Here is a 54,262-nt window from a genome sequence, read left to right on the forward strand (position 1 = left end):
CGCCGCGGCCAAAGCGAACGCGCCGGTGCAGATCGACACCACGCGCCGGCCCCGGTCTCGGGCGTCGGCGAGCGCGCTGAGCGCGGGCTCCGGCAGACGGGTGACCGGTTCGAATCCCGGGACGATCACGGTGTCGGCGGCCCGCACCCCGGCCAGGCCGGCTTCGGCGGTGAGGCTGAAGCCCGCGGTGGTGGTCACCGTCGGCTCGAGGCCGCAGAGGGTCATCTCGTACGGGGTTTCCGGGCGGGCGCTGAAGATCTGCGCCGGGATCGCGAGATCGAGCGGGGTGACCCCGTCCAGCGCCAGCACCGCGACTCGATGGACCGTCATGGCGTGATTCTATCGAACCGGGGCAATTTTGCCACTCACCAGGTCAGGGCGGTGCCGGGCAGGCTGAAGTCATGACCGGACCTGCCGCCCCAGGGGTGGAACACGACCTGATCACGCTCCCGGGCACGCCGCTGGCCGAGGCGGTGGTGGACCTCGTCCGGCCGGTGGAATCGCCGTCGGTGTTCAACCACAGCATCCGCAGCTACCTGTTCGCCCGGCTGATGGCCGGCCGTCTCGCACTGACCGGCTACGACGACGACCTGCTGTTCGCCGCGTGCGCGCTGCACGACCTCGGCGTCGCGGCGGACGGCCCGCATCGTCAGCGGTTCGAGGTCGAGGGCGCCGACCGCGCGGCCGAATTCCTTGTGCGGCAAGGGGTTTCCACTGCCGACGCCGACCAGGTCTGGCAGGCGATCGCGCTGCACACCTCCCCGGGCATCGCCGAACGCCGCGGCGTCCTGTGCGTGCTCGTCCGCGAAGGCGTCGGCCTCGACTTCGGCGGCGTGGTGAGCGGCGGTCACCTCGACGCGGTCACCGACGAGCTGGCGGACACCATCCACGCCCGCTACCCGCGGCTGGACATGATCGGCTCACTCACCGACGCGATCGTCGCGCAGGCCGCGAAAAACCCGGGCAACGCCCCCCGCTATTCGATTCCCGGCGAATTCCTCCACGAACGGCAGACCTTCGGCCGGACCCGGATGGAGCACGCGTGCCGGTCGTCGCGCTGGGGCAACTGATTTCCGCAACCGCTGTCAACGAAAGGCAAGCACCACCATGGCCATCCACACCGTCGAAATCCCCGAAGGCTCGGAAGTCTTCGGAGAGGCCAGGAACGCTTTCGAGCGCTTCGGCTATTCCGCCGCGGTCCGCGCGCACGGCCTGCTTTTCATCGCCGGCACGATCGGCCGCCGCGCCGACGGCACCATCGCCGAGACCATCGAAGAGCAGACCGAAATCGCCATCGCGCGGATCGAGGAGATCCTCCGCCTGGAGGGCCTCGGCCTGTCCGCCCTCGTCGACGTGACCAGCTACCACGTCGACATCCACCGGCACCTGCCCGGTTTCAGCGCGGCGAAGCAACGCCTGATCACCCCGCCGTACCCCACCTGGTCGCTGATCGGCGTCAGCGGCCTCGCCAGCCCGGGCCTGCTGGTCGAAATCCGCGCGACGGCCGCCTATCCGGAGGCCGCTCGCTGAACCGGGGAAGTCCGGTCGCCGCCTAGGATGATCCGGTGAACACCGAGGACCGCGAGGCCATGACCCGCATCGTCAACCAGCATGGTCATCTGATCGACACGGGCCGGCTCGATCGCCTGCACGAGATCTTCACCGCCGACGTCGCCTACGACGTGAGCGACTTCGGCGGGGGAGTGATCACCGGGCTGGAGGCCATGCGGGCATGGGTGCTGGATCTCGGCGACCGGAACCCGGTGGCCCACCACGTCACCAATGTCGTGCTGGACGAGATCACCGATGGCGTCGTGCACTGCCTCTCGAAAGGGATCGGCATCGGTGTCGACGGGACTGCGCGCAGCGTCACCTTTGAAGATCGCTTCGAACGGTCCGAGGCAGGCTGGCGCATCAGCCGCCGCGTGGTCAAGGCCCGGCGCGCGCCCCTGCGGCCGTGATCGGCAAAAGACCTAGCCGGTGGTTTTGGCGTCCCGGTCCGGCCGGCGGCGCCGGTCCCGGACGTAGATCGTCGACGGCTTTCCCTCGCCGGGGCTGCGACGGTCCACTTCGAACAGGGTGGTGGCGGTGATCAGGTCGCTGAGCTTGGCGTAGCCGTAGGTGCGGGAGTCGAATTCGGGGCGCTGCTTGGTGATGATGCTGCCGACGGCCGACAGGGCGGCCCAGCCGTCGTCGTCGGAGGCCGCCTCGACGGCGTTGCGCAGCAGGGTGACCAGGGTCGCGTCGCCCTTGAGCTGGGTGGCCGGGGTGGCCGGTTTCGGCGCGGGCGCGGCGGCGGCCGGGGTCGCGGGGTTCTCGGTGTAGGTGAGGTTCTCGATGTAGATGAACTTGTCGCAGGCGGCGACGAACGGCTTGGGGGTCTTGCGCTCGCCGAAGCCGTACACCGTCAGCCCGGATTCGCGCAGCCGCGCCGCCAGCCGGGTGAAGTCGGAGTCGCTGGAGACGATGCAGAACCCGTCGAACCGGTCGGAGTAGAGCAGGTCCATCGCGTCGATGACCATCGCGGTGTCGGTGGCGTTCTTGCCGGTGGTGTACGCGAACTGCTGGATGGGCTGGATGGACTGGGCCAGCAGCTGGTCCTTCCAGCCCCTCAGGTTGGTGCCGGTCCAGTCGCCGTAGGCGCGCTTGACGTGCGCGGTGCCGTACTTGGCCACCTCGGCGAGCAGGGCCTCGGTGATCGAGGGCTGGGCGTTGTCCGCGTCGATCAGCACCGCCAGTTTCGCGGTGTTCTCGCTGGCCGTGACCATGCTGGTGGTCCCCGTTCTTCGTCCGATGCTGCCGGCTCCCGTGGGGATCAGCCTGTCACGCGGGCCGGGAACTACTGTCGTGGGCATGGCCGAACCCGATGCCCTCATCTCTACCCGCGAAGGCTACGACGCCGCTGCCGCCACGTACGCGCGGATGTTCCGGGACCAGCTGCGCGACCGGCCCTTCGACCGCGCGATGCTGGGCGCCTTCGCCGAGGTTGTCGGCGGGAGCGGCCAGGTTGCGGACCTGGGCTGCGGGCCCGGCGACGTCACCGCTCATCTCGACGGGCTGGGCTTGGCGGCGTTCGGTGTCGACGCGTCGCCGGCGATGATCGAGCTGGCTCGCCAAGCCCACCCGCGGCTGCGGTTCGAGGTGGGCTTGATGGCCGCGCTGGACCTCGCCGACGGCGCGCTGGTCGGCGTGCTGTCACGGTGGTCCGTCATCCACACCCCGCCGCCGGAACTCCCAGGGATCCTGGCGGAGTTCCACCGGGTGCTGGCACCGGGCGGCCATCTGCTGATCGGCTTCTCGGCCACCGGGGATTCGTCCTGCCTGACGCAGGTTTTCGATCACGCGGTCGCTCCGGCTTATCGGTGGTGGCCCGATCATCTCGCCGCGTTGCTGCGTGAGTGCGGGCTGGCCGAGGTGGCCCGGATGGTTCGCGAGCCCGAGCCGGCGGACCGGCGGCAGTTCCAGGACGTCTACCTGCTCGCGCGTAAGGCGGTTTGACCGGCTGTTTCAGGGCGTTTCACCGGTGATCGCCGCGCGGGCGCCGTGGGGGAGCGCCTTGAGATCGGGCCTGCCGAAGGCGACCCGCTGGATCATGAACCCGTGGAGCAGGGCCACGATCATGCGGGCCTCGGCCTCGGCGTCCCGTGCGCGCCGCCCGGTGCCGCGCAGGGCTTGGGCGATTTCGCCGGTGACGCGGGTGAAGCCGCTCACCGCGTGCTCGCGCAGGTCCGCGTTCTGGAGCACCTCGCTCCAGGCCGCGATGCCGCACCGCAGCAACTCGTCGTCGGCCGCGGCCGGCCGGGACTGGACGGCAATGGCGACCAGCTCGTCGGCCGTGACGGTGCCCGTCTCTTCGATGTGCCGCATGACCGGCTCGAACACGGCCTCGAACGCGAGCCGCGCGACCTCGACGATCAGCTCCTGCTTGCCGCTGAAGTAGCGGTACGGGGCCCCGGTGGACAGGCCCGCCTCGGCCGCGATGTCCGGCATCGACGTGCCGTGGAAGCCCTGGCGGGCGAAGCAGCGGCGGGCGGCCGCGATGATCTGGTCGCGGTTCGCGGACCGGTGCTCACTCGTGATGCGGGGCATGCCGTCCCTCTCTCCCGTCCTGAAAATGAATGGTCATTCGCCTTGACGCCGTTCCCGGCCGTCGCCCATACTCTAGATGAAAGGTCGTTCACTTTTACGGGAGGGATCATGACCGGAGTGACCCTGCGGCTCGGCGGGTACAGCTACGAGCACACCTCCGCGGTCTTCGAGGGAACCGTGCCGATCGAGGGGGCAGACCTCGTGCCCACGACCGAGCCACTGGTCTCGGATGTCTTCCGCGGGATGATCGAAGGGCGTTACGACGTCGCCGAGCTGGGGCTCACCTACTTCCTGCGGATGTGGGACACCGGCGAGTCACCCTTCCTGGCGCTGCCGATCTTCCCGAACCGCAACTTCCGCCACTCCGCGCTGTTCGTCAACGCGGACAACGGGATCGAGCGGCCCGAGGACCTCGTGGGCCGGACGATCGGCGAATTCGCCTTGTGGGGCAGCGATCCCGGCGTCTGGATGAAGGGCATCCTCGCCGAGGACCACGGGGTGACGCCGGATCAGCTGAGCTGGGTCATCGGCGGGACGGATCACCCGATCCCGTCGTTCGGCTGGGTGCCCCAGCCGGTCCCCGAAGGCGTGCGGGTGCGTCACGCCGGCGAAGGCGAGACGCTGGCGGCGATGCTGGAGGCGGGCGAGATCGACGCGCTCCTGTCGGTGGACGTCCCGCGGTCCGTGCTGGCCGGCACCGGCCGGATCCGCCGGCTGTTCCCGGACTACGAATCGGTCGAGCGGGAGTACTTCGCGCGCACCGGGATCTTCCCGATGATGCACGTGGTCGCGATCCGCAAGGACTTCCACGCCGAGCACCCCGGCGTCGCGCGGGCGGTGTACGAAGCGTTCCTGACCGCGAAGGACGAGAAGCAGAAGCACTACCTCGACCGGGCGGCCAAGCAGCACATGAACGTGATCACGCCGTGGTTCAGCGAGCTGTTCGCCGAGAACCGGCGGCTGATGTCGGACGACTGGTGGCCCTACGGCGTCGGGAAGAACCGGCACGCGGTCGACACTTTCCTGCGCTACCACCACGAACAGGGCCTGTCACGGCGGCTGCTGACCAGTGAGGACATCTTCGTCCCCGAGCTGCTCGGGTCATGAGCGTGCCCCGTCTGAAGATGGCTTCCCTTGCCTACGACCAGTTCCGGGCCCTGGAGGACGGAACCGTGCGCGTCGACGGGGCCGAGCTGGAGATCGAGCACCCGCGGATCATCAGCGAGGTCTACCGGCGGATGATCACCGAGCACGCTTTCGACCTCGCCGAGCTTGGCCTGACCTTCTACTTGCGCACCTTGGAGTTCGACGAGCCGCCGTTCGTCGCGCTGCCGGTTTTCCCCGCCCGGGCGTTCCGGCACTCGGCGGTTTTCGTCAACGCCGGCAGCGGGATCGAGCGGCCGGGGGACCTGGAGGGGCGCACGATCGGCGAGTTCAGCACCTACGGCCACGACGGCGGGGTCTGGGCCAAGGGCTTCCTGGCCGACGACTTCGGCGTCGATCCGGCGAAGAGCCGGTGGCTGGTCGGGGGACTGGACCGGCCGGCCGCGCCGATCGACTACCTGCCCTTGGTGCACCCGCCGCAGGTGGACGTCCGCCGCGCACCGGCCGGGGCGGACCTCGGCGCCATGCTGGCGGCCGGCGAGATCGACGCGCTCATCTCCGGCAACGTGCCGAAGGCCGTGCTCGACGGCTCGCCCGCCATCCGGCGCCTGTTCCCCGACTACGGCCGCGTCGAGCGGGAGTACTTCGCGCGCACCGGCATCTTCCCCATCGCCCACGTGATGGTGCTGAAGCGCGAGGCCGTCGCCGCCGACCCCACCCTGGCGCCGCGCCTGTACCGCGCGCTCGACGCGTCCCGGACCGTGGCACTGAACGGCCACCGGACCGGGCGGGTCACCAACTTCGTCGAGTCGATGTTCCCCTGGCTGAACGAACTGGCCGACCACACCGCAGGACTGCTCGGCCCCGACCCCTGGGCCTACGGCGTCGAACCCAACCGCGCCACGATCGACACCTTCCTCCGATATCACTGGGAACAAGGCCTGTCCCCCCGGCGAATCCAGGTCGACGAGCTGTTCGTCGATTCGCTGATGTCCACGTGACGACCGGGTTGCCGGCGGCGGCCCGGCCGGGCCAGGCCTCCTCCCTGAGCGATGGGCTGGTGCACGCGGCCGAACTCGTGGGGCAACGCGTCGGCAACGGGTCACCGGTGCCGGACGCCATGCAGGAGCAAGCCCGGCAGGCCCTCTTCGAGTTCCAGCTCGCCCGTGAAGCGCTGGCCGCCGACATCAAGGGAAGGCTCCACGCACCGGAACCGGGCAGCTGAGCCGGGTTTACTTGCGGCAGAGGACTTCCCCGTGCGGGATGGCGAAAAAGCCGTCCGGATGCGCGGCCCAGTCCCGCCATCCGGCCGAGATCTCGTGCAGCTCCTCGGGGCTGGCGTGCCCACCGGCCACCGCCTGCCCGGCGATGCGGGAGTCCAGGATCCGCTCGGCCCACATGCCGCCCCACCAGGCGCGTTCCGCGGGGGTCGAGTGGCTCCAGATGGACGCGCTCGGGGTGACGTCGGTGGCGCCCGCGGCGTGGGCCCACGAAAGCAGGCGCCGGCCGGCGTCGGGCTCCGCGCCGTTCGCGTGCGAGACCGCGCGGTAGACGGCACGCCAGCGCTCCAGCCGGGGATCGGCGGGAAACCACAGGGCGCCGAGGTAATCGGTGTCGCGGACGGCGACCACCCCGCCGGGCTTGGTCACCCGCAGCATTTCGCGCAGCGCGCCGACGGGATCGCGCAGGTGCAACAGGACTTGGTGCGCGTGGACCACGTCGAAGGCGCCGTCGGGGAACTCCAGGGCATTGACGTCGCCGAGCCGGAAGTCGAGATTGCCGGCGGCGGCCGCGTGTTTCCTTGCCTGGTCGAGGATGTCCTCGGTGACGTCGAGCCCGGTGACCGGTCCGGGCGCCACGAGCCGCGCCAGGTCGGCGGTGATGGTGCCGGGGCCGCAGCCGACGTCCAGCACCCGGAGGCCGGGGCGGAGTTCCGCGCGCAGATAGGCGGCGGAGTTGTCGACGGTGCGCCATTGCTGGGACCGCACCACGCTCTCGGCGTGGCCCTGGCCGTAGGAATGGGCGGCAGTGCTCATGGTCCCCAGACTAATCCGACTCCCACATTGTGCAACGACCATCCTGAAATGTGAGACTTCTGTCCACTGTGGATATACGAGCCGGGCGTGTGGCCGAGGGAGCGCCGGAAGACGTCGATGAACGCGCTGGTGGTGGCGAATCCGCACAGCCGGGCCACGGACGTCACGGACCGGCCCTCGGCGAGCAGCCGCAACGCGTGATAGAGCCGCAATTGCGTGCGCCACTGGGGAAACGTCATCCCGGTGTCCTGGCGGAAGAGCCGGGTCAGCGTGCGCCCGCTCGCGCCGACCTCGCGGCCCAGCGCTTCGAGGCCGCGCGAATCCGACGGGTCCTCCTCCAGCAGCCGGCAGACCTCGGCCAGCCGCGGGTCACGCGCGGCCGGCACCCGCACCGGCTGTTCCGGGGCGGTGGCGAGCTGGTCGAACAGCACGCCTCGCATCCGCCGTCCGGCGGGCGTTTCGCGCTCGCCGCCGAGTGCGGTGTAGGCGATCAGCAGCTCCCGCAACAGCGGCGTGACCGTGAGCGCGGTCGGCTCGGCCAGCTTCAGTGGGCTGGTCGCCTTCGGGATCCCGAACAGGTGCAAGCGGGTCACGCCGAACGCGCGATGCGAGTGCACGGTGCCCGCCGGGATCCACAGCGCGCGATGGGCCGGCGTGATCCACCGCGACTCCGCCGTGTGCACGGCCAGCACCCCGCTGCTGGCGTAGACGACCTGGTGCCCGTCGTGCCAGTGCGCGGTGACGCTCGCGGTGGCGGCCAGGTCCCGGATGTCGGTGGGCGCCTCCGGGAGGTGGCGGGAATTCGACACAACTCGGCATAATACCGGAATCGCGAAGGCGCTGGCCGGCCCGACGATGAGGCCATGACGACAATCAGCGCTTCGGCGGGGCCTCGTACTTCCCGGTGGCCGATGACCGTCCTGGTCGCCGGGCACGCGATCGACGATCTGTACCAGGGCGCCGTTCCGGCCATCGTCCCGTTCCTGGTCGCCGAGCGGCACTACGGTTATCTCGCCGCGGCCGGGATCACGCTCGCCGCGACCCTGCTCTCCTCGGTGGTGCAGCCGCTGTTCGGCGTGCTGACCGACAAGCGCCCGATGCCGTGGCTCGTCCCGGCCGGCATGACCGTCGCCGGGGCCGGCATCGGCCTGTCCGGACTGGGGAACTCCTACGGGTTCACCTGGCTCGCGATCGCCCTGTCCGGCCTCGGGGTCGCCGCCTACCACCCCGAATCGGCCCGCATCGCCCGCCGGATCGCGAGCCGGGGCCACGTCGGGATGAGCTGGTTCTCCCTCGGCGGCAACGTCGGCTTCGCGCTCGGCCCGATCCTGGTCACGCCGGTCCTGCAGGCCGGCGGGCTCGGGGCGAGCCCGTTCCTGCTGATCCCGGCCGTGGCCGGCGGCCTCGGCACGGCCGCGTTGCTGCGACGGCTGCGCGGCCCGCAGTCGGCCATCCACCACCAGGCGAAAACCGAAGGCCGCGACGACTGGCGCCAGTTCGGCCGGCTGACCGTGGTGGTCGTCGCGCGTTCGATCGTGACGTTCGGGCTGAACACCTTCCTCGCCCTCTGGGTCGCGTCACGGGTCGGCAGCGCGACCGCCGGCGAGGCCGCGCTGGTCGTGATGTTCGGGGTCGGCGCGCTCGGCACCCTGCTCGGCGGCGTGCTGGCCGGGCGCTGGGGCCGGGTTCGCACCCTGCACATCTCGTACGCGGTGTCGGTGCCCGCGGTCGCCGCGATCGCGTTCGCACCGGGATACGCGGTGTTCCCGGCGGTCGCGATCGCCGCGCTGGCGCTGTACGTGCCGTTTTCCCTGCACGTCACGCTCGGCCAGGATTACCTGCCCACCCGGATCGGCACGGCCAGCGGAGTCACCCTCGGGCTCGCGGTCAGCATCGGCGGCCTGGCCGCGCCCGCGATCGGCGCGATCGCGAACGCGGCCACGCTGCAGTGGGCGCTGCTTTCGCTCGTGGCCATGCCGGTCGTCTCGTTCCTGGCGTCGCGCGGATTGGCCGATCCGAAAATGTCCGGTCATGACAATTAATGTTCACATACATGAACGTAAAACATCATGCGGAAGACGGATTGTCCATAGGTGTAATGGTGCGGATACTCGTCCGTTATGGCGCACAAGTTTCGCGTGGCAGTGATCGTCGTCGTATTCGCCGCCGGATCCACGGTGAACGCCGGAGCCGTTGGCGCACAACCCTCTTCCACCTCGATAACGGCCGCCGGAATCACCGCGGCCGTGCAGCCGGACGGCACCTACGAGGTGCGGGCACAGCAACCGGCGGCCTGGACTTTCACCGGTTCGGTCGGCGCGAAAGTCACCGATAACCGGACAAGAACCGGACAGGATGCGATCGGTTCCTACCGGGAAATCGACTTCGGTTACACCGACACGGTGGCCAGGACGGCGAGCATCCGGGTGTATCAGAACACCGCGGCGGTCCTGTTCGGCTCGACCACCGGGGCCGCCTCGCCCAACGTGCCCGCGTCCGGGGTGCCGTTCCCGAGCCTGAAGGCGCCGGCGCTGCCGCACCAGGAATCCTTCCAGGACAGGGCGTTCTCCACCTACAAGTTCGGCGGCGCGCCCGCCCCGGACAGCCCGCTGCTGTCCTTCGACGATCAGGCGAACGGGTTCCTGTTCTCCGCGGCCGACAACTTCCCGGTGGCGAAGCTGGGCGTGGGCGCGGGCAACACGCTGTCCGAAGGCATCGCGGCGAGCGTGACCACGCTGCCCGCCGGGTTCACCCACCAGTCGATCCTGGCGCTGGGCAAGGGGATCGGCACCACGTACGGCACCTGGGGCTCGGCCCTGATGGCGCTGGGCGGCAAGCACCGCGTCCCGAACGACGCCAACACCACGCTGAACAAGCTGGGCTACTGGACCGACAACGGGGCCGAGTACTACTACAAGTACGACGAGAACCTCGGCTACACCGGCACCCTGCTGGCCGCCGCCAAGGACTTCGCCGATCACGGCATTCCGCTCGGGTATATGCAGCTCGACAGCTGGTGGTACCCCAAGGGCTCGTCGAACACGTGGCAGGGCAACGGAAACCTGCGCGGCGGCGAGTACACCTACCGCGCCGCCCCCGACCTGTTCCAGCAGGGGCTCGCGGCCTTCCGCGACCAGGTGGGGCTGCCCCTGATCACGCACGCCCGCTGGGTCGACCCGGCCAGCCCGTACCACGGCCAGTACACGATGTCCGGCAACGTGGTGACCGACCCGCGGTTCTGGGAGGGCACCATGCGCTACCTGGCCGACTCCGGGGTGGTCGGCTACGAGCAGGACTGGCTTTCGGACGGGGCGCAGGCGCAGTACAACCTCTCCGACCCCGGCGCCTTCGTCGACAACATGGCGCAGTCGGCCGCGGCCAAGGGCATCGACCTCCAGTACTGCATGCCGCTGCCGTGGAACTACCTGCAGAGCACGAAATACCAGAACCTGCAGACCACCCGGGTCAGCAACGACCGGTTCGAGCGCGGCAAGTGGGACGAGTACCTGTTCGACTCGCACCTGGCCGGCTCGCTCGGCGAGCAGCCGTGGAGCGACGTCTTCATGAGCAAGGAGACGGACAACCTCCTGCTGTCGCTGCTTTCGGGCGGCATGGTCGGCGTCGGCGACAAGATCGGCGACCTGAGCACCACCAACCTCGGCCAGACCGTCCGCGGCGACGGTGTGCTCGTCAAGCCGGACACCGCGATCGTCCCGCTGGACAGCACGTACCTCGCGATCGCCAAGGACGCGCAGGCCCCGATGGTCGCCGCCACCCACAGTGACCACAATGGACTGCGCGACGCGTACGTGTTCGCCTACGCCCGCAACGGCGGCTCGCAGTCGATCGGCTTCAGCCCAGCCGAGCTCGGGGTGAACGGCGCCGCGTACGTGTACGACTACTTCAGCGGCAAGGGCCGGCTGGTTCCGGCCGGCGGCCGGTTCACCGGCACGGTGAGCGACGGCTCGTACTACGTGGTTTCCCCGGTCGGCCGGTCCGGCATCGCTTTCCTCGGCGACGCCGGCAAGTTCGTCTCCGCGGGCAGCAAGCGGATCAGCCAGGTTTCCGATCAGGGGAGGGTCGAGACGACCGTCCAGTTCGGCGCCGGCGAGCGTTCGGTCCAGCTGCACGGCTACGCCCCGGCGGCCCCGAAGGCGACGGCCACGAGCGGCACGGCCGGCCCGGTCAGCTACGACGCGGCCACCCGCCTGTTCACCGTCTCGGTCACCCCCGGGCCCGGCCAGAAGGCGCAGGTGCAGCTCGGCTGACAGTGGTGCGGGCCTCAGCCGAAATGCCGGACGCGGGCGGGGGTCCCGGGTGCGTAGGGCAGCCAGTCCCGCACCGAGCCGGTGGTGACGAATTCGGCGACGGTGGTGGCGAAAGCGCGGCCCAGTTCGCGGGCGGCGGGCGTGGGACGGCCAAGCATCGGGCAGTCCGGGTAGGCGTCGAAGGTGGTGAAGAGGAACGGCAGTTCGGCGCAGTGGGTGGCGCCGAGGGCGTGTTCGTCCCCGGCCGGCTGGTAGTCGAACTGGTAGGCGTAGACCGGGTTCGCGCCCGCCGCCTGGTGGTCGGCGAGGTCCAGGGTTCCGTCGCGGAACAGTGCGTCGGTCTGGATCGCGGTGAAGACCTGCCCCGGCGTCGCCCGGGGGAGGCGGGCGGCGTGCTCCCGGTAGACGCCGTGGGCCTGGTCGCCCAGCCGGCCGGCCAGGAGGCCGATCGCGCCGGTGGCGGTGAGGTCCCGGACGTCCGGGTCGAAGGCGAGGAAGGCCGTCGCCTCGTCCCGGGTCGTGCCCAGCATCAGGGATTTCCCTTCCAGGGCACCGTCTTCCAGCGCCTGCGACCAGGAGCGGGGGAGCCCGGGGCCGCCGAGCACCGGGAACATCGGCGGGGAGACCCGGCCCGGACGCGCCAGCCGGCCGTACGCGGACAGCAGTTGTTCGACGGGCAGGGCACGCAATGCTTTCGCGTCGGCAGAGTTGGCGGGAAGGCCGAGCAGCCGCAGGAACTCCGCCGTGGTCTCGGCCGCGTTCTCCGCGTCCGGCGGCTCCACGCCGAACGGAGTGCTCTGCAACAGGACCCGGGTGACGAGTCCCGCGGTCTCCGGATCGAGCGCCAGTGAGAGGGACGAAAACGCGCCGGCCGACTGCCCGCCGACGGTCACCGTGCGCGGGTCCCCGCCGAACGCCGCGATGTTGTCCGACACCCAGCGCAGCGCGGCGGCCTGGTCCTGCGCGCCGAGGTTGGCGGCGCCGATCTCCGGCAGGTACAGGTAGCCGAGCGCGCCGAGCCGGTAGTTCGCCGTCACCACCACGATGTCGCCCAGCTCGGCCAGCTTGGCCCCGTCGTACCAGTCCCAGCCGCCGGAGCCGCTGCTGAAACCGCCGCCGTGCCACCAAAGCAGGACCGGCCGGGGCACGCCGCCTTCGAACGCGTGCCGCGGGACGTGCACGTTGACGGTCAGGCAGCCGTCCTCGTCCCAGTCCGGCACACGGGGCCCCATCACGCGTTCGAGCCGGGAAGCCGGCTGCGGGACGGCGGGTCCGGCCTGCGTGGCTTCCCGTACCCCGGCCCAGCCCGCATGCGGCGACGGCGGCGCGAACCGCAGCTCGCCGATCGGTGAAGCGGCGTACGGGATGCCGCGGAAGGAAACCACCCCGCCCTGGTCGACTCCGTTGATCTTGCCGCTGGTCGTGTCTGTGATCCGGCTGGTCACTGTGCTCACCTCGTTCGTTCGGCTACCCCTGGTTCTAGCCTCGGCACGGTGATCCGCGCCAGAAACCCGGCAGTCAAACGCGGTTAGCGGACATATGATCTTCGGATATGGAGAAAGTACGCCATCTCGAGCTGGATGAGGCCGACCGCCGGATCGCCGCGGCGCTGCTGGCCTCGCCGCGGGCTTCGTGGCGCGCGGTCGGCCGGGCGCTGGGCCTCTCCGAGCGCACCGTGGTGCGCCGCGCGGCCCCGATGTTCCACGACGGGACGCTGCGGGCGACCGTCGTGCGCCATCCTGTGTGGTTCCCCGGCCTGATCCCGCTGGCCCTGCGCATCCGGTGCCGGCCGAGCCGGATCCGCGCGATCGCCGCCACCCTGGCCCGCCGCCCGGACACGATCTGGGTCGACGTGCTCGGTGGCGGCGACGAGATCAGCGTCATCCTCTTCCTCGACGGGCCGGACGCGCGGAACACGTTGCTGCTGCGGGATCTCCCGGCCACGCCCGAGGTCGAATCCTGGACCTCGCACGTCCTCCTGCGGGTCTTCCCGGCCGCGTTCGACTGGAGCGGCGGCCTGCTGACCGACGAGGAGCTGTCCGGCCTGCGCCCGCCGGCCCCCGCCCGCCCGGCGCTCCTGCCGATCGACCACGAGCTGATCGCCGCGCTGACCGAGGACGGCCGGGCGTCCTACGCCGACCTCGCCCGCCGGGCCGGCACCACACCGCTGACCGCCCGCCGCCGGCTGGAATCCTTGACCGGCGGCGTCATCCGGCTGGCCACCGAGGTCGACCTGGCCCGCCTCGGCATCCGCGCGGAGGCGCTGCTGTGGATCACGGCCGCCCCCGGCGGCCTGGAGGAGGCCGGCCGCCGGCTCAGCCGGCACCCCCAGGTCCGCTTCACCGCCGCGACCACCGGCCCGGCCAACCTCCTGGTCGCCGTCGCCGCGGCCGACCTCGACGCGCTGTACCGCTTCCTGAACGACACCCTCGGCGCGCTGGAGCGTGTGGTCACCGCCGAGGTCACCCCGATCCTGGCCGGGGTCAAACGGACCGGCCTGGTCCGCCCGGGCAGCCTCTGACCCGCCGATCAGAGCTGGGGCCCGTAGACCAGCAGGAGCGGCGAAGGGTTCAACGGGGGAGCCGCGGCGCGGTCAGGGGCAGCAGCACCTCGTCCACAATGGACCGCACCCGTGCCTGGCCGACGGTTTCGTGTTCCAGGGAGTCGGCGATGACCAGGCGCGGGCCCACGGAGGCGACGAGCGGCGTCACGCACCGGGGGTCGGCCTCACCGCGGTCGACGGCGGCCTGCAGGATCGTCAGCAGGAGGCGCTGGTGCGGGAGGATCACCCGGCGGCGGACTTCGTCGAAGAGCTCGGGATGGCGGGCGCGCTGGATCAGCAGGGGCCGCAGCGCACGGCCGCGCGGTTCGTCCAGGACGCGGGCGAACCCGCCGAGCAGCGTGGTGAGGTCGCCGCGCAGTGAGCCGGTGCCGGGGGCGGTGGGCTCGCCGAAGCCGGTGGACGGGTCCGTCAGCGCGGCGAGGACCAGCTGCTCGGGGGTGGACCAGCGGCGGTAGAGGGCCGATTTCCCGGTGCCCGCCAGCGGGGCGATCTTGTCGAAGGCGAGTTCTTCGAAGCTGGTGCGGGCCAGTTCTTCCAGGGTGGCCTGATAGATCGCGCGGGTCAGCTCCGCACCGCGTCGGCGGGCGACGGGGGCGGCAGCGGCGCGGGAGCTGGCGGGCACCTGTCCGGTTATAGCTGGCATCGAGGGGTACAGTCACATTAGTGGACAAAACTGTCCCCTATTCGAGGAGGGGTTCCCCTTGACCGCACCTGGGAAAACCGCGCTGGTCAACGTCCGGGTCTTCGACGGCCACCGGCTCACCGAGCCCCGCACGGTGGTGATCGACGGCCCGGTGATCGGCACCGACCCCACTGGCGCGCAGGAGGTCGACGGCGCCGGGGCGGTGCTGCTGCCCGGCCTGATCGACGCCCACGTCCACCTGCACGGACCGGAGAGCCTCGACGCGCTGGCCCGCTGGGGCGTGACGACCGGGCTGGACATGGCGTGCTGGCCCCCCGAGCTGATCAAGTCCCTGCACGAGCTCACCGGCACCGCCGACTTCCGCACCGCCGGCCTGCCGGCGATCGGGCCCGACGGCAATCACGCCCGGCTGCTGGGCCTGCCGGCCGAAGCGGTCATCCTCACTCCCGAGGACGCCCGCCGGCACGTCGAGGCGCGGGTCGCCGAGGGCGTCGACTACATCAAGGGGGTCGCGGAGGCCCCCGGTGACGGCGGCCCTGCCCCGGAGGCGCTCCAGGCCCTGGTCGCCGCCGCCCATGCGCACGGCCTGAAGACCGTCGTCCACGCGGCGACCGTCGGGGCCTGCACCGTGGCCGCCGGGTCGGGCGCGGATTTCGTCACCCACGTCCCGGTCAACGGCGTCATCCGGCCCGAGGACATCGCCGCGATGCGAGCCGGCCACCAGGTCGCCGTGCCCACCCTGACCATGATGGAGGCCCTCCTCGCGGGCCGGGCGCCGATCGACGGCCTGCTGGCCAGTGTCGCCGGCCTGCACCGGGCCGGCATCGAGGTGCTGGCCGGCACGGATGCCAACGCCCAGCCCGGCGTGCCCGGCGCCGTGCCCCACGGCGAAAGCCTCCACCACGAACTCGAGCTGCTGGCCCGTGCGGGCCTCAGCCCCGTGGAGGTCCTGCGCTCGGCGACCGTGCTGCCGGCCCGCGCCTTCGGCCTGACCGACCGCGGCGCCGTCGAACGGGGCCTGCGCGCCGACCTCGTCCTCGTCGACGGTGACCCCACCACGGACATCACCGCCACCCGCGAGATCCGCGCCGTCTGGTGCGCCGGCCACCAGGTCGCCGGCGCCGGGCGGTAATCCTTCCACCGAAAGGGAAAACGTGAGCAGCGAGATTACCGAAATCACCCAGCTCGTCCTGCACGAGCGACAGGGCCGGGACCGCGGCTGGTGGGACCAGATGCGGTCCTGTTTCCACGACGACGCGACCGTCCGCCTGAGCTGGTTCCGCGGCAGCGGCGCCGGATTCGTGGCCGAGTCGGAGAAAATGGCCGGCCGCGGTGACACCGCCGTCCACCGGCTCAGCCCGCCCGTGGTGCACTGCCGGGGCGACCGCGCGCTGGCCGAGGTGCCTGCCGTCATCGAGATGCGCACCGTCCTCGACGGCACCGAGGTCGACCTCGCCTCGGCCGCCCGTCTCAACTACCGCGTCGAACGCCGCGGCGGCCGCTGGCTGCTGGCCTCCCTCGACCCCGTCTACGAACGCGATTCCCTGACTGCCGCCCATCCCGGCGTCCGGCTCGACGTCGGCCCGGCGGACCTCGCCGAATACCGGCCTTCGTACCGTTTCCTCTCCTACCTGCTCTCCCGGCGCGGCTACACCATCGGCGACGACCTCTACGGAGACGACCGCCCCGACCAGGCCACCGCCTTCTACGACGACGCTCGCAACTGGCTCGGCGGGTAACCGGGCCGGTTTGCCCCGGGCGGGTCTTTGCGGCATCTTTACGCGTGGAGCGCCGGGAAGTCTGGTCGGCCTGCTCGTGCCCGGCCGGGTGACGGGCCGGTCCGCCGAACCCGGGGAGTCCGATGGCGCTGGTGCTGGGGTCGTCCCCGTCAGGAAAACGACAGGAGCGGCCCATGAATCCCGGCGCCGCGCCCCCGGTGGCCGTAGCCTTGGCCCATGCGCGCCGCCGAGATGGCCGAGGATTACCCGGTCGTGGAGCTGGATTCCGACGCGCTGGCCGCCGCCCGGCTGCTGGCGCAGCGGCGGCTGCCCGGGCTGGTGGTGATCGACGCGACCGGCTGCCCGCAGTCGGTGCTGCCGGCGTCGGAGGTGGTGCAGTTCCTGGTGCCGCCGTACGTGCGCGACGATCCCTCGCTGGCCGGGGTGCTGAACGAGTCGATGGCCGATCGCATCGCGGACAAGCTGGGCGGGCGGCGGGTCCGGGACCTGCTGCCGGACGAGCCCGCGGAGCTGCCGCGGGTGAACGCCGACGACACCGTGGTGGAGGTCGCGGCGATGATGGCCCGGCTCAAGTGCCCGCTGGTCGCGGTCATGGAAGGCCGGACGCTGCTCGGCGTGGTCTCGGCGTCGCGGCTGCTGGAGCTCGCGTTGCGCTGAAGCCGGTGGCGGCGCGATGAGCACCGTCATCGCGATCACCGTGTTCGTGGTCGCCTACCTGTTCATCGCCACCGAGAAGATCCCGAAGATGACCGCCGCGCTGGCCGGCGCGGGTGTGGTGCTCGCGACCGGGGTGAGCGGTTCGGCCGACGCGTTCTTCTCCGAGGACACGGGCGTCGACTGGAACGTGGTCTTCCTGCTGCTGGGCATGATGATCATCGTCGGGATCCTGCGCCGCACCGGGGTGTTCGAGTTCGTCGCGATCTGGGCGGCCAAGCGCGCCAAGGGCTCCCCGCTCCGGATCATGATCCTGCTGGTGCTGATCACCGCGGTCGCCTCGGCGTTCCTCGACAACGTGACGACGGTGCTGCTGATCGCCCCGGTGACGCTGCTGGTCTGCGACCGGCTCGACATCAAGCCCGCGCCGTTCCTGATCGCCGAGGTCTTCGCGTCGAACATCGGCGGCACGGCGACGCTGATCGGCGACCCGCCGAACATCATCATCGGCAGCCGCGCCGGGCTGACGTTCAACGACTTCCTGCTCAACCTCGCGCCGATCGTGGCGATCGAGCTGGTGGTGCTCGTGCTGGTGCTGCCGCGGCTGTTCCGCGGTTCGTTCGCCGTCGACCCCGAGCGGGTCGCCGACGTGCTGGCGCTGAACGAGCGCGAGGCGATCCGGGAACCCCGGCTGCTGCTTGAATCCGGCCTCGTCCTGCTGCTCGTGTTCGCCGGGTTCGTGCTGCACTCGGTGGTCCACCTGGACCCCTCGGTGGTCGCGCTGCTCGGCGCCGGCCTGCTGGTCCTGGTGTCGGGCACACAGCCGAAGCAGTACCTCGCCGGCGTCGAGTGGGAGACGCTGCTGTTCTTCGCCGGCCTGTTCATCATGATCGGGGCGCTGGTCAAGACCGGCGTGATCGACCGGCTCGCCCACCTGGCCGCGGACGCCACCGGCGGCAACGCGCTGCTCGCGGTGTTCCTGATCCTCGGGGTCTCGGCGCTGCTGTCCGGCGTGATCGACAACATCCCTTACGTGGCGACGATGAGCCCGCTCGTCCTCGCGCTCACGAACGACATCCCGGACCCGTCGCACTCGGCGTCGCTGTGGTGGTCGCTGGCCCTGGGCGCGGACTTCGGCGGCAACATGACCGCGGTGGGCGCCAGCGCCAACGTGGTGATGCTGGGCATCGCGGCCCGCTCGGGCTCGCCGATCTCGTTCTGGGAGTTCACCCGGAAGGGCGCGATCGTCACGCTGATCACCGTCGCGGTGGCGGCGCCGTACCTCTGGCTGCGCTACTTCGTGCTGTGAGTTATCCCTCGCCGTAGCCCAGGACAAGTGTTGCATACTGCAATGGTGTCCATGGGTGATGATATGACCGGGCGACGGCCGGTGGTGCCGGCGCGGCCGCCGTTCGGGCGGTGGCTGCGGGAGAGCACGAGCGGGCTGATCGGCCTGGCACTGGTGATCGGCGCGGGCGCCGGGCTGGGCGCGGTGGTCTTCCGGTGGCTGATCACGACGTTCACCCACCTGTTCTCCGGGCAGGCGGACTACTCGGCCGCGGGCCGGGTGGCGCATCCGTGGTTTCCCGCGCTGGGGCCGTGGTTCCTGCTGCTGGCGCCGGTGGTCGCCGGGCTGGTCTACGGGCCGCTGGTGCAGAAATTCGCGCCGGAAGCCCGCGGGCACGGCGTGCCCGAAGTCATGTACGCGGTCGCGGAACGGGGTGGCCGGATCCCGGCGCAGGTCAGTGCGGTCAAGGCACTCGCGTCCGCGCTGACGATCGGCTCGGGCGGCTCGGTCGGCCGGGAGGGGCCGATCGTGCAGATCGGCTCGGCGCTCGGGTCGACGCTGGGGCGGGTGGCCAAGCTGCCCGAATCGCGCCTGCGGGTGCTGGTGGCGTGCGGCGCGGCGGGCGGGATCGCGGCCACCTTCAACGCGCCGCTGGCCGGGCCGTTCTTCGCGATGGAACTGATCCTGCGCGACTTCGCGGCGGAATCGTTCGGCGCGGTCGTGCTGGCCAGCGTGACGGCGAGCGTGGTCGGGCGGGCGGTGTTCGGCGACGTGCCGTTCCTCGACCTGCCGCCGTTCACCTTGCGCAATCCGGTGGAGTACCTGCTGTTCATCGTGCTCGGACTGGTGGTCGGGGCGTGCGGGGTGCTGTTCACGCGGGTGCTGTACCTGGTCGAGGATCTGTGCGACCGGCTGTGGCGCGGCCCCGAGTGGCTGCGCCCCGCGGTCGGCGGCGTGTTCCTCGGCGGGCTGCTGTTGCTGCTGCCGCAGATGTACGGCGTGGGGTACCCGGTGCTGCAGAACGCGGTGGAGGGCAAGTACGTCCTCGGCTTCCTGCTCCTGCTGCTGGCCGGCAAGCTCGTGGCGACCAGCCTGACGATCGGGATCGGCGGCTCGGGCGGGGTGTTCGCGCCTTCGCTGTTCATCGGCGCGATGGCCGGGACGGCGTTCGGCATCGTCGTGCACACGTGGCTGCCGGGGGTGACCGCTTCACCCGGCGTCTACGGGCTGATCGGCATGGGCGCGGCGTTCGCCGGCGCGGCCCGGGCGCCGATCACCGCGGTGATCGTGCTGTTCGAGCTGACCGGCCAGTACACGATCATCCTGCCGATGCTGACCGCGATCGTGATCGCCACCGCGACCAGCCGGGCACTGGGCAAGGACACGATCTACACGCTCAAGCTGCGCCGCCGCGGCGTGGACCTCGACCGGAGCCCCGGCGCGCGCAGGCTGGCCGGCACCCGCGTCGAGGCGGTGGCCGAGCCGCTGCCGGAACCGCTGGACCCGGGCCTCCCGCTGGAACGGGCGGCGCACGCGCTGGCCGTGTCCGGGCACGGGATCCTGCCGGTGGTCGGGGCGGACGGGTGTTACCAGGGCTGTGTCACGGCGCGCGCGGTCGCGGAGGCCCTGGCCGATCAGCACGAGGGCGTGGTCGGCGACCTCGCGGAACTGCCGCCGCTGGTCACGGGCGAGAGCAGCCTGGCCGACGCGTTGACGGCGCTGACGAACGCACCCGGCACAGGCCTGCCGGTGCTGGCCGGGGAGGGTCGGCTGAGCGGCTGGGTCACCCACCAGGCCGTGCTCACCGCGCTTGAGCCGGCCACGGCGCAGTAGGTGGTTTTGGCGCCACCGCGCCATTCCGGGCCGGGGGAGTGGGGCTGGTCAGGCCCAGATGGCTTCGGCGGCGGTGCCGGCCGGGGGCTCGCCACCGGCCTCGGCGAAGGCGGAGAGGACCTCGACCAGGCCGTGGCGCGCGTGCTCGGGCATCTTGGACACGATCTTGGCGATCTCGCGGCGGCGGCGGTTGGTGACCAGCCGCACGACCCGCGCGCCCTCGGCGGTCAGCTCGATCACGATCTCCCGGCGTGAGGCCGGATTGTCCTGCCGGGCCACGAGCCCGGCGGTGACCAGCCGGTCGACCATGCGGCTGGCGGTCGAGGGGGTGACCCCGAGCAGCTCGGCCAGCGCCGCGTGCTTCAGCGGCCCGCGGGAGTGCAGGATCACCAGCAGCCGGAACTGCGGCAGCGTGACGAGGTCGCCGGCCGCGGTGATGGAGCGGGCGGAGACGGCCACCAGCAGCCGGGACGCGGTGAGCACGGCGTCGGTGACCGCGTCGACGTCGGCGCCGGCCGCGGTGGTCGGAGGGCGAGGCATGCCCCCAGTGTGCCGCGCGCCGCCGGATCGCGCCCGCAAGGCCGGGTTCCGGGTCTTGGCCTCGGCGACTGTTGTTTTGGCCAACAGTGTCCGGGGCGTCACTCGTCCTGGCGGATCGCTGTGTACAGCGCGCTCAAGACGCGGCTGTGATCGGCGTCGGCCTGGGGTGGCGGGAGGAAACGACGGCGCAGGAACGCGTAGGACACCCCGTTGCGCGGGTCGGCCAGCGCCTGTTGCCCGCCGGCTCCGCTGTGCCCGAAGGCGCCTTGGCCGAGCACGGGGTAGCTCTCGGCGGCGGCGTGGAAGCCGACGGCCCAGGCTTTGCGCCGGCGCAGCACGAGATCCCAGCCGGCGGACTGGATCTGGCCGAACGCGGCGGCGGTGTCCGGGGTGAGCAGCGGGGCCGCGCCGTCGGTGGGGCTGATGGCCGCCGCGTAGAGCCTGGCCAGGCTGCGGGCGGTGCCGATGCCGCCGAACGAGGCCGGGCCTTTGGTCCGGACCACGGGGAGGTTCGGCAGCTCCCACACTTCGCGGTTACGCGGGTGGTGGCGGTTGAAGGCGATGCCTTCGAGGCTGTCCGGGGCGGTGGCGGCCGCCGCGAGATCGCGGAGCCGTTCGGGGGTGGCGATCATGGGCTGGGCGGGCAGGAAACGGTGCTCCTGGCCGGCCGGCAGCCCGAGGTGCAGGTCCAGCTGGTACGGGTCTCGCAGGCGGGACGCGAACAGGCTCTGCACCGTCTCCCCGGTCGCGCGGCGCACGACTTCCCCGCTCAGCGCCGCGGCTACCAGCGCGTGGTAACCCGAAGCGGTCCCCGGCCGCCAGAACGGGCGTTGCGCGCCGAGCCGTTCGGCGACGACGCGGTCGTCGGCCAGCTCCTCCATGCTGAAGCCCGCGTCCGCCCCGGCCAGCCCGGCCTGGTGCGAAAGCAGCTCACGCAGCCGGATCTCGCGCTTGCCGCGCACCCCGAACTCCGGCCAGTAGTGGCTGACCCGCTCGTCGAGGTCCAGCACCCCGCCCTGGACCAGCAGGGCGACGACCAGATGGGCCACCCCCTTGCTCGCGGAGTAGATCCCCAGCAGCGAATCACGCGTGGTTTCCGCCCCGGCCCACAGGTCGACCACCGGCTCGCCCCGGTGGCAGGCCGCCACCTGCGCGCCCAGATCGGCCCCCTCGGCCGCCAGCACGGCCGCGAACTCCTCGCGCACGGGCTCGAAACCCGCCGCCACCGTGCCCTGCACCCCGTGCTCCGTCATCAGTACCCCTGAACGCCGGACTTCCTTGGACACCACCACGTTAGCTCGTTAGTGACCATTGGTCACTAATTCAGTGAGGCGCGTCTCCCCGCGCGCCGGCCACCGGTGTCGTACGGTGCCGGGCATGACGGATTCGGCGGGGGCGCGCCGCCCGCCCGGCCGGCCGGCGCGGATCAGCCGCGACCGGATCGTCGAGGCCGCGTCCTCGGCCGGGAACCTGGACACGCTGACCATGCGGGAGCTGGCCGGTCGCCTCGACGTCAGCCACGGCGCGCTCTACCGGTGGGTGAAGAACCGCGACGAGCTGTTCGACCTCATCAGCGAAGTCCTCGTCGACCGGATCCTGGCCCCGGAACCGAATAGCGGCCCGGACTGGCGCCCGCGGCTGACGCGGATCGCGTGGGCCATGCACGACGAGTTCCTCGCCCTCCCGGGCTACGCCACCCGCCTGTCGCGGCCCCACCCGCACAACGCCGACGCGATCGGCCGGCTCCGGCACGCGGTCGTCACGGCCTTCCGCGAAGCCGGGATCAGCGCCGGAATGGCCGAGCAGAGCTGGTACACCTTCGTCACTTCGATCGTCGGCTGGCTCGCGTTCCGGGAGAACCGCCTCGAGCTCGGCCCGGGCGCCCCGCGGTTCGACCTCTTCCTCGACGCCCTCGTGCGGGGGCTCCCGGCCCGCGAACCCGGTCACTCACCGGCCGGCGACCACCTCTTCGAGCAGTGAGCGCAGCGGTGCCGCCGGGTGCCCGATCAGCGCGCCGAGGGCCGGGCCGGTCGCGGCGAACTCGCCCCGCCGGGCCGCCCGGAACATGCCGAGGGTGAACTCCGCCTGGAACTCGGACCGGCCCTGCTCGACCTGCTCGGCCCGCCATTCGTCGTCGTCGGCGACGACTCGGGTGATGGTCCGCCCGGTCAGCTCGGACAGGAGCTCGGCGACGGACTTCAGGTCGAGCACGTCCGGCGCGGTCAGCGGCGGGGCGACGCCGTCGAACGGGTTCTCGCCCGCGAGGACGATGGCCGCGGCTTCGGCGAGGTCCGCGTGCGCGGTCCACGAAACCGGCCCGTCGGCGGGCGCGATGATGGTGCCCGTCTCGAGGGCCTGGCCGATCAGCCTCGGGACGGTGCTGGCGTAGAAGCCGTTGCGTAAAGACGTGAATTTTCCGCCCTGTGCGGCCAAATACCGCTCGGTGGCGGCGTGGTCGCGCATCGGCAGGAACTCCGAATCCGCCGCGGACGCCTGGTGGCTGGTGTAGACGACGTGCTCGGCGCCGGCGGCGCGGGCCGCGTCGATGGCGGCCTTGTGCTGGGTTTCGGCCTCCGCGCCCGCGTCGTTGGACGAGACGACGAGAACCTGCTCGGCGCCCTCGAAGGCGTGGGCGAGCGAGGCGGGGTCGGAGAAGTTGCCCTCCCGGACCCGCACCCCGCGCGCCGCGAGGCCGGCCGCCTTGGCCGCGTCGCGGACGCTGACCGCGACCTGACCGGCCGGGACCCGGGTGAGCAGTCGTTCGACGATCTGCGAGCCGAGCCGGCCCGTCGCGCCGGTGATGACGATCATCAGCTGGTAACCCCTTCGTGGTATCAGTGGTACTCAATCCACGTTACCGACGATAAGCCACTGGAAGCAAGAGATTGTTATCACTGATAACGCGACGGTCAGGCCGAGCGCACGGCGGGCTCGAGCGTGTCCTCGCACCACTGCCGGAACGTGGTGGGGGTGTCGATCGCGTGCTGCGGGGTGCGGGTGACGCCCTGGTAGAGGCCGTTCTCGTTGGCGGTGATCAGGTCGACCATGCTCTGGGCGATGCCCTCGGACATCCCGGAGTTGAGCAACCGGTCCCGGTAGGCGGGCATCGGGACCTGCTGGTACCGCACGGGCCGGCCGAGCGCCTCGGTGGCGATCCCGGCCATGTCCTCATGGGACAGATCCTCGGGCCCGAGCAACGGGATTTCCTCCTGGCCGGTCCACGTCGGGTCGAGCAGCAGCCTCGCGGCGACGGCGGCGATGTCGCGGACCGCGACGGCCGGATGGCGCCGGTCGCCGGAGAAGGCGCCGGAGAACAGGCCCTGCTCCTTGAGCATCTCCTTCTGCCGCAACAAGTTGTCCATGAACCCGGGCAGGGCCAGCGCCCGGAACGCCACCCCGGTGCCGGCGATCAGGTCGTCCATGGCCAGCGCTCCGGTCCCGAGTCCGGCCCGGTCGGCGTACGGGGTGTGCCGGCCCAGGCTGCTGATGCTCACGACGCGCCGGACGCCCTGGCCGCGCAGGATTTCCGCGGCGGGGCGGGTGAATCCGGTGAAGGCCGCCACGGCGTCCGCGGCCTGGCGGTCGGGTGGGCACAGCCAGAACAGGGCGTCAGCGTCCTCGAGCGCGCGGGCGACGACGTCCGCGTCACCGTGTGAGCCCTCGACGACCTCGGCCCGGTCGCGCACCTCGGCGGGCAGCTTTTCCTGGTCCCGCACGACAACCCGGACCGGCTGGCTGCTCTCGAGGACCTGCGCCAGCACGCGGCTGCCGATGTTTCCGGTGGGGGTGGTGATGACGATCATGGCCGCGCTCCGGTGGGGTCGGGGTTGAAGTAGACTCAACCGTACCGTTTACTTTTTTGCGACGCAAGAACGCCGGGTGTCGGACATGCGTATGTGTCTTGTCTGTACCCCGGGTCGTCACTGTCGGGCTGAGGGAGTCACCCGGTTCATGGGAGTTGCGGGGCCTGGTGGCCCGGGGCCGTGCCGATCGGCGATAGGGCTATGCGCCAAGGCTGGCACGACCACCAGCGCTACACCGCCAGCTCAACACCCTCCACCAACAAGCCGCTTGACCTAGGGCGCTCAGGCGTGCGGCCGGACGCGCCGTCCGCGCAGGATCACGGCCAGCGGGGCGGCCAGCTGGCCCAGGTCGGTCCGCGGGTCTTCCGCGTACACCACGGCATCGGCCGGCGCGCCGGGTTCCAGGCCGCCGAGGCCGAGGAACTCGCGGGCCGACCAGGAGGCCGCGGCGAGGGCGTCGTGCGTGCGGATGCCGGTGCCCGCGAGCGCGCGGATCTCGTCGGCGATCAGCCCGTGCGGGTGGGAGTCCGTGCCGGCCAGGACGCGGACGCCGGCCTCGACCGCGGCCGCCACCAACGGCCCGAGCGCCTCGGTGCCGCCCAGCAGCCAGTCCTTGGCCGGGCCGTCCGGGCGGTCCCGCAAACCCGGCAGCATCCCCTGGAATCCCGACAAAGTCGGGGTCAGCGCGATGCCCTGGCGGGCCATGTCCGGCAGCAGCCCGGAATCCAGCCACATGCCGTGCTCCACCGAATCGACGCCGGCCGCGACCGCCGCCGTGCTGCCGGCGGAATGCTGGGTGTGCACGGCGAGCCGGCCACCGGTCGCGTGCACCGCGTCGGCCGCGGCCTTGAGCACGTCGACGGGAACCGCCGCGTCTTCCGGGCCCCAGTCCGCGATGATCTTGGCCCACCCGCTGCGCGCGGCCTGCGCCGCCGCGACCGACGGCAGCTCGGCGTGGTCCACGCGGTTGCCCCAGCCGTCGAAGAACTGGCCGTGCTGTGCGAGCCACGGGCCGGCGTGCACCGCGCGCGGCAGGTCCGGGTCCTCGCCGAACCACGGCGGCGGGTCGCCTGCGAGCCCGGGCGAGCGGATCAGGGTGACCCCGGCGTCGACGTGCCGGAGCAGGTCCTCGCGCAGCACCCCGTCGTCCAGCGGGTCGCCGGGTGACGTGGCGCCGGGGTGGGTGTGCGCGTCGACCAGTCCCGGCAGCAGCCAGCCCTCGGCTGCCAGTTCGGCATTCGGCACGGGATCGGTGGTCCAGCGGTCGCCGTCGGCGTACAGGTCGACGAATTCGCCGTGCGGCAGGGCGTAACCCCGGATCCGTAACACCATGACCGACCCCCGTCTCGTCCGGCTCGACCGTACCGGATTCCGTTGGCCGGTCAGGCGGATTTCACCGGGGCGGGCCGAGGATGACGTTCCCGAACCGCTCCGCGGCCTCGGCCATGCGCTCGGGGGAGATCTCGAAGCCGTCCGGACGCGGGGTCGCCCGATCGCGCCCGGCGTGGCGGAACATGCCCTCGATGCCGGCCGGGGTGTTGATCATCAGCAGGTCCGCCTTCGCCGACGTGATCCGGTAGGCGTGCGGGATGTTCTTGGGCAGGAACACAATCCCGCCCTCCTGCAGCTCGTGCTCTTCTTCGCCGACCCAGACCAGCGCGGTGCCGCCGATGAGCATGAAGACCTCGTCCTCGCGCGTGTGCTTGTGGAACGGCGGCGCTTCGCCCCGGCTGACGTCGAAGCGGCCGATCATCAGCCGGCCGCCGGTGGCCGCGCCGTCGAGCAGCATCGACAGCGTGCCGCCGTCGAGCCATTCGAGCTTCTGCTGCTGCTCGGGCTGGGCGAGGTAGGCCATGCTCATCTGCGGCTCCGTTCGGTCGGGTGCAGGTGGAATTCGACGTCGACCCCGGGTACGGCGAGACGCCGGAGCCGCCGATCCGGTCGCCGAGCACGGGGAAGACGAGGATCTGCCGTGCTATCGCGGGGCCGCCCCGGTCCCGGGCCGGCAACGCGACCGCCGCGGCCAGCCCGCCGCCCATCATGGCGATCCGGGCGGGGTCGGCCCCCAGCCCGGCCGCGTGCTCGTGCAGCCAGGTCGCGGACACGCAGCAGGATCTTCGCGCCATCTTCGGCCACTGCGGGGAAATCCGTGGTGACGACGTCGGCGGGAACGGGCTGGAAGCCGACCATCGGCGCCAGGATCGCGCCGAGCTGTGGATCGACGGTGAACGTCACGGTGGGGTCTGCTCCGTTCGACAGGGCCCGGCAATAAGCGGACGATATCGTCCGCCTAAGCGCGATGTCAACGGCAAGCGCCGCGGCTGTCATCATCAGGTCCATGGGTGAGGAGAACGGCAACGAGGCCGTCCGCCGGCGGGGGCTGCGACGGGACGCGGCCGACAACCGCGAGCGGGTACTGGCGGCGGCGGCCGCCGCGGTGCGCCGGGAAGGCACCGCGGTCCCGATGGCGACCGTCGCGGCGGATGCCGGGGTCGGGGTCGGCACCGTCTACCGGCACTACCCCTCACGCGAGGCGCTGCTCGGCGCGCTGACCCACCGGTCCTTCCGGCTGGTGCTCGACGCCGCCCGCAGCGCCGCGGGCCTCGACGCGTCCGCCATCGAAGGGATCCGCTCGTTCCTGGGCCGGACCATCGAGCACGGCGCGGATCTCGTGCTGCCGCTGCACGGCGGCCCGGCCACGATCGACGAGGCCGCGGTCTCACTGCGCGACGAGGTCCACCGGACGCTGGGCTCGATGCTGGAGCGCGGCCGCCGCGACGGCACGATCCGGCCCGGCGTCCGTACCGCGGACCTGGTCGTGTTCGGCGCGCTCCTGGCCCAGCGCCTGCCGCACGTCGAGGACTGGGAAACGGTCGCGCACCGGCAGGCCGACATCTACGTGGCGGGTCTCGCCGCGGTCTGACCGGTTGGTCCACAATGGACCGGCTTCCCGCCTGTCGCGGCCGGGCAGGGAAACGGTGCTGTGGCGCGACAACTCAGTCCACATTGGCCACCACGACGTGCACCGCCGGGCTCGGGTCCCCGCCCGGCGGCCGGTGGACGACGACGCGCGCCGGGGCGATCGAGGTCGGCACCGTCAGCTCAAGGGTGAGGTGGCCGCCACGCATGAGCCGGCCGGGGAAGTCAAGCGCTGGAAGGCTTTCGCGGCCGGCGCGGGCCGGGCCAGGAGGGACCCGCGGCTCCCTTCGGTGGCCGGTCAGACGCTGCGCAGCACCGAGACCACGGTGCCGATGACCACGGCCCGGTCGCCGTCGATCACGTCGTAGGCCGGGTTGCGTGGTTCGAGGTACACGTGGCCGCCGCGGCGGCGGTACACCTTGACGGTGGCCTCCTCGTCGATCATCGCGGCGACGATCTGGCCCGAGTGGGCCTCCGACTGCTGGCGCACGACGACGATGTCGCCGTCGCAGATCGCGGCGTCGACCATCGAGTCGCCGCGCACGCGCAGGCCGAAGACGGTGCCCCGCCCGGTGAGCCCGCGCGGGAGGGTGAGGACGTCGTCGACGTGCTCCTCGGCCGAGATCGGCGTGCCCGCGGCGATGTGGCCGACCACGGGCACCGGCACCGAGTCGCCGGACTGCTCCCGTTCCGGGGCCCCGTCCAGGAACAGCCGCACGTCGATCGGCCGGGACATCGAGGTGCCGCGCCGCAGGAATCCCTTGTCCTCCAGGCTGGCCAGGTGCTTCGACACCGAGGACGACGACCGCAGCCCGACCGCGTCGCCGATCTCGCGGGTGCTGGGCGAGTACCCGTGCCGGACCACCCAGTCCCGGATCGTCACCAGGATGCGCTGCTGGCGTTCGGGCAGTGCGGCGGCGTCCAGGTGGTCGAAGGTGTCGTCGTAGGTGGTCACCCGCGGAATCGTAGAGCCCGCCGGCCGCGATCCCGGCAGCGGCACGCGGGCCGCCGCCAATCGGCTCGGCGACGCCGCCCCAAGCGGTGTCCCCTCGGCCGCGAAGCGTTCCACGCCCAGCCCGGACGCTGTGATAGTTTAGATCGAACTGGGGCTTATGTGCTAATGCAAACGGGCACCGGTCGACGGGGCGGTAGCTCAGTTGGTTAGAGCAGGGGACTCATAATCCCTTGGCCGTCGGTTCGAGCCCGACCCGCCCCACTACCTGCGATTTCGACATCAGAGCATCCCGTGCGTCGCTCGATCAGCAAGGGGCGAGCCGGCCCAGCACGGCATACGCTTCCGCTATAGACGCGAGAACTCGGCTTCCGGCACTGGGTGGACCTGTAGGAGCTGCTGCCGGACTGGAGGCGGCATCCGAGGGCCAAGAACACGATCGACTCGTACTTTCGGGTGGCGACCGAGTTCGTCGGCTACCTCTTCGCGCAAGGCATGCCAACGGCCGCTTCGGCGGTCAGCCGGGAGCACGTCGAGCACTGCTTCGTCCACGTGCAGGAGCGGTCGCGGCGAACATCGCCGAGCACTACCGGACGCTGCAACAGCTCCGGCGGTGGCTGGTAGACGTCGAGGGCGAGATCGTCGTGTCGCCGATGGCGAAGACATCGGCGACAGCGGTGCCGGAGCAGCCGTCCGACGTGCTGGCCGAGGATCAGCTGAAAGCATTGCTGGACACCACGAAGGGCCGCACGTCCTCGGAAACGGGCGGCGCGGGCGCGCCACCTGTATGCGAACCAATCGGACGCAATGTGGTTGGGTCGCAAGGGAAGACTGACGGCCAACGGAATCCGGCAGCTGTTCAGCCACCGCGCGGACAATGCGAAGGTGCCGCACGCGTATCCGCGCCGGTTCCGACAGACGTTCGCGCCGGTGGCCCGCCGAGCCGGCCAGGGGCAGGACCTGATGCGGCTGACGAGCCAGCGGTCGCGCGAGATGCTGGGCCGCTACGGGGCTTCGGCGGCCGAGGAGCCTGTCGCGCCGACTGGGTGGACGGGTCGCGGGGCCGGGCCGGTGCGCGTCGCGAGCCGAGCCGCATTTCGGCTACCTGACAGAGATCTCGGACGAGGCCGGGGTAGATCCCGACGTCGTCGGGATCGCTGGTGGTGATCTCGGTGTGCAGCACCTCGATGCTGAGCAGTTCGTCATCGAACAGCCAGAACTCGTGGCGCGGAGAGCCCGGTAGCTCCGCGGCGGGCGCCGACCTGCGCAGTGTGCAGGTAAGAAGGCGACCAGGCTCGCGTCACACTGCTGCGTGTGCTCGGCGACATCGCCCCGACCGACTGACCGGGATCGGTCAGAGCAGTTGCGCCTGCACCGCGTACATCGCGTCCTTGAGTGCCACGAACTCGGCGTTCGACTTCTTCAGGAACAGCAGAGCGTTCTCGTCGGTGCCAGTCTTCTTCGATCGATGTGCCGGCATTGCGCGCCGCTCCTGGGCGCCAGGCACCGTGAACTCGATCCGCCCCTGGAACAACGCCGTCACTGGCTTGAAGTTGATCGCTGAGATGTTCTTGACGTGGTCGCGGTGATGGTGGTCATCCCGGTCCCCTTCCTGGTCGTCCGGGAGTCGCGGTCCATGGTGCTCGCGTTACCCGAGGGGGTGCGGGTAGCCCTCGGCGTCCGAGCCCGACCCGCCCCACCTGTCATACCTCCGGCGGCGGTCATGGGCTGAGCGGGCCATCTCCACCATTACCGGCGAGGTCGTCGACGGCATGGTCGAGTGGTGGAACCGGTCGCTGGAAATCTGTGTTAAACGCCTTCGACGGTCGCCTGGTCGCCGGGCGCGAGTAGATCACTTCAACCCGAGCCGCACCGCTCGTTTGACAGACCCCGCCTCAGGGTCGGTGCGGTGGTGAGGATCCAGGCGAAGAGCAGTGCGGGCACCACTGTGATCAGGGGACCTTCCAGGGAGAGAATGCCCCGTGGGGTCACGAGTGACACGAGCAGCAGGATATGCGCGGCGGCCGTGAGAATGGCGAGGTCGCCAGTGGGCCGTGGTAGTCGTTTGGTGGTGAAAACGACCGTGGCATACGCGCCCAGTGCGACGGCGGCGGGCATGCCGGACATGGCCAGCAGGGCGAATGTGAGGTCGTAAAGGAGTTGTGCCGTGGCGGGGGCAGGCGTCCGATAGGCGAGGACGAAAGAGCTGGTGAATCCGGCCAGCAGCAACAGGACCATGCCGCTGAAGGCCACGCCGAACAGGCTTGTGGCAAGGGTGTCCGAGGCCGACACGCGGCGGAGTCGAAGCCAGGCCGCGCCGCCGAAGATCAGCCAGAGGGTGACTCCGGCGGTGTCGAGGGCCAGGGTTGCGCGCAGGGCGGCTTGCTGGTCGACGACGAACCGGGCGACCTCCGGTCCGGACGCGGAGGTCGAGGGCATCTGCCAGATGGGCACCAGAAGGTTGCTGGCCACCGGGAGCAGGACCCCCGAGACGCTGGCGATCACGCCGGCGTTGATCCGCCGGATTCCAGTTCGGCTCTGCGCGGTCATCGGTGCCCCCAGCCGCTATCTAGACGTTGGCTAGTTTACGAGGCGGCGGCATCTTGTCAACGCCTAGATGCCGGTAGCGTTTGCCTCATGGCGAGCGACGCACCCAAGCCCTACCACCACGGAAATCTGCGCCAGGCCTTGATCGACGCCGCGGTCGCCGAGGTCGAAGCGGTGGGGCCCGCCGCGTTGAGCATGCGCGAGATCGCCCGGCGAGCCGGGGTTTCGCACGGAGCCCCGGCCCACCACTTCCGTGACAAAGCGGGGGTCTTCACCGCCATCGCCACCGAAGCGTTCCGGCTGGCCGGCCAGACCATCGGACCGGTCGCCCACGGGCCGTACGGCTTCCTCGACGGTGGCAACGCCTACATCGGCTTCGCGCTGGCACACCCCGGCCACTTCGCCGTCATGCTGCGGCCGGACCTCTACCACGACGACGACCCCGAACTGTCGCTCGCGCGCGACGAGGCGTTCCAGATCCTCTACGGCAGTGCAGGCAACCTCGACGGGCTACCACCAGGCGCCGACGTCACCGGCGTGGTGCTCGCCGGGTGGTCGTTCGCCCACGGCTTCGCGACGCTTTGGCTCAACGGCAACCTCGAAGGCCGGCTCGGACCGACCCCGGCCGACGTCGCCGGCCAGCTCCGCGACGGCCTCGTCCGCCTCGGCCGCGCCCTGGAACGACAACGCGGCGACCAGTAGCGACGAACCTCCGGAGTTGCCGCCGAGCGCGCGGGCCGGGCGTCGACCCGGGCGGGCGCTTAAGCTGGCGATCGTGACGATGCGCAAGTGGACCGCCGGCGATCTTCCCGACTTGACCGGGCGCACGGTCGTGGTGACCGGGGCGGCCGGCGGGGTGGGGCGCGGCACAGCAGCCGCCTTCAGTGCGGCAGGGGCGCGCACGGTGCTGGCGGTACGGGATGTCGCCGCCGGCGAGCGGGCCGCGGCCGCTATGCCTGGCCATACCGAGGTTCGCGAACTCGACCTGGCGGATCTGGCGTCGGTGCGCGCGTTCGCCGGGGACTGGCGGGACGGACTCGACATCCTGGTCAACAACGCCGGGGTGGCGATGACCCCGCACGGTCACACGGCGGACGGGTTCGAGCTGCAGTTCGGCACCAACCACCTCGGCCACTTCGCGCTGACCAACCTGCTGCTGCCCTCGATCACCGGCCGCGTGGTGACCGTGGCCTCCGGTGCGCACAAGGCGGGCGTGCTCGACCTCGATGACCTCGACTTCGCCCGCTCCGGCTACAGCCCGGTGAAGGCCTACGGCCGGTCGAAGCTGGCGAACCTGCTGTTCACCCTCGAACTGGAGCGGCGTTGTCGCGAAGCCGGATCGTCCGTGCGCGCGCTGTCCTCACACCCCGGGTATTCCGCGACCAATCTCGGCACCAAGGGCCGCAACCCGCACCTGGTCAAGATCGTCCACCTGGCCGGACGCTATTTCGCGCAGACCGAGGCGCAGGGCGCGCTGCCGTCGTTGTACGCCGCGACCCAGGACCTGCCGGGAGCCAGCTACGTCGGCCCGGACGGGCGTTACGAGCTGCACGGTCACCCGGCGCTGGTCGGCCGGTCGGCGATGGCCAGCGACCCGGTACTGGCGCGGCGGCTGTGGGAAACGTCGGAGCGGCTCACCGGGGTGACCTTCCCGCTGGTCGCGAAGCCTTGACCGACCGGACGGAACGGCGTGGCCAAGTAAACGCCAGCGAGCCGGTCGTCAGGAAGCGTCCGTCCGGAGCCGGGGAACGGACTCGATCAGCCGCCGGGTGTAGGCGTGGGCCGGATTCGCGAAGATCGCGCGGGTGGGGCCGGCTTCGACGATCTCGCCCTGGTGGATCACCGAGACCTCGTCGCAGATCTCGTTGACCACGGCCAGATTGTGCGAGATGAGCACCACGCTGAGCCCGGCGGAGTCCCGCAGGCCGGCCAGCAGCTCCAGGATGGCCGACTGCGCGGACACGTCCAGCGCGGAGGTCGGCTCGTCGGCCACCAGCAGGCTCGGCTCCACCGCGAGGGCCCGCGCGATGGCGATGCGCTGGCGTTGCCCGCCGGAGAACTGGCCCGGCACCCGGTCCAGCGCCGACGCGGGCATGGCCACCTGGTCCAGCAGCTCGCGGCACCGGGCTTCGAGCGCCGAGCGCCCGGTCGTTCCGCCGGGGCGGAGCAGTTCGGTGAGGGTCTGGCGCACCGTCATGCGCGGATCGAGGGACGCGTAGGGGCCCTGGAAGACCATCTGGATCGCCCGCAGCTGCGCCCGGCCGCGCCGCCGGCCCAGCGGGGTGCCGTCCCATTCCACCGTGCCGGCATCGGTCTTCAGCGCTCCGGTGAGCACTCGGGCCAGCGTCGTCTTGCCCGAGCCGGACTCGCCGACCAGGCCGTGGATCTGTCGTGAGTGGACGGTGAGGTCCACTCCGGCGAGCGCGGGGCGGGCCGCGTGCCGGTAGGTGACGCCGATCCCGCGGGCCGCCAGGCGGGGCACGGACACGGCCGGGCTTTCCACGCCGGCGGCGTCCGGCCGGCCCGGCAGTTCGATCACCGATTCGAGCAGGGTGCGGGTGTAGTCGGTGCCGGGGCCCGCGAGCACGGCGGAAGTGGGGCCGGCCTCCAGCCGAAGTCCCTCGCGCAGCACGATGATCTCGTCGGCCACCTGGCTGATCACGGCCAGGTCGTGGCTGACGAAAACGACGGCCGGCCCGGCGCGCTGCGTGATCTCGGCGAGCAGGTCCAGCACCGCGGCCTGGACCGTGACGTCCAGCGCCGTGGTCGGCTCGTCGCACAGCAGCACCTCGGGCTCGGCGGCCAGCGCCGCCGCGATCATGATCCGCTGCCGCTGCCCGCCGGAGAGCTGGTGCGGGTAGGCGCGGGCCAGCCGTTCGGGGTCGGGCAGCCGGACCTGCCGCATCAGCTCCAGCGCGAGCCGGCGCGAGTGCGCGGCCGAGTGCCCGAACACGCGGCGCGGCACCTCGGCGATCAGGTCGCCCACCCGCATCACCGGGTTCAGCGCGGCCAGCGGATCCTGGAACACCATGGCCGGCCGCTGCCTGCGGGCCGCCCGGATTCCCTTGCCGGTCAACGGAAGCTCGGTCTCGCCGAGCCACAGCCGGCCCGAGGTGACGCGGGCGGCCCCGGGCAGGATGCCCATGATCGCCCGCAGCGAGAGGCTCTTGCCGCTGCCCGATTCGCCGACGATGCCGACCGTGCGCCCCGGCGCGACCTCGAAACCGAGGCTGTCCACGGCGGGCGGCTGCGGCCCGGGGAACTCGACGCTGAGCCCTTCCAGCCGCAGCGCGGGTCGCGCGGTCATCGGCGCACCCGCCAGACGTCCGCGATGCCGTCCGCCAGCAACGCGAATCCGATCCCGGTGAGCACGACGGCGAAGCCCGGCATCGTGGGCAGCCACCACAGAGTCGTGATCAACGCGCGGTTGTCGGAAATCATCGATCCCCAGTCGGGCGTCGGCGGCTGCACGCCGAGGCCGAGGAAGCCGAGCGTGATCACGGCGACGATCACGACGATCATGTCCGAGGCGAGCAGCACGACGGCCTGGGTGAGGGTGTGCGGCAGGACGTGGCGCAGGATCACCCGCCACATGGGCAATCCGCCCTGCCGGGCAGCGGTCACCCAGTCCTGTCTTCGGGTGATCCGGGTGGTCGCGCGGATCACCCGGGCGTAGGTCACCCAGCCGACCACGCCCAGCGCCACGTAGATCCCGCGCTCGCCCGCGCCCACCACGAACACCAGGGTGATCACCAGGACGTAGAACGGAAACGCGATCAGCACGTCGATCACCCGCATGACGGCCGTGTCGATCCAGCCGCCGAAGTAGCCGGCGACGGTGCCGAGCACGACGCCGGCGACGAACGGTGTGATGAGCGCGAGAATCGCGATCCGCAGATCGGTTCCCGCCGCGTTGACCAACCGGCTCAGCATGTCCCGGCCGAGCTGGTCGGTGCCGAGCCAGTGCGCGCCGCTGGGGCCGGCCAGCAGCGCGTCCGCGTCCTGGGCCGTCGGATCCGGCAGCCAGATCGGGCCGAGGACGGCGATCGCCGCGATGGCGGCCAACCAGGATCGAGCCGGCCATGAACGGCGGGCTCGAGGTCATTCACCGCCTCAGCGACGCGTGGCCCCGTTCGCTCCCGAGCGGCCCCGAGGCGCGCCTCATGCCCGGGCCCGCAGCCGCGGGTCCACGAGCGCGGCGCCCGCCTCGGTGAGCAGGTTGACCACCACCACGACGACGGCGAGCAGCAGCGCGATGCCTTGTACGACGGGAAAATCGCGGTCGCCGATCGCGGTGAACATCAGCCCGCCCAGGCCGTTGAGGTCGAAGACCTGCTCGACCACCACCGTGCCGCCGACCAGGTAGGCGAGGTTCAGCCCGAGCAGCGTCACCATGGGCACGACCGCGTTGCGGGCCGCGTGCACGAACAGCACCCGCGTTTCGCTCAGCGAGCGGGTCCGCGCGGCGGCGATGTAGTCGGACTGCAGCACCTCGAGCAGTTCCGCCCGCAGGCTGCGGATCAGCAGCGGCGCGATGGCCAGCGCGGCGGTGAACGCGGGCAGCACGAGCCCGCGGGAGGTCAGCCAGGCGCCGGGACCGGCGCCACCGACCGGGAACCAGTGCAGCCGCACGCTGAACAGGATGATCAGCAGCAGCCCCAGCCAGATCGCCGGCATCCCGGCCCCGACGGCGGGAATGATCCGGATCAGCTGGTCGGGCAGGCGGTCCTTGGCCACGGCCGCCCACACGGCCAGCGGCACGCTGATCAGCACACAGGCGACCCCGGCCATCACGACCAGTTCGACGGTCAAGCCGATGCGCGGCTCGATCAGCGACCGGGCCGGTACGCCGTAGAACAGCGAGGTTCCCGTGTCGGCGCGGGTGAACAGCCCGGCGACGAACGAGCCGAACTGCGCGGTGAGCGGCCGGTCCAGGCCCCATTGCTGCCGCAGGGCCGCGACCTGGGCGTCGGTCGCGTGAGTGCCGAGGATCTGCCGCGCCGGGTCGCCGGGGATGAGGTGCAGCAGCAGGAACGTCAGCACCACGACCCCGCAGACCACCAGCATGGCCTGGGCCGCGCGGCGCGCGAGGAACTTCATCGGGCGGCCCCGGGCCGGACGGTCATGCCAGCCAGACTTCCTTGAGGCGCACCGCTCCGGCGGGGTTCACCTTGAAGCCCTGCACGTGGCTGCCCAGCCCCTTGATCGCCGCCGGGTAGGACAGCGGCACGAACGGCACGTCGTCGGCGACCTTCTGCTGGATCTGGCCGTAGAGGCGCTGGCGCTTGGCGGAATCCGGCTCGGTTTCGGCCTGCCGCACGAGCGCGGTGGTCGCCGGATCGCTGTAGTGCGTCCAGTACGAGTTCGAGCCGCCGTCGGTCTCGTCCAGCTCGAAGGAGGCCATCTCGTCGGGGTCACTGATGTCGTTGATCGCGATGTCGATGAACAGGTCGAAGTCGAACTTCTGGAACGCCGCCTGGTACGCCGCGTCCTCGATGGACCGGATGGAGATCGTGACGCCGATCTGCTTGAGCGAGGCCTGGATGATCTGCGTGAAATTGGCGGGCGGCACGGTGTCGATCACGTCGACCTGCCCGGCCTGCAACTGCTGCACCAGCTGGTTCTCGTCCTGGACGACGGTGAACTCCACCTTGTCCAGATACGGGCCGGGGGCGTTCCAGTACTTCGGATTGGCGGCCAGCGTCACCGTGCCCCCCTTCACCCAAGATTCGAGGGTGAACGGCCCGGTGCCGACCGGCTTCGCGAAGAACTCGGCGGCGGGCTTGCCCTGCAGGTCGTCCGGGACGATCGAGTTCGAGAACGCCGAGATGTCCGAGGTGAACGGGCTCCAGGCCTGGGTCAGCCGGACGACGACGCTCAGGTCGCCGGCCGCGGTGACCGACGAGATCACGCCGTCGAGGAAGCTCAGCGGTCCCTTGCTGCTTTGCGCCCGCTTCAGCGAGTACACGACGTCCGCCGAGGTCAGCGGCGAACCGTCGGAGAAGGTGACTTTCGGGCGGAGGGCGAAGGTGTAGGTCTTGCCGTCCGGTGAAACCGTGTGGCCGGTGGCCAGGTGCGGCTGCAGCGAGCCGTCCACCGCGGTGAGGTAGAGCGGCTCGAAGATCTGGTTGAGGGTGTAGACGTCGCCGGCCAGGATGGTGCCGTGCGGGTCGAGGTTCGCCGGTCCGGGCAGGCTCCCGTCGGACGCCGAGCACGCGGCCAGCAGCGGGCCGGTCGCGGCCAGCCCGATGCCGGCGATGCCCAGCTGCAGGATCCGCCGGCGGCCGGCCATGAAGGATTCGGGCAAAAGGGAACGCTCCTTGGGAATGACACCGAAGAGCCGGCTGGCAGCACCTTCCGCGGTGAGCCTGCTGACCGGCGTGCCAGGGCCGGAGAACTAGGGGTTTCACCGTTCGCCGCGTGGGATGGTCCGTGGCGGGCGTACCCCGCGCCCGCACTCGGAAGGAGTGGGCGGAATGTGCGGTATCACCGGGTGGCTGTCCTTTGAGCGGGACCTGAAAACCGACCGGGCGGCCGTGGCGGCCATGACCCGGACGATGGAGTGCCGCGGCCCCGACGCCGAAGGCACCTGGGTGGACCGGCACGTCGCGCTCGGCCACCGCAGGCTGGCGGTGATCGACCTCGACGGCGGCGCGCAGCCGATGACCGTCGAGACGCCGGACGGGCCGGTGGTGATGACCTACAGCGGCGAGGCCTACAACTTCACCGAGCTGCGCGCGGAACTGCACGGGCGCGGCCACCGGTTCCGGACCTCGAGCGACACGGAGGTCGTGCTGCGCGCTTACCTCGAGTGGGGCGAGGCGCTGGTCGACCGGCTCGACGGGATGTACGCGTTCGCGATCTGGGACTCCCGTGCCGAGAAACTGGTCATGGTCCGCGACCGGCTGGGCATCAAGCCGTTTTTCTTCTACCCCACCGCGGACGGCGTGCTCTTCGGCTCGGAGGCGAAGGCCATCCTGGCCCACCCGCTGTCGAAGCGGGTGATCAAGACCGACGGCCTCCGCGAGATGCTGAACGGCTGGAACACCCCCGGGGCCGCGATCTGGTCCGGCATGCGGGAGGTCCGCCCGGGCGGCCTGGTCGTGGTCGACCGCTCCGGCCTGCGCGAGCGCACTTACTGGACCCTCGAGCCGCGCGAGCACACCGACGATCTCGACACCACCGTCGCGGCCACCCGCGAGCTGCTCGACGACATCGTCGGGCACCAGCTCGTCGCGGACGTGCAGCAGTGCATCCTGCTGTCCGGCGGGCTCGATTCCAGCTCGCTCACCGTCGTGGCGGCCCGGCAGCTGGCCGCTCAAGGCGAACGGGTGCACACGTACTCGGTGGACTTCGTCGGCCGCAACGAATCCTTCCGGCCCGACCTGATGCGAGCCACCCCGGACTCGCCGTTCGTGCACGACGTCGCCGACCACATCGGCTCGGTCCACCAGGACATCGTGCTGCCGTACACCTCCATGGCCGATTGGGAGAATCGCAAGGCGGTCATCTCGGCCCGCGATTTCCCGGTCGGCATGGCGGATGTCGACGTGCCGCTCTACATGCTGTTCAAGGCCATCCGTGAGCATTCGACGGTCGCGCTCTCCGGCGAGGGGGCGGACGAGGTGTTCGGCGGGTACCCGTGGTTCCACGTGCCCGAGCTCGCGAACGCCGACATCTACCCGTGGATGGTCCCCGTGCTGGCCGAGTGGGACGATTCGAACGCGATGGACATGATGAATCCGGACCTGATGGCCGCGCTCGACCTGGAGACCTACTTCAAGGAGTCCTATCGCGACGCGGCGGCCGCGGTCGAATCGCTGCCCGCGGAGAACGAGCAGGAACGCCGGATGCGGATCATGTGCCACCTGCACCTCACCCGGTTCCTGCCCATGCTGCTCGACCGCAAGGACCGGATCAGCATGGCGGTCGGCCTGGAGGTGCGCGTGCCGTACTGCGATCACCGCCTGGTGGAATACATCTACAACACCCCTTGGTCGATGAAGACCTTCGACGGTCGCGAAAAGAGCCTTCTCCGCGCGGCGGCGGGCGATCTGCTGCCGGCCTCGGTCCGGGACCGGGTGAAGAGCCCGTTCCCCTCGACCCAGGACGAGCGGTACGCCGGCGAGCTCCAGCAGATGGCCAAGGACCTGGCCGATGACGCCGATCACCCCGTCTTCCAGTTCACGAACCGCGCCTGGGTGGACGAGGTCGTGCGGATGGACCCGAAGGAGATCTCGGACAGCACCCGCGAGGCCCTCGACCGCACGATCGACATCGCGACCTGGGTCGACCTCTACCAACCGGAAATCCAGCTCGACTGAGCACCGGGCCCATCTCCGCGACGACGGTCGACGGGTCTTCGGTGACGTCGATGTGCGGCTGGTGAGAACGAGCAGCAGGCGGAAGCCCGAGACGCCGAGGAACGAATCGCCCACGCGGGCGGCCACGTCGAGGCCGAGCAGATCGCGGTGGAACGGCGTGGTCGCCGCGAGCCCGCGGTCGGTGACCTTCAGTTGCACGGAGCCGAGTTCGGTCGCCGGGTCGAGGTTGTCGGCTCCCCGGCGCCGGGCTCGCCGGCGAGGTCGTCCAGGCTCATGGCATCGGTGACGAGGACCGGGAGCCCGTTGCGCCGGGACCATTCGCCGCGGGGCGGCCACAGGTGATCTCGACCGTGGGCCCGTCCGGATCGAGCACTTAGCAGGACTCGGACACGAGGTGGTCGCGCAGGTCGCCGTCGGGGTGCGATTCCCTGTAGTGACGGGCGAACCGGGCCAGCTGGGGCCGGGACGGCACCTCGAAGGCGACCTGGCTCGGTCCCGGGCTCGAGGCGGGCGCCGGTTTCGCGCCCGGGATTTCGGTCAGGACGAGCATGGCCCGCCCGGCGACGCCGAACCGCGCCTTCGCGATGGCCGCACCGGTGACCGGCCCCGCCGCGCGGAGAGCCCGGCATGCCCGTGTCGCGAGACGTCAAGATCGCCCCGGTGAGCTGGCCGCCCGGGAGTTCGCCGGCCGCCGGGCTCCTTCTCGAATCGGTCTGACCTGCGCTTTTCCCGGATAAGGGGAGCACGTCGTCACCCCCCGTGGCCAGATAACCTGCTCACTGTCGCGTTATCAGCCGTTCGGCCGATTTCGCCCAGCTCTTCGGCCGATGTTGGCGCGGTCCGGCACGGAGAGGATCGACCGCGTTTCCGTGACGAGCCGAAGGGGGTGGGGATGCCGGGCACCCGGGCACTCACCAGCACAGACCGCGTGTCGGCGGTCGTCGACCTGGACGCCGTGGCCGCCAACACGCGGCTGATCCGCGAGACGGCGGGCACGCCGGTGATGGCCGTGGTCAAGGCGGACGGCTTCGGGCACGGGCTGCTGCCCGTCACGCGGGCCGCGCTCGAAGGCGGGGCCACCTGGCTCGGCGTGACGACCCTCGACGAGGCGCTGGAACTGCGCCGCGCCGGGGTGCCGGCGCCGGTGCTCAGCTGGCTGCACCTGCCGGACGAGGACTTCGGGACGGCCATCGGCGAAGGCGTCGACCTGGGCGTCTCCTCGGTCGAGCACCTGCGTTCGATCGTCGCCGCGGCGGGGGAGGCGCCCGCGCGCGTGCACCTCAAGATCGACACCGGCCTTTCGCGGAACGGGGCCGTCGCCGATTCGTGGGGCGAGCTCGTCGACGAAGCGTGGCGCTACGAGACGGCGGGCGCGGTGCACGTCCGCGGCGTCTGGTCGCACCTGCACACCGCCGAGGACCCGGAAACCGTGCCGGAACAGGTGCGCCGCTTCGAAACGGCGCTGGCGCGGGCGCAGCGCGCCGGGCTGCGGCCGACGGTGCGGCACCTGGCCAACTCCGCCGCCGCACTCACCATCCCGGCCACGCGTTACGACCTGGTCCGCGCCGGCATCGCCCTCTACGGCGTCGAGCCCGCGCACCCCGGGCTGCGCCCCGCGATGACCCTGCGGGCGCGCGCGGTGCAGGTCAAGCGGGTGCCGGCCGGCACCGGTGTCTCCTACGGCCACGACCACGTCACCACCCGCGCGACCACGCTCGTCCTGGTACCGCTCGGGTTCGCCGACGGCGTCCCGCGCCTGGCCGGGGCGCACGGCGCCCAGGTGTGGTTCCGCGGCGCGCGGCACCCGGTCGTCGGGCGGATCGCGATGGACCAGTTCGTGGTGGACGTCGGCGACACGCCCGCGCACGTCGGCGACGAGATCGTCCTTTTCGGACCGGGCGACGAGGGTGAGCCCACGGCGGTCGACTGGGCGCGCTGGGCCGGCACCAACCCGCACGAGATCCTCACCGGCATCGGGCCACGGGTGCCGCGTCATCATCACCGCAGCGAAGGAGCTTTGCCTTGACCGCAAACCGGGTCCGCGTCGCCGTGCTGCACGGCGGCCGCAGCGGCGAGCACGAAGTCTCGCTCAAGTCGGGCCGGTCCGTGATCGACCATCTCGACCCCGAGCGCTACGAAGTCGTCCCGGTCCTGATCACGCCGGACGGCCGGTGGGCGAGCGGCGACGGCGAGCCCGGCGGCCTCGCGCACGCGATCGGGCTGTTCGAGGGCGTCGACGTGGTTTTCCCCGCCCTGCACGGTGAATTCGGCGAAGACGGCACGGTCCAGTCGCTGCTGGAGATGGTCGGCGTGCCCTACGTCGGCAACGGCGTCTTCGCGGGCGCGGCGGGCATGGACAAGGAGTTCACCAAGAAGCTCCTCGTCGCCGACGGCCTGGAGGTGGCCGACGGTGTCGTGCTGCGTGCCGGGGACGAAACCCTTACCCCGGAGGAAATCGACCGCCTCGGCTTCCCGATGTTCGTCAAGCCGGCCCGCACCGGCTCCAGCCTCGGAATCTCCAAAGTGGACGCGGAGGAGGAGCTGGCGCAGGCGGTCAAGCTGGCCAAGGACTTCGACACCAAGGTGCTCGTGGAGGCCGCCGTGCCCGGCCGCGAGGTCGACGTCGCCGTGCTGGAGCACCCGGACGGCCGCCTCGAAGCCGGCCCGGCGCTGGAGATCCGCATCGACGGCGGTCACGCGTTTTTCGACTACGAGGCCAAGTACGCCGACACCACCACGATCTTCGACATCCCGGCCCGGCTGGACGACGAGCTGCGGGAGGCGGTCGAATGGCAGGCGCTGGCCGCGTTCCGCTCGCTGGGCTGCCGCGGCCTGCTCCGCGTCGACTTCTTCCTGCGCGACGGCCGCACGCCCGTGGTCAACGAGGTCAACACGTTCCCCGGCTTCACCGCCGCCTCGCAGTTCCCGCAGATGTGGGCGGCGGCGGGCGTCGAATTCCCGGAGCTGCTGGACATCCTGGTGACGACCGCGCTGGCCCGTCGCTGAGGCACCTTCTCCAACTGGACCTGCTACAAGAATGTGCCGGCTTCGGGCATTCGGCGGGTCATTGCCGGTCGCGAGAACCGATAACATGCCGCGATGCGAGCCGACGACGCGTTCCTCACCCGGATCGCGGCCGTGTCGCGCCGGCTCAAGAGCGAGACCGATCGGCGGCTGCGGGCGTACGGCGTGCACGCCGGCCAGCAGTTCGTGCTGGGCTGCCTGTGGGAGCGCGACGGCCTGACCCCGGGCCAGATCGCGACGCGCATCGGCGTGGAGGCACCGACGGTCACCCGTGCGGTCCAGCGCATGACGACAAGCGGCCTCGTCCGCAGTGATCCGGACGAGCGCGATGGCCGCCGGGTGCGCGTCTGGTTGACCCGTAAGGGCGAACGCCTGCAGAGCGTGGTCCCCGGGGTCAGCCGCGAGCTGCAGGAGGACGCGCTTTCCCTGCTGTCACCGGAGGAACGCATTACGCTGAACGACCTGCTCGGCCGCGTCGACCGCGCGCTCGGCGGCTGAACCGTCCGATGTGGACGAATAGCGGTCAGGCCGGGACGAGCTCCCCCGGCTCGTCGGCGGCCTCCCGGGCGTACCGGCGGGCCAGTGCGGCGCAGACGATCAGCTGGAGCTGGTGGAACAGCATCAGCGGCAGCACGATCAGGCCGACCTGCGCGTGCCCGAACAGCACGGTGGCCATCGGCAGCCCACTGGCCAGGCTCTTCTTCGAGCCGCAGAACAGGATGGTGATCCGGTCGGCGCGGTCGAAGCCGAGCAGTTTCGCGCCGGTGCCGGTCACGGTGAGCACGACGGCGAGCAGCACCACGCACACGCCGAGCAGCACCAGCAACGGGCCGAGGTCCAGTTTGCGCCAGATGCCCTCGGTCATGCCCGCGCTGAACGCGGTGTAGACCACCAGCAGGATCGAGCCGCGGTCCACCAGCTTCAGCGGCGCCGAGTGCTGCTTGATCCACGCGCCGATCCAGCGCCGGGCCAGCTGCCCGGCGACGAACGGCACCAGCAGCTGCAGCACGATGTTCAGCACCGCCGAGCCGCTGACGCCGGGGCCGTCGCTCGACAGCAGCACCGCGACCAGCAGCGGCGTCACCACGATGCCGAGCAGGTTCGACACCGACGCGCTGCAGATCGCCGCGGCGACGTTGCCCTTCGCGATCGAGGTGAACGCGATCGAGGACTGCACGGTGGAGGGCAGCAGGCACAGGAACAGCACGCCGGTGTAGAGCGGGCTGGTCAGCAGGCCGGGGGAGAGCACGGAGGTGGCGAGGCCGAGCAGCGGGAAGAGCACGAACGTCGCGGCCAGCACCGTGACGTGCAGGCGCCAGTGGCGGAGGCCGTCCAGCGCCTCCTGGCTCGACAGCCTCGCGCCGTAGAGGAAGAACAGCAGGCCCACGGCGATGTTCGACGCGATCCCGAAGCCGGTCGCGGTGCCGCCGGAAGCGGGCAGCAGCGAGGCGATGCCGACGGTGGCGAGGATGGCCGCGATGAACGGGTCGATCCGCAGCTTGGCCAGCAGGGCGGCGACGGGGCGGGTCAACGGGGCGAGCACGGTGGTCATGGAACTCCCTTCCCGGCTTATTGTGCGGGTGGCGGTGATCATTCGGAACCCCGATGACCGTACTGACTGTCATTGTGAACGCCGATAGGATGGGCCGCATGCTGGATCCCCGTCTGTGCCGCTCCTTCCTCGCGGTGGCCGAAACGCGCAGCTTCACGGCCGCGGCCCGCCGGCTGGGTGTGGGCCAGCCCACAGTCAGCCAGCACATCCGGCGGCTGGAGGGCGAAGCGGGCGGGCTGCTGTTCGCGCGCGACACCCACGCGGTCGACCTCACCGCGCGGGGACAGGCGATGCTCGGCTTCGCCCAGACCATTGTGGACACCGAGGAGCGCGCGGCCCGGCACTTCCGCGGCGTGGAGGTCCGCGGGCGCGTCCGGTTCGGCTGCTCGGAGGACTTCGCGCTCGGCGTGCTGCCGGAGATCCTGCGGCGGCTGCGGCGCAGTCACCCGCTGGTGGACGTCGAGCTGCACGTGGAGCTGTCCGACGTGCTGGCCCAGCGCATCGCCGAGGGCCGGCTCGACCTGGTGCTCGGCAAACGCCGTCCCGGCACCGGCCACGGCCCGCCGCTGCGGCGCGAACCCTTGGTGTGGATCGGTTCCGAGGCCACCGCGCTGGAACCGGGGCAGCCGGTGCCGCTGGTGCAGTACCCGATGCCGTCGGTCACGCGCCAGCTCGCGGTCGAGGCGCTGGAGCGCGCGGGCCTCGAATGGCGTGCGGCGTGCCTGACCTCGAGCCTCACCGGCCTGCGCGCCGCGGCCGCCGCGGGCCTCGGCGTCACGGTCCACGCCCGCAGCCTCGTCCCGGCGGACCTCCTCGCACTGCCCACCGGCCTCGGCCTCCCGGACCCCGGCGAGGTCGAGTTCATGCTCCTGTCCCGCGACGGCGCGGAAGGCCCGGCGCAGACACTGGCGGACTTCGTCCGGGCGAAACTCGGCACGGATTCGTGAGGGGCGGGTGCATGCTGGTCCCGTGGACGAGCTGTTGAGCGAGGCGATGGCACCGGTGTTGCGTGATCTCCGGAGTGCCGACGTCGCTCCGCCCCGCATCGAAGATCGCGATTGGGCGGGTGACCCGGATTCGGCGTCGGTGCTGATGTGGGGTGCGGACGGCAGCGGCGTCGGCGTATATGCCTCGCGGTCGGCCTCGGCGCCCGACCGCGTCGCGATGGTGGCCGAGCAGGTTCAGGACTGGGCGATCGAACAGCTCTGGGGCCGGGCCACGACGAACTGGCCGGCCTGCCCGCGGCATCCGGAAACCCATCCGTTGCGGGTGTCGGTGCGCGACGGGGTGGCGGTGTGGACCTGTCCGGCCGGCGGGGTGGCGATCACCCCGGTCGGCAGCGTTTAGCCGCGCTCGCCAGTGGAAAGCGCTCGCCGCAGCCGTAACAACGCGCGGTGCTGGGAGACGCGGACCGCGCCCGGGGTGGAGCCCACGGCGTCGGCCGTCTCCTCCGCGGAGAGGCCGACCACCACGCGCAGCAGGACGATGTCGCGCTGGCGCTCGGGCAGCACGCTCAGCAGCTGCGACAGCCGGTCGTTCAGTTCTCCTTGCAGGGCCAGCTGTTCCGGGCCGTGCCCGGGCTCGGCGCGCTCCGGGGGCTCGGGGACCGGGTCGGTGCGGTTGCGGGCCGCGGCCCGGTGGGCGTCGGCGACCTTGTGCTGCGCGATGCCGTACACGAAGGCGAGGAACGGGCGGCCCTGGTCGCGGTAGGAGGGCAGCGCGGTGAGCACCGCCAGGCACACCTCCTGCGCCAGGTCGTCGGCCGAGGAGTACGCGCGCTCCAGGCCGCCGACGCGGCCGCGGCAGTACCGGACCACCAGCGGCCGGATGATCTCCAGCAAGCGGGCCGCCGCGCGGTGGTCCCCGGCGACCGCGGCGGTGACCGCGCCGTCCAGGGGCATCCAGTGCGCGGGGAACGCGGGTGACGGCTTCTCGCGCGCCTGGTCCTTCACCCGCGTCAGCGTCGCTTCCACGTCGAGGCCGAGCCTGAGCGAGTCGATCAGGGCTGCGTCCGCCTCGAGCACAACGGCCATCACGGCCTCCTCCTGGTCCAGGGGCGCCTCGCCGTGCGCGGCGGCCCGGCGCCGGAGCCGGTCTCGCGCGTGGCGCAGGTTGGAGCGCACGGTGGCCGCGGGCATCTCCAGCGCCGCGGCGATGTCCGCCTGCGTGAAGCCGTCCAGCGACCAGGCCAGCACCGTCCGCTGGGTGTCCGGCAGGGTGGCCAGCACTTCGATGACCCGCGCGTTCTGCTCGACGAGCGCGGTCAGCTTGTCGTCCTCCTCGCCGGCCGGGCCGTCGTCGAGCCAGGCCTGCTCGTCCGCGACGCGCGCGGCCGACAGCCGCACCCAGACCCGCGGCCTGCAGCAGGGCCTCGGCGGCCACGTCGCGGGCCAGCGACGGCACCAGCCCGGTCTTGCACAGGAACGCCACGAGCGGCACGAACTCGGAGCGGAAGAAGTCCTCCACGCCCGCCCACCACCCCTCCGTCCCGGAAACACCCCCGCTGACTCAGGTGCGGTGAGCAGGCCGCTGGGTGTAACGATCGGATCACGGCACCGCGAGTAACTTCGCGAGTACTGGGGTACCTCCCACGAATGGCCATCGAGGAGAGCAGGTGCCGAACGGCCCGCGTCATGCCGCGCGCGGCCGGGAATGTGTTGTGGGGCACGGAAAAACCGAGCCGGTCCCGTGCGTGTCGCGCTGGACAGGCACCCACACCGGACAAAAGCCCGGCCCGGCGTCGCGAAGTCGTGGTGTGACCTGGAGCAGAAGGGCTGGGAAGATTCCCGATCCCTGGTACGTTGGATATTCGGTTGCCCACCCGCCTTCCGGCTGGGGCAGTGCGATCGAGAACCCCCGAGTGGAGCCAGTGATGATCTCTGCCGCGCGCCCGGGAGAACTCGGTTGACCGAGAAATGACAATGAATGGCAGGAGGTGAAACGCGAAAATGGAACTCACGACCACCGGCTGGCTGTCTCGCGCAGCCTGCCAGGACGAGGACCCGGAACTGTTCTTCCCGATCTCCGAAGTCGGGCCCGGCGCCCGGCAGGTCGCCCAGGCGAAGGCTGTCTGCGCGCGCTGCCCGGTCCGCGAGGCCTGTCTTTCCTATGCCCTCGACAACGGGCTGGACAACGGCGTCTTCGGCGGTACCACCGAGGTGGAGCGACGAAAGCTGGTCCGCACCCGAACCGTCTCCGCCGGAGAACGGCACCGCGCCGCCTGACCGCGCGCCGGTGACCACTCCCGGCGACGAGGGCGAGAGCGCCTCTCCCGGCGGCGTCATTTGAGTAGCGCCCCACTGGGGATCCGGCATCAGGCCCGGTCCGGCGATTTCACGACAATCGCCGGACCGGGCTTTTTCACGCCTCGAAGATCTCCGGCAAGCCGTAAGGCGCGAAAGAAGGCGTCTCGAACGCGGCCATCGCGGCCACCAGCCCGTGCTCGATCGTGAGCACCGTGACACCGAAACGGCGGAACTCGCCTTCCCCGCGACGGCACAAGTAAGTGGCCACCGCCGGGGAGCGGTTCGCCCGGATCGGCACCATCCGGAAGCGCCCGGTGAAGTACGGCGACGCCGCGTCGAAGCTCGTGGACAGCGCCGCGACGATCCGGGCCCGGCTGTCGAACCACAGCGGGTACGGCGGCATGACCGCGCGGGCGTCCTCGCGCAGCAGCGCGGCGACGGCGCTCAGGTCCGCGGACTCGTACGCGGCGATGAACCGGCGCAGCAGAGCCGTTTCCTCGGCCGTGGTCACCGGCGGCGCGGACCAGTCGGCGCGCCGGGCGGGCAGCCGTGAGCGCAGGGTCTCCCGCGCCCGCTGCAACGCGCTGTTGGCCGAGGCCACCGAAGTCTCCAGCAGCGCCGCGGTGTCCTTCGCCGACCAGTCGAGCACGTCCCGCAGCACCAGCGCGGCCCGCTGCCGCGGCGGCAGGAGCTGGATCGCGGCGAGGAACGCCAGCTCGATCGTCTCCCGCTCGACGACCTCGGCGCCGGTGTCGTCCGGCGCCGCGGCGTCCAGCAGGCGGTCGGGGAACGGCCCGAGCCACGGCCGGTCCAGCGCCGCCAGCTCCCCGGCGGACGGGTCGGCGGCGGGGGCCAGCTCGTCGGGCAGGGCCCGGCGGGGGCGCCGGGCGAGCGCGTCGAGGCAGACGTTGGTGGCGATCCGGTACAGCCACGTCCGCACGCTCGCCCGGCCCTCGAACGAGGAGCGGCCCTTCCACGCCCGCAGGAACGCCTCCTGCGTGAGGTCTTCGGCCTCCTCGAACGAGCCGCTCATCCGGTAGCAGTGCACCCGGATCTCGCGGCGGTGCCGTTCCAGGAGGTCGCCGAACCCGTCGTCGGCGGTCATCAGGGCCACCAGGGCACTGTAGGGCTAGATCGATTCCTACGCCGATTCCTCCGCCGCCATCCGCTCCAGACCGCTCTGCGTTTTGAGCGGCAGGTGCTTGAGGAAGGCCACCGCCACCACCACGAGCAGCGCGATCGGGGCGCTGATCAGGAAGAGGTCGCTGGTCGCGGTCCCGTAGGCCTCGCGGATCACGTTCGCGATCGGCGCGGGCAGGTCGGCCAGGTTCGGCACCTTGCCGCCTTCGCCGCCGGCGCCCGCCATCGGGCCGAGGCCCTGGCTGATCAGCGCGGCGACCCGGTTGGCCAGCACCGCGCCGAGCGCGCTCACGCCGATCGAGCCGCCGAGGCTGCGGAAGAACGACAGCGTGGACGTCGCCGCGCCGAGGTCGTGCGCCGGCACGTCGTTCTGCGTCACCAGCACCAGGTTCTGCATCAGCATGCCGACGCCGACGCCCAGCACCAGCATGAACAGGCTCAGCACCACGATGCTGGTGTGCGCGTCGATCAGCCCGAGCAGGCCCAGGCCCGCGGCCATCAGCACCGAGCCGAGCAGCAGGTGGCCCTTCCACCGGCCGGTGCGGCTGATCAGCTGGCCGGACACGGTCGAGGAGACCAGGAGGCCGAAGATCATCGGCAGGCTCATCAGCCCGGCCACCGTCGGCGACTTGCCGAGCGAGAGCTGGAAGTACTGCGACAGGAACACAGTGCCGCCGAACATCGCCACGCCGACCAGGAAGCTCGCGACGGTGGTGAGCGTGACCGTGCGGTTGCGGAACAGCTTCAGCGGGATGATCGGCTCCGGCACCTTCGTCTCCACGAACACCGCCAGCGCGAGCACGACCACACCGGCCGGCACGAGCACCGCCGTCTGCCAGGAGCCCCACGCGAACTCGGCACCGGCCAGCGACGACCAGACCAGCAGCGTGGACACCCCGAGCATGATCAGGAACGCGCCGAGGTAGTCCACTTTCGCGTCCCGCCGGATCGTCGGCAGCTTCAACGTGCGCTGCAGCAGCAGGATCGCGGCGATCGCGAACGGGACGCCGAGGAAGAAGCACCAGCGCCAGCCGAGCCATGAGGTGTCCACCAGGACGCCGCCGATCAGCGGGCCGGCGACGGTGCCCACGGCGAACACGGCGCCGAAGATGCCGGAGAACTTCCCGAGCTGCCGCGGCGAGACGATCGCCGCCATGATCACCTGGGCCAGCGCGGTCAGCCCGCCGCCGCCGATGCCCTGCGCGACGCGGCTGGCGATCAGCAGCTCGATGTTCGGCGCGAACCCGGCCACCAGGGAGCCGACCACGAACAGCCCGAGTGAGAGCTGGATCAGCAGCTTCTTGTTGTAGAGGTCGGAAAGCTTGCCCCACAACGGAACCGTCGCGGTCATCGCGAGCAGCTCGGTGGTCACCACCCAGGTGTAGGACGCCTGCGAGCCGCCCAGCTCGGAGACGATCCGCGGCAGCGCGTTCGCGACCACGGTCGAGGCGAGGATGGCGACGAAGATGCCCATCATCAACCCGGACATGGCCTGCAGCACCTGCTGCCGGCTCATCACCGCCGGCGCGCCGGGCGCCTCGGCTTCGGATACGGACACAGTGATCCCCTCGGTAGTGGGTGAGTGCGGCGGGTTCAGTGCGGGTCGGCGAGCCCGCCGGCCAGCGCGGCCACGGCCTCGTCGAAGATCTCGAGCAGCGGGCGCTTCCCGTCGAGGTCGCGCCAGAGCATCAGGGCGGCGTTGATCGCGGCGCCGACCGCGCTGAGCACCAGAGACGGGTAGACGTCCTTCGCCGGGTCTGTGCCGCTGCGCCGCGCGATGGCGGCGACGGTGGGCTGGACGGCTTCGGAGTTGAGGGACATCGCCCGCAGCGTCAGGCCCGGGTTCTCCTTGATGATCCGGATCCGGGTGAGCCACTCGTCGCGCTCGGCGTCGATCTCGGCCAGGTCGTCGCGGATGACGGCGACCAGCGCGTCGCGGGCGCCGAGTTCGCGCGGCTGCGCGGTCAGCCGGTCGATCAGCCGGTGGGAGCGCTCGGCATAGTCGGCGTACGCGATCACCACGGAGTCCTCTTTGGACGCGAAGTAGTTGAAGAAGGTGCGTGCCGAGACCCCGGCCTCGGCGGCGATGTCCTCGACTGTCACCTGGTCCAGACCGCGCTCGCCGACCAGCCGGACGGCGATGGTGGCGAGCGTCCGGTGGGTCTCGAGCTTCTTGCGCTCGCGCAGGCCGGCGGCGGGGGACATGCGACCAGCGTAGCGGGAAACTTTCACATTCTGCAAAGTTGCAGTTTGTGAAGCAGGCCACCCGGTAGGGGCTCGCAGGGGGCTGGCAGACTCACCGCCCGTGAGCGGAACAGTGCTGGTGCTGGGTGGCCGGAGCGAGATCGGGACGGCGGTCGCGTCGCGGCTGGCCGCGGGCGGGGCGCGGCGGTTCGTGCTGGCCGCGCGGCCGGGCTCGGATCTGTCGGCGCCGGTGACGGCCTTGCGCTCGGCGGGCGTCGAGACCGTGGTGACCGCCGACTTCGATGCCGACGACCTCGCCGCGCACCGCGCGTTCCTCGAAGGCCTCATCGCCGAGCACGGTCCGCTGGACGTGGTGGTGCTGGCCTTCGGCATCCTCGGCGACCAGTCCCGCGCCGAAACCGACGCCGCGCACGCCGCCGCGATCGTGCACACCGACTACGTCGCGCAGGTCGCCGTGCTCACGCACGCGGCGGAATTGTTGCGCGCACAGGGTTCCGGCAGCCTCGTGGTGTTCTCCTCGGTGGCCGGCGTCCGCGTCCGCCGCGCCAACTACGTCTACGGCTCGGCGAAGGCCGGGCTCGACGGGTTCGCGTCGGGCCTCGCCGACGCGCTCCACGGCTCCGGCGTGCACCTCCTGCTGGTGCGGCCGGGTTTTGTCGTCGGGCGGATGACCGAGGGCATGACGCCGGCGCCGTTCTCCAGCACGCCGGACCAGGTCGCGGACGCCACCGTGGCCGCACTCCGGCGACGCCGCGGAGTCGTCTGGGTGCCGGGCGTGCTGCGGCCGTTCTTCGCCGTGCTGCGCCTGCTCCCGCGCGCGGTGTGGCGGCGGATGCCGCGCTGATCCGCGCAGCCCCATCAGCCCCGGCAGCCACATTCCGCGCAGGGAGCGCGAAATCCCCCGTTGACACACCGGGGAAACTCCCCGTACCCGAAGCGGCACACCGTGTTGCCGGGTGCTGTCGCGCCGGTCACAAACTGCTGCGCCGAACGGGCGCCATCACATCTTTACGACAGGATTCTCAGCTAATTCCCAGCTAACGCGGTGATGCTCGAAAGAGGGGATCAGAGTTTGCCGAAGCTAAGGGGAATCTGCCGTGCCGGTCACGTCTCGGGGCAGCCGGGTAGGCCGCCGCGTCGCGGTGGGCGTGGTGTCGACGCTGGTGGTGGCCGCCACCGGATACGCGTGGTCGCAGCTGCACCGGCTCGACGCCGGCATCGTCACGGCCGACATCATCCCGCCGGCCGCTCAGGTGCCCGACGCCCCGGCCGGCCAGCCGCTCAAGGTCGCGCAGAACATCCTGCTCGTCGGCCTCGACTCGCGCACGGACTCCAACGGCAACCCGTTGCCACAGAACGTGCTCGACCAGTTGCACGCCGGCAGCAGCAGCGACGGCGGTGACACCACCGACACCATGATCGTCGTGCACGTGCCGGTCGGCGGCGCGGCGGCCACGGCGATCTCCATCCCGCGTGACTCCTATGTGGACGTTCCGGGGTTCGGCAAGCACAAGATCAACTCCGCGTACAGCCGGGCCCGCGCGGCCGCGCGCTCGCATCTCCAGTCGACGGGGCTCAGCGGGCCGCCGCTGGAGGTCGCGGCGGACGCCGAGGGCGCGAAGTCCGCGATCGCCGCCGTCTCCGAGCTCACCGGGCTGACCATCAACCACTACGCGGCCGTGAACCTGGCCGGGTTCGCCGCGCTCAGCCAGGCCGTCGGCGGGGTGCAGGTGTGCCTCAAGGCGCCGGTGCAGGACACCTACTCGGGCGCGAACTTCCCGGCCGGCCCGCAAACGCTTTCCGGCGCGCAGGCCCTCGCCTTCGTCCGGCAGCGCCACGGCCTGCCCAACGGCGACCTGGACCGGATCGCCCGCCAGCAGGCGTTCCTGGCCGGCATGGCCAAGAACGTGCTCAGCGCCGGCACCCTCACCAACCCGTCGCAGCTCGGCGCGCTCGTCGACGCGCTGCAGGGCTCGGTGGTGCTGGACCAGGGCTGGGACATCCTGAGCTTCGCCCAGCAGCTGCACGGCATCAGCTCGGGCTCGATCGGCTTCGTCACCATCCCGGTGCAGAGCCTTTCGCTGGCCACCCCGTCCGACGGCGACGCGGTGAAGGTCGACCCGGCGCAGGTCAAGACCTTCGTGCAGGAGCAGATCGGGTCCACGACCAACTCCGCTTCCGGCACCGGCACCGCCAGCACCCCGCCCTCGGCGGACCACAGCGGTGGCGTCCGGCCGATCGCGGTGACGGAGTCCGCGGCCCCGCCCTCCTCGGGGACGCCGCAGCAGCCGGTGACGTCGAACGCCACCGGCTGCGTGAACTAGCCCCGGGTCACACGAACGCGCTCTGCCCGGTGATCGCCTTCCCGACGATGAGGGTGTTCATCTCGCGCGTGCCCTCGAAGGAGTAGATCGCCTCCGCGTCGGCGAAGAACCGGGCGATGTCGTAGTCCAGCACGATCCCGTTGCCGCCGAAGATCTCGCGGCCCCAGGCGACCACCTCGCGCATGCGCGCGGTGACAAACGCCTTGGCCAGCGAGGAGTGCTCGTCCTTGAAGATGCCGGCGTCCTGCAGGCGGGCCAGCTGCACCAGCATGCCCCACGAGGCGGTGATGTTGCCGAGGCTCTTCACCAGCAGGTCCTGCACCAGCTGGAACCGGGCGATCGGGCGGCCGAACTGCTTGCGCTCCTTGGCGTAGTCCAGCGCCAGCTCGTACGCGCCGATCATCACGCCCAGCGCCTGCCAGGCGACCCCGCCGCGGGTGGCGCGCAGGATCTCCGCGACGTCGCGGAAGGAGTTGATGCCCTGCAACCGGTTCTCCTCCGGCACGCGGACGCCGGTCAGGGTGATCTCGGCGTTCTCGACGATGCGGAACGCGAGCTTGCCCTCGATCTTCACCGGCGAGAAGCCCGGGGTGCCCTTCTCGACCACAAAACCCTTGACGTTGTTGTCCTCCTCATCGCGGGCCCAGACCACCACGTAGTCGGCGAAGGTCGCGTTGCCGATCCAGCGCTTGGCGCCGTTGAGGATCCAGCTGTCGCCGTCACGCCGCGCGGTGGTGCGCATGCCGCCCGCGACGTCCGACCCACCGAGTGGCTCGGTCATCGCGAACGCGCCGATCTTGTCCATCGCGGCCATTTCCGGGAGCCAGCGGTCCCGCTGCTCCTGGCTGCCGCCCGAGTAGATCGAGTACATCGCGAGTCCGTTGTGGACACCGAAGAAGGTGGCGACCGAGGCGTCCGTGCGGCTCATCTCCATCGCCAGCATCCCGGTGAGCAGGTTGCTGACCGCCGGGCGGTGCTCGCCGTAGCCCTCGTAGGGCAGCCCGGCCAGCCCGCTCTCGCGGAACTTCCCGATCAGCTCCTTCGGGAACGTGCCCGCGGCCCAGTTTTCGTTCACCAGCGGCTTGACCTCGTCGCGCATGAAGGTGCGCGCCTTGAGCAGCAGTTTGCGCTCCTCGTCCGAGAGCAGCGTCTCGTAGTCGTAGAAGTCGGCGACGAGCTGGTCTTCCAGGGTGGTGGTCATGTCAGTTCTCCTCCGTGCGGGCACTGTCCAAAGCGGACAGGACAGCGAGCTGCTTGCGGTCACGCGCCTCGGCGAGTTCCGAGTACGTGGAGGAGCCGTAAGCCTTTTCCACGGCTTCGATGAGCCGTTCGGTTTCTTCGGGGCCCTGCGCCGGGTTTCCCAGGCCGGCCCACATCTGCTTCATCGACACGCCGATGTGCTCGGCCATGTGCCGGTAGCCGCCGGGGCCGCCGCCCAGGTGCGAGCCGAGGAACGGCCCGACGGTGGCC

57 protein-coding genes, 1 tRNA gene and 2 pseudogenes (2 of these 60 running past the window's edge) are annotated in these 54,262 nt (G+C 71.2%); 29 read left to right on the top strand and 31 right to left on the bottom strand.

The annotated features are described in order from the left end of the window. On the bottom strand, positions 1-330 hold the 5' portion of the coding sequence (locus BMY97_RS11020) for a GlxA family transcriptional regulator (RefSeq protein WP_091616485.1). The gene continues 627 nt to the left of window position 1, outside the view; the window shows 330 of its 957 coding nt (coding positions 1-330); its start codon is at positions 328-330; the stop codon falls past the left edge of the window. Positions 331-401: 71 nt separating this feature from the next. Here BMY97_RS11020 and BMY97_RS11025 point away from each other — a divergent pair, with 71 nt between their 5' ends. From BMY97_RS11025 to BMY97_RS11035, 3 genes are read left to right on the top strand one after another with little or no spacing between them, the layout of a single operon-like run. After that, positions 402-1,070 carry an HD domain-containing protein gene (locus tag BMY97_RS11025; RefSeq protein ID WP_091616487.1) on the top strand — a complete coding sequence of 223 codons (669 nt, stop codon included), beginning with the start codon at positions 402-404 and terminating at the stop codon, positions 1,068-1,070. A 37-nt stretch (positions 1,071-1,107) separates the two neighbouring features. Further along, positions 1,108-1,530, top strand: coding sequence for a Rid family hydrolase (locus BMY97_RS11030; RefSeq protein WP_091616488.1), 423 nt, complete (start codon positions 1,108-1,110; stop codon positions 1,528-1,530). Between the two features lie 35 nt (positions 1,531-1,565). Then, positions 1,566-1,961 (top strand): nuclear transport factor 2 family protein, encoded by a 396-nt coding sequence (locus tag BMY97_RS11035; RefSeq protein ID WP_091616490.1) that lies wholly within the window; start codon positions 1,566-1,568, stop codon positions 1,959-1,961. 12 nt (positions 1,962-1,973) lie between these two features. Here BMY97_RS11035 and BMY97_RS11040 read toward each other — a convergent pair whose 3' ends face one another. Further along, positions 1,974-2,768, bottom strand: coding sequence for an NYN domain-containing protein (locus BMY97_RS11040; RefSeq protein WP_091616492.1), 795 nt, complete (start codon positions 2,766-2,768; stop codon positions 1,974-1,976). Positions 2,769-2,853: 85 nt separating this feature from the next. Between BMY97_RS11040 and BMY97_RS11045 the strand changes: the two genes are divergently transcribed. Further along, positions 2,854-3,498 (top strand): class I SAM-dependent methyltransferase, encoded by a 645-nt coding sequence (locus BMY97_RS11045; RefSeq protein WP_091617068.1) that lies wholly within the window; start codon positions 2,854-2,856, stop codon positions 3,496-3,498. A 9-nt stretch (positions 3,499-3,507) separates the two neighbouring features. On the opposite strand, the gene BMY97_RS11050 is transcribed toward BMY97_RS11045, so the two are convergent. Next, the gene (locus tag BMY97_RS11050) at positions 3,508-4,089 is read right to left on the bottom strand and encodes a TetR/AcrR family transcriptional regulator (RefSeq protein ID WP_091616494.1); all 582 of its coding nucleotides are present in this window, start codon (positions 4,087-4,089) and stop codon (positions 3,508-3,510) included. Positions 4,090-4,197: 108 nt separating this feature from the next. Here BMY97_RS11050 and BMY97_RS11055 point away from each other — a divergent pair, with 108 nt between their 5' ends. The 3 genes from BMY97_RS11055 to BMY97_RS11065 are packed head-to-tail and all read left to right on the top strand — an operon-like array spanning position 4,198 to position 6,418. Next, complete coding sequence (locus BMY97_RS11055; RefSeq protein ID WP_091616496.1) at positions 4,198-5,196, top strand: ABC transporter substrate-binding protein; 999 nt, start codon at positions 4,198-4,200, stop codon at positions 5,194-5,196. Beyond that, entirely contained in the window at positions 5,193-6,194 is a 1,002-nt protein-coding gene (locus BMY97_RS11060; protein WP_218156762.1) for a substrate-binding domain-containing protein, read from the top strand. Before BMY97_RS11055 ends, BMY97_RS11060 begins: the two co-directional genes overlap by 4 nt. Beyond that, a complete protein-coding gene (locus tag BMY97_RS11065) occupies positions 6,191-6,418 on the top strand; it encodes a hypothetical protein (RefSeq protein WP_091616498.1) in 228 nt (75 codons plus the stop codon). The genes BMY97_RS11060 and BMY97_RS11065 overlap by 4 nt, the downstream gene beginning before the upstream one ends. A 7-nt stretch (positions 6,419-6,425) precedes the next feature. Here BMY97_RS11065 and BMY97_RS11070 read toward each other — a convergent pair whose 3' ends face one another. Continuing rightward, positions 6,426-7,229 (bottom strand): methyltransferase domain-containing protein, encoded by an 804-nt coding sequence (locus tag BMY97_RS11070; RefSeq protein WP_091616500.1) that lies wholly within the window; start codon positions 7,227-7,229, stop codon positions 6,426-6,428. Beyond that, positions 7,226-8,038, bottom strand: a complete 813-nt coding sequence (locus BMY97_RS11075) for an AraC family transcriptional regulator (RefSeq protein ID WP_091616502.1) — start codon at positions 8,036-8,038, stop codon at positions 7,226-7,228. The genes BMY97_RS11070 and BMY97_RS11075 overlap by 4 nt, the downstream gene beginning before the upstream one ends. Positions 8,039-8,092: 54 nt before the next feature. On the opposite strand from BMY97_RS11075, the gene BMY97_RS11080 reads away from it, so the two are divergent. Continuing rightward, on the top strand, positions 8,093-9,271 hold the full coding sequence (locus BMY97_RS11080; protein ID WP_091616505.1) for an MFS transporter: 1,179 nt from the start codon (positions 8,093-8,095) through the stop codon (positions 9,269-9,271). 78 nt (positions 9,272-9,349) lie between these two features. Then, the gene (locus tag BMY97_RS11085) at positions 9,350-11,497 is read left to right on the top strand and encodes a hypothetical protein (RefSeq protein WP_091616507.1); all 2,148 of its coding nucleotides are present in this window, start codon (positions 9,350-9,352) and stop codon (positions 11,495-11,497) included. 14 nt (positions 11,498-11,511) lie between these two features. Here the strand turns inward: BMY97_RS11085 and BMY97_RS11090 are convergent, their stop codons facing one another. Next, positions 11,512-12,942 carry a carboxylesterase/lipase family protein gene (locus tag BMY97_RS11090; protein ID WP_218156763.1) on the bottom strand — a complete coding sequence of 477 codons (1,431 nt, stop codon included), beginning with the start codon at positions 12,940-12,942 and terminating at the stop codon, positions 11,512-11,514. Positions 12,943-13,049: 107 nt separating this feature from the next. Between BMY97_RS11090 and BMY97_RS11095 the strand changes: the two genes are divergently transcribed. Then, positions 13,050-14,018 (top strand): Lrp/AsnC family transcriptional regulator, encoded by a 969-nt coding sequence (locus tag BMY97_RS11095; RefSeq protein WP_091616511.1) that lies wholly within the window; start codon positions 13,050-13,052, stop codon positions 14,016-14,018. Positions 14,019-14,067: 49 nt separating this feature from the next. Here BMY97_RS11095 and BMY97_RS11100 read toward each other — a convergent pair whose 3' ends face one another. Continuing rightward, positions 14,068-14,682: a TetR/AcrR family transcriptional regulator gene (locus BMY97_RS11100; protein WP_245787265.1), complete on the bottom strand. Its 615-nt coding sequence runs from the start codon at positions 14,680-14,682 to the stop codon at positions 14,068-14,070. Positions 14,683-14,761: 79 nt separating this feature from the next. On the opposite strand from BMY97_RS11100, the gene BMY97_RS11105 reads away from it, so the two are divergent. From BMY97_RS11105 to BMY97_RS11125, 5 genes are all read left to right on the top strand, one after another. Beyond that, positions 14,762-15,835, top strand: a complete 1,074-nt coding sequence (locus tag BMY97_RS11105; RefSeq protein ID WP_091616515.1) for an amidohydrolase family protein — start codon at positions 14,762-14,764, stop codon at positions 15,833-15,835. 22 nt (positions 15,836-15,857) lie between these two features. Continuing rightward, complete coding sequence (locus BMY97_RS11110) at positions 15,858-16,442, top strand: nuclear transport factor 2 family protein (protein WP_177231280.1); 585 nt, start codon at positions 15,858-15,860, stop codon at positions 16,440-16,442. A 216-nt stretch (positions 16,443-16,658) separates the two neighbouring features. Next, entirely contained in the window at positions 16,659-17,099 is a 441-nt protein-coding gene (locus BMY97_RS11115; RefSeq protein ID WP_091616517.1) for a CBS domain-containing protein, read from the top strand. 16 nt (positions 17,100-17,115) lie between these two features. Continuing rightward, entirely contained in the window at positions 17,116-18,405 is a 1,290-nt protein-coding gene (locus tag BMY97_RS11120) for an ArsB/NhaD family transporter (RefSeq protein WP_091616519.1), read from the top strand. Positions 18,406-18,456: 51 nt separating this feature from the next. Further along, positions 18,457-20,217: a chloride channel protein gene (locus BMY97_RS11125; RefSeq protein ID WP_245787266.1), complete on the top strand. Its 1,761-nt coding sequence runs from the start codon at positions 18,457-18,459 to the stop codon at positions 20,215-20,217. 48 nt (positions 20,218-20,265) lie between these two features. Here BMY97_RS11125 and BMY97_RS11130 read toward each other — a convergent pair whose 3' ends face one another. Both BMY97_RS11130 and BMY97_RS11135 read right to left on the bottom strand, forming a co-directional pair. Further along, positions 20,266-20,757 carry a MarR family winged helix-turn-helix transcriptional regulator gene (locus tag BMY97_RS11130; RefSeq protein ID WP_091616523.1) on the bottom strand — a complete coding sequence of 164 codons (492 nt, stop codon included), beginning with the start codon at positions 20,755-20,757 and terminating at the stop codon, positions 20,266-20,268. A gap of 98 nt (positions 20,758-20,855) precedes the next feature. Then, complete coding sequence (locus tag BMY97_RS11135; RefSeq protein WP_091616525.1) at positions 20,856-22,010, bottom strand: serine hydrolase domain-containing protein; 1,155 nt, start codon at positions 22,008-22,010, stop codon at positions 20,856-20,858. Between the two features lie 124 nt (positions 22,011-22,134). Here BMY97_RS11135 and BMY97_RS11140 point away from each other — a divergent pair, with 124 nt between their 5' ends. Next, the gene (locus BMY97_RS11140) at positions 22,135-22,737 is read left to right on the top strand and encodes a TetR/AcrR family transcriptional regulator (RefSeq protein WP_091616527.1); all 603 of its coding nucleotides are present in this window, start codon (positions 22,135-22,137) and stop codon (positions 22,735-22,737) included. Here BMY97_RS11140 and BMY97_RS11145 read toward each other — a convergent pair. The 5 genes and pseudogenes from BMY97_RS11145 to BMY97_RS49550 form a co-directional block, all read right to left on the bottom strand. After that, positions 22,705-23,568, bottom strand: coding sequence for an NmrA family NAD(P)-binding protein (locus tag BMY97_RS11145; protein WP_091616529.1), 864 nt, complete (start codon positions 23,566-23,568; stop codon positions 22,705-22,707). The genes BMY97_RS11140 and BMY97_RS11145 overlap by 33 nt on opposite strands. Positions 23,569-23,666: 98 nt before the next feature. Further along, positions 23,667-24,560, bottom strand: a complete 894-nt coding sequence (locus tag BMY97_RS11150; protein WP_091616531.1) for an NAD(P)H-binding protein — start codon at positions 24,558-24,560, stop codon at positions 23,667-23,669. 282 nt (positions 24,561-24,842) lie between these two features. Then, complete coding sequence (locus tag BMY97_RS11155) at positions 24,843-25,892, bottom strand: amidohydrolase family protein (RefSeq protein WP_091616533.1); 1,050 nt, start codon at positions 25,890-25,892, stop codon at positions 24,843-24,845. A 61-nt stretch (positions 25,893-25,953) separates the two neighbouring features. Continuing rightward, positions 25,954-26,421, bottom strand: coding sequence for a cupin domain-containing protein (locus BMY97_RS11160; protein ID WP_091616535.1), 468 nt, complete (start codon positions 26,419-26,421; stop codon positions 25,954-25,956). Positions 26,422-26,563: 142 nt separating this feature from the next. Continuing rightward, a pseudogene (locus BMY97_RS49550) lies at positions 26,564-26,686 on the bottom strand (alpha/beta hydrolase); the annotation flags it as partial. Positions 26,687-26,898: 212 nt separating this feature from the next. Between BMY97_RS49550 and BMY97_RS11170 the strand changes: the two are divergent. Continuing rightward, positions 26,899-27,483, top strand: a complete 585-nt coding sequence (locus BMY97_RS11170) for a TetR/AcrR family transcriptional regulator (protein WP_091616537.1) — start codon at positions 26,899-26,901, stop codon at positions 27,481-27,483. A gap of 73 nt (positions 27,484-27,556) precedes the next feature. On the opposite strand, the gene BMY97_RS49095 is transcribed toward BMY97_RS11170, so the two are convergent. Next, positions 27,557-27,688: a hypothetical protein gene (locus BMY97_RS49095; protein WP_281246895.1), complete on the bottom strand. Its 132-nt coding sequence runs from the start codon at positions 27,686-27,688 to the stop codon at positions 27,557-27,559. A gap of 89 nt (positions 27,689-27,777) precedes the next feature. After that, the gene (gene lexA, locus BMY97_RS11175) at positions 27,778-28,434 is read right to left on the bottom strand and encodes a transcriptional repressor LexA (protein WP_091616539.1); all 657 of its coding nucleotides are present in this window, start codon (positions 28,432-28,434) and stop codon (positions 27,778-27,780) included. Positions 28,435-28,621: 187 nt separating this feature from the next. On the opposite strand from lexA, the gene BMY97_RS11180 reads away from it, so the two are divergent. Next, positions 28,622-28,695, top strand: a tRNA-Ile gene (locus tag BMY97_RS11180). 1,090 nt (positions 28,696-29,785) lie between these two features. On the opposite strand, the gene BMY97_RS11185 is transcribed toward BMY97_RS11180, so the two are convergent. Further along, a complete protein-coding gene (locus tag BMY97_RS11185; RefSeq protein WP_342744027.1) occupies positions 29,786-29,998 on the bottom strand; it encodes a hypothetical protein in 213 nt (70 codons plus the stop codon). 290 nt (positions 29,999-30,288) lie between these two features. Beyond that, positions 30,289-30,981: a hypothetical protein gene (locus BMY97_RS11190; RefSeq protein WP_143086181.1), complete on the bottom strand. Its 693-nt coding sequence runs from the start codon at positions 30,979-30,981 to the stop codon at positions 30,289-30,291. 87 nt (positions 30,982-31,068) lie between these two features. On the opposite strand from BMY97_RS11190, the gene BMY97_RS11195 reads away from it, so the two are divergent. Next, positions 31,069-31,680, top strand: coding sequence for a TetR/AcrR family transcriptional regulator (locus BMY97_RS11195; RefSeq protein WP_091616545.1), 612 nt, complete (start codon positions 31,069-31,071; stop codon positions 31,678-31,680). 79 nt (positions 31,681-31,759) lie between these two features. Then, positions 31,760-32,650 (top strand): oxidoreductase, encoded by an 891-nt coding sequence (locus BMY97_RS11200; RefSeq protein ID WP_091616548.1) that lies wholly within the window; start codon positions 31,760-31,762, stop codon positions 32,648-32,650. A gap of 48 nt (positions 32,651-32,698) precedes the next feature. Here BMY97_RS11200 and BMY97_RS11205 read toward each other — a convergent pair whose 3' ends face one another. The 4 genes from BMY97_RS11205 to BMY97_RS11220 all read right to left on the bottom strand — a co-directional run bounded on the left by BMY97_RS11205 (position 32,699) and on the right by BMY97_RS11220 (position 37,285). Continuing rightward, positions 32,699-34,285 carry an ATP-binding cassette domain-containing protein gene (locus BMY97_RS11205; RefSeq protein WP_091616550.1) on the bottom strand — a complete coding sequence of 529 codons (1,587 nt, stop codon included), beginning with the start codon at positions 34,283-34,285 and terminating at the stop codon, positions 32,699-32,701. After that, the gene (locus BMY97_RS11210; protein WP_218156764.1) at positions 34,282-35,043 is read right to left on the bottom strand and encodes an ABC transporter permease; all 762 of its coding nucleotides are present in this window, start codon (positions 35,041-35,043) and stop codon (positions 34,282-34,284) included. Before BMY97_RS11210 ends, BMY97_RS11205 begins: the two co-directional genes overlap by 4 nt. Before the next feature lie 96 nt (positions 35,044-35,139). After that, positions 35,140-36,078: an ABC transporter permease gene (locus tag BMY97_RS11215; RefSeq protein ID WP_091616552.1), complete on the bottom strand. Its 939-nt coding sequence runs from the start codon at positions 36,076-36,078 to the stop codon at positions 35,140-35,142. Positions 36,079-36,100: 22 nt separating this feature from the next. Continuing rightward, positions 36,101-37,285 carry an ABC transporter substrate-binding protein gene (locus BMY97_RS11220; RefSeq protein WP_143086182.1) on the bottom strand — a complete coding sequence of 395 codons (1,185 nt, stop codon included), beginning with the start codon at positions 37,283-37,285 and terminating at the stop codon, positions 36,101-36,103. 169 nt (positions 37,286-37,454) lie between these two features. On the opposite strand from BMY97_RS11220, the gene asnB reads away from it, so the two are divergent. Continuing rightward, positions 37,455-39,302 (top strand): asparagine synthase (glutamine-hydrolyzing), encoded by a 1,848-nt coding sequence (gene asnB / locus BMY97_RS11225; protein WP_091616556.1) that lies wholly within the window; start codon positions 37,455-37,457, stop codon positions 39,300-39,302. A gap of 373 nt (positions 39,303-39,675) precedes the next feature. On the opposite strand, the gene BMY97_RS46970 is transcribed toward asnB, so the two are convergent. Beyond that, a complete protein-coding gene (locus tag BMY97_RS46970) occupies positions 39,676-39,852 on the bottom strand; it encodes a VOC family protein (protein WP_177231281.1) in 177 nt (58 codons plus the stop codon). A 342-nt stretch (positions 39,853-40,194) separates the two neighbouring features. Between BMY97_RS46970 and alr the strand changes: the two genes are divergently transcribed. The 3 genes from alr (at position 40,195) to BMY97_RS11240 (ending at position 42,824) form a co-directional block, all read left to right on the top strand. Then, positions 40,195-41,328 carry an alanine racemase gene (gene alr / locus BMY97_RS11230; RefSeq protein ID WP_091616558.1) on the top strand — a complete coding sequence of 378 codons (1,134 nt, stop codon included), beginning with the start codon at positions 40,195-40,197 and terminating at the stop codon, positions 41,326-41,328. Further along, a complete protein-coding gene (locus BMY97_RS11235) occupies positions 41,325-42,308 on the top strand; it encodes a D-alanine--D-alanine ligase family protein (protein ID WP_091616560.1) in 984 nt (327 codons plus the stop codon). Before alr ends, BMY97_RS11235 begins: the two co-directional genes overlap by 4 nt. A 93-nt stretch (positions 42,309-42,401) precedes the next feature. Beyond that, a complete protein-coding gene (locus BMY97_RS11240) occupies positions 42,402-42,824 on the top strand; it encodes a MarR family winged helix-turn-helix transcriptional regulator (RefSeq protein WP_091616562.1) in 423 nt (140 codons plus the stop codon). Positions 42,825-42,849: 25 nt separating this feature from the next. Here BMY97_RS11240 and BMY97_RS11245 read toward each other — a convergent pair whose 3' ends face one another. Continuing rightward, the gene (locus BMY97_RS11245; RefSeq protein ID WP_177231282.1) at positions 42,850-43,878 is read right to left on the bottom strand and encodes a bile acid:sodium symporter family protein; all 1,029 of its coding nucleotides are present in this window, start codon (positions 43,876-43,878) and stop codon (positions 42,850-42,852) included. Between the two features lie 98 nt (positions 43,879-43,976). Between BMY97_RS11245 and BMY97_RS11250 the strand changes: the two genes are divergently transcribed. Then, positions 43,977-44,825, top strand: a complete 849-nt coding sequence (locus tag BMY97_RS11250) for a LysR family transcriptional regulator (protein ID WP_091617073.1) — start codon at positions 43,977-43,979, stop codon at positions 44,823-44,825. A 22-nt stretch (positions 44,826-44,847) separates the two neighbouring features. Next, entirely contained in the window at positions 44,848-45,225 is a 378-nt protein-coding gene (locus BMY97_RS11255; RefSeq protein ID WP_218156765.1) for a hypothetical protein, read from the top strand. Here the strand turns inward: BMY97_RS11255 and BMY97_RS49340 are convergent. Both BMY97_RS49340 and BMY97_RS49345 read right to left on the bottom strand, forming a co-directional pair. Further along, positions 45,222-45,779 (bottom strand): sigma-70 family RNA polymerase sigma factor, encoded by a 558-nt coding sequence (locus tag BMY97_RS49340; RefSeq protein ID WP_245787296.1) that lies wholly within the window; start codon positions 45,777-45,779, stop codon positions 45,222-45,224. The genes BMY97_RS11255 and BMY97_RS49340 overlap by 4 nt on opposite strands. A gap of 243 nt (positions 45,780-46,022) precedes the next feature. After that, a pseudogene (locus BMY97_RS49345) lies at positions 46,023-46,376 on the bottom strand (RNA polymerase sigma factor sigma-70 region 4 domain-containing protein); the annotation flags it as partial. 450 nt (positions 46,377-46,826) lie between these two features. Here BMY97_RS49345 and BMY97_RS11265 point away from each other — a divergent pair. Then, positions 46,827-47,102 (top strand): WhiB family transcriptional regulator, encoded by a 276-nt coding sequence (locus BMY97_RS11265; protein WP_091616564.1) that lies wholly within the window; start codon positions 46,827-46,829, stop codon positions 47,100-47,102. Between the two features lie 136 nt (positions 47,103-47,238). On the opposite strand, the gene BMY97_RS11270 is transcribed toward BMY97_RS11265, so the two are convergent. The 3 genes from BMY97_RS11270 to BMY97_RS11280 all read right to left on the bottom strand — a co-directional run bounded on the left by BMY97_RS11270 (position 47,239) and on the right by BMY97_RS11280 (position 50,468). Further along, entirely contained in the window at positions 47,239-48,228 is a 990-nt protein-coding gene (locus BMY97_RS11270; protein WP_091617075.1) for an RNA polymerase subunit sigma-70, read from the bottom strand. A gap of 36 nt (positions 48,229-48,264) precedes the next feature. Further along, on the bottom strand, positions 48,265-49,779 hold the full coding sequence (locus tag BMY97_RS11275; RefSeq protein WP_091617076.1) for an MDR family MFS transporter: 1,515 nt from the start codon (positions 49,777-49,779) through the stop codon (positions 48,265-48,267). Positions 49,780-49,856: 77 nt separating this feature from the next. After that, positions 49,857-50,468: a TetR/AcrR family transcriptional regulator gene (locus tag BMY97_RS11280; RefSeq protein ID WP_091616567.1), complete on the bottom strand. Its 612-nt coding sequence runs from the start codon at positions 50,466-50,468 to the stop codon at positions 49,857-49,859. A 100-nt stretch (positions 50,469-50,568) separates the two neighbouring features. Here BMY97_RS11280 and dprE2 point away from each other — a divergent pair, with 100 nt between their 5' ends. After that, complete coding sequence (dprE2, locus tag BMY97_RS11285; RefSeq protein ID WP_091616569.1) at positions 50,569-51,312, top strand: decaprenylphospho-beta-D-erythro-pentofuranosid-2-ulose 2-reductase; 744 nt, start codon at positions 50,569-50,571, stop codon at positions 51,310-51,312. A gap of 253 nt (positions 51,313-51,565) precedes the next feature. Beyond that, positions 51,566-52,792, top strand: a complete 1,227-nt coding sequence (locus tag BMY97_RS11290) for an LCP family protein (protein ID WP_091616571.1) — start codon at positions 51,566-51,568, stop codon at positions 52,790-52,792. Between the two features lie 7 nt (positions 52,793-52,799). Here the strand turns inward: BMY97_RS11290 and BMY97_RS11295 are convergent, their stop codons facing one another. Together BMY97_RS11295 and BMY97_RS11300 are read right to left on the bottom strand one after the other, a co-directional pair. Continuing rightward, the gene (locus BMY97_RS11295) at positions 52,800-53,993 is read right to left on the bottom strand and encodes an acyl-CoA dehydrogenase family protein (RefSeq protein WP_091616572.1); all 1,194 of its coding nucleotides are present in this window, start codon (positions 53,991-53,993) and stop codon (positions 52,800-52,802) included. 1 nt (position 53,994) lies between these two features. Next, positions 53,995-54,262, bottom strand: partial view of a 3-hydroxyacyl-CoA dehydrogenase NAD-binding domain-containing protein gene (locus tag BMY97_RS11300; protein ID WP_091616574.1) — the end only. It continues 680 nt past the right edge of the window; 268 of the gene's 948 nt are visible here — the last part of the coding sequence; its start codon lies beyond the right edge, outside the window; it ends in the stop codon at positions 53,995-53,997.

The organism is Amycolatopsis saalfeldensis (assembly GCF_900110575.1).
Classification (GTDB): Bacteria; Actinomycetota; Actinomycetes; order Mycobacteriales; family Pseudonocardiaceae; genus Amycolatopsis; species Amycolatopsis saalfeldensis.

Bases quoted from the DNA above. Each gene is read 5' to 3' on its own strand.
- BMY97_RS11025 (WP_091616487.1), top strand. From the start codon at position 402: ATGACCGGACCTGCCGCCCCAGGGGTGGAACACGACCTGATCACGCTC.
- BMY97_RS11030 (WP_091616488.1), top strand. From the start codon at position 1,108: ATGGCCATCCACACCGTCGAAATCCCCGAAGGCTCGGAAGTCTTCGGA.
- BMY97_RS11040 (WP_091616492.1), bottom strand. From the start codon at position 2,768: ATGGTCACGGCCAGCGAGAACACCGCGAAACTGGCGGTGCTGATCGAC.
- BMY97_RS11045 (WP_091617068.1), top strand. From the start codon at position 2,854: ATGGCCGAACCCGATGCCCTCATCTCTACCCGCGAAGGCTACGACGCC.
- BMY97_RS11050 (WP_091616494.1), bottom strand. From the start codon at position 4,089: ATGCCCCGCATCACGAGTGAGCACCGGTCCGCGAACCGCGACCAGATC.
- BMY97_RS11055 (WP_091616496.1), top strand. From the start codon at position 4,198: ATGACCGGAGTGACCCTGCGGCTCGGCGGGTACAGCTACGAGCACACC.
- BMY97_RS11060 (WP_218156762.1), top strand. From the start codon at position 5,193: ATGAGCGTGCCCCGTCTGAAGATGGCTTCCCTTGCCTACGACCAGTTC.
- BMY97_RS11070 (WP_091616500.1), bottom strand. From the start codon at position 7,229: ATGAGCACTGCCGCCCATTCCTACGGCCAGGGCCACGCCGAGAGCGTG.
- BMY97_RS11080 (WP_091616505.1), top strand. From the start codon at position 8,093: ATGACGACAATCAGCGCTTCGGCGGGGCCTCGTACTTCCCGGTGGCCG.
- BMY97_RS11085 (WP_091616507.1), top strand. From the start codon at position 9,350: ATGGCGCACAAGTTTCGCGTGGCAGTGATCGTCGTCGTATTCGCCGCC.
- BMY97_RS11095 (WP_091616511.1), top strand. From the start codon at position 13,050: ATGGAGAAAGTACGCCATCTCGAGCTGGATGAGGCCGACCGCCGGATC.
- BMY97_RS11115 (WP_091616517.1), top strand. From the start codon at position 16,659: ATGCGCGCCGCCGAGATGGCCGAGGATTACCCGGTCGTGGAGCTGGAT.
- BMY97_RS11120 (WP_091616519.1), top strand. From the start codon at position 17,116: ATGAGCACCGTCATCGCGATCACCGTGTTCGTGGTCGCCTACCTGTTC.
- BMY97_RS11125 (WP_245787266.1), top strand. From the start codon at position 18,457: ATGGGTGATGATATGACCGGGCGACGGCCGGTGGTGCCGGCGCGGCCG.
- BMY97_RS11130 (WP_091616523.1), bottom strand. From the start codon at position 20,757: ATGCCTCGCCCTCCGACCACCGCGGCCGGCGCCGACGTCGACGCGGTC.
- BMY97_RS11135 (WP_091616525.1), bottom strand. From the start codon at position 22,010: ATGACGGAGCACGGGGTGCAGGGCACGGTGGCGGCGGGTTTCGAGCCC.
- BMY97_RS11140 (WP_091616527.1), top strand. From the start codon at position 22,135: ATGACGGATTCGGCGGGGGCGCGCCGCCCGCCCGGCCGGCCGGCGCGG.
- BMY97_RS11145 (WP_091616529.1), bottom strand. From the start codon at position 23,568: ATGATCGTCATCACCGGCGCGACGGGCCGGCTCGGCTCGCAGATCGTC.
- BMY97_RS11150 (WP_091616531.1), bottom strand. From the start codon at position 24,560: ATGATCGTCATCACCACCCCCACCGGAAACATCGGCAGCCGCGTGCTG.
- BMY97_RS11155 (WP_091616533.1), bottom strand. From the start codon at position 25,892: ATGGTGTTACGGATCCGGGGTTACGCCCTGCCGCACGGCGAATTCGTC.
- BMY97_RS11160 (WP_091616535.1), bottom strand. From the start codon at position 26,421: ATGAGCATGGCCTACCTCGCCCAGCCCGAGCAGCAGCAGAAGCTCGAA.
- BMY97_RS11170 (WP_091616537.1), top strand. From the start codon at position 26,899: ATGGGTGAGGAGAACGGCAACGAGGCCGTCCGCCGGCGGGGGCTGCGA.
- BMY97_RS49095 (WP_281246895.1), bottom strand. From the start codon at position 27,688: ATGCGTGGCGGCCACCTCACCCTTGAGCTGACGGTGCCGACCTCGATC.
- BMY97_RS11190 (WP_143086181.1), bottom strand. From the start codon at position 30,981: ATGACCGCGCAGAGCCGAACTGGAATCCGGCGGATCAACGCCGGCGTG.
- BMY97_RS11195 (WP_091616545.1), top strand. From the start codon at position 31,069: ATGGCGAGCGACGCACCCAAGCCCTACCACCACGGAAATCTGCGCCAG.
- BMY97_RS11200 (WP_091616548.1), top strand. From the start codon at position 31,760: ATGCGCAAGTGGACCGCCGGCGATCTTCCCGACTTGACCGGGCGCACG.
- BMY97_RS11205 (WP_091616550.1), bottom strand. From the start codon at position 34,285: ATGACCGCGCGACCCGCGCTGCGGCTGGAAGGGCTCAGCGTCGAGTTC.
- BMY97_RS11215 (WP_091616552.1), bottom strand. From the start codon at position 36,078: ATGAAGTTCCTCGCGCGCCGCGCGGCCCAGGCCATGCTGGTGGTCTGC.
- asnB (WP_091616556.1), top strand. From the start codon at position 37,455: ATGTGCGGTATCACCGGGTGGCTGTCCTTTGAGCGGGACCTGAAAACC.
- BMY97_RS46970 (WP_177231281.1), bottom strand. From the start codon at position 39,852: ATGCTCGTCCTGACCGAAATCCCGGGCGCGAAACCGGCGCCCGCCTCG.
- alr (WP_091616558.1), top strand. From the start codon at position 40,195: ATGCCGGGCACCCGGGCACTCACCAGCACAGACCGCGTGTCGGCGGTC.
- BMY97_RS11240 (WP_091616562.1), top strand. From the start codon at position 42,402: ATGCGAGCCGACGACGCGTTCCTCACCCGGATCGCGGCCGTGTCGCGC.
- BMY97_RS11245 (WP_177231282.1), bottom strand. From the start codon at position 43,878: ATGACCACCGTGCTCGCCCCGTTGACCCGCCCCGTCGCCGCCCTGCTG.
- BMY97_RS11250 (WP_091617073.1), top strand. From the start codon at position 43,977: ATGCTGGATCCCCGTCTGTGCCGCTCCTTCCTCGCGGTGGCCGAAACG.
- BMY97_RS49340 (WP_245787296.1), bottom strand. From the start codon at position 45,779: ATGCCCCTGGACGGCGCGGTCACCGCCGCGGTCGCCGGGGACCACCGC.
- BMY97_RS11265 (WP_091616564.1), top strand. From the start codon at position 46,827: ATGGAACTCACGACCACCGGCTGGCTGTCTCGCGCAGCCTGCCAGGAC.
- BMY97_RS11270 (WP_091617075.1), bottom strand. From the start codon at position 48,228: ATGACCGCCGACGACGGGTTCGGCGACCTCCTGGAACGGCACCGCCGC.
- BMY97_RS11275 (WP_091617076.1), bottom strand. From the start codon at position 49,779: ATGAGCCGGCAGCAGGTGCTGCAGGCCATGTCCGGGTTGATGATGGGC.
- BMY97_RS11280 (WP_091616567.1), bottom strand. From the start codon at position 50,468: ATGTCCCCCGCCGCCGGCCTGCGCGAGCGCAAGAAGCTCGAGACCCAC.
- BMY97_RS11295 (WP_091616572.1), bottom strand. From the start codon at position 53,993: ATGACCACCACCCTGGAAGACCAGCTCGTCGCCGACTTCTACGACTAC.